The 57,671-nt window shown below is 45.6% G+C and carries 51 protein-coding genes (1 of these 51 only partly in view); 34 read left to right on the top strand and 17 right to left on the bottom strand.

The window, feature by feature from the left end; all coding sequences use genetic code 11:
- Nucleotides 1-72 precede the first annotated feature (72 nt).
- The 3 genes from malE to malG are packed head-to-tail and all read left to right on the top strand — an operon-like array spanning nt 73 to nt 3,789.
- On the top strand, nt 73-1,269 hold the full coding sequence (gene malE / locus ABUE30_RS14130) for a maltose/maltodextrin ABC transporter substrate-binding protein MalE (RefSeq protein ID WP_408624475.1): 1,197 nt from the start codon (nt 73-75) through the stop codon (nt 1,267-1,269).
- Nucleotides 1,270-1,324: 55 nt separating this feature from the next.
- Nucleotides 1,325-2,884 carry a maltose ABC transporter permease MalF gene (gene malF, locus ABUE30_RS14125; protein WP_408624474.1) on the top strand — a complete coding sequence of 520 codons (1,560 nt, stop codon included), beginning with the start codon at nt 1,325-1,327 and terminating at the stop codon, nt 2,882-2,884.
- Nucleotides 2,885-2,898: 14 nt separating this feature from the next.
- Nucleotides 2,899-3,789, top strand: coding sequence for a maltose ABC transporter permease MalG (malG, locus tag ABUE30_RS14120; RefSeq protein WP_408624472.1), 891 nt, complete (start codon nt 2,899-2,901; stop codon nt 3,787-3,789).
- Between the two features lie 181 nt (nt 3,790-3,970).
- On the opposite strand, the gene malQ is transcribed toward malG, so the two are convergent.
- Both malQ and glgP read right to left on the bottom strand, forming a co-directional pair.
- Nucleotides 3,971-6,013 (bottom strand): 4-alpha-glucanotransferase, encoded by a 2,043-nt coding sequence (gene malQ / locus ABUE30_RS14115; RefSeq protein ID WP_408624471.1) that lies wholly within the window; start codon nt 6,011-6,013, stop codon nt 3,971-3,973.
- A gap of 19 nt (nt 6,014-6,032) precedes the next feature.
- Nucleotides 6,033-8,420, bottom strand: coding sequence for a glycogen/starch/alpha-glucan family phosphorylase (gene glgP, locus ABUE30_RS14110; RefSeq protein ID WP_408624469.1), 2,388 nt, complete (start codon nt 8,418-8,420; stop codon nt 6,033-6,035).
- 291 nt (nt 8,421-8,711) lie between these two features.
- Here glgP and malT point away from each other — a divergent pair, with 291 nt between their 5' ends.
- The 7 genes from malT (at nt 8,712) to ABUE30_RS14075 (ending at nt 19,115) form a co-directional block, all read left to right on the top strand.
- Nucleotides 8,712-11,420, top strand: coding sequence for an HTH-type transcriptional regulator MalT (gene malT, locus ABUE30_RS14105; RefSeq protein ID WP_408624468.1), 2,709 nt, complete (start codon nt 8,712-8,714; stop codon nt 11,418-11,420).
- A gap of 197 nt (nt 11,421-11,617) precedes the next feature.
- Nucleotides 11,618-13,555 carry an alpha-amylase family glycosyl hydrolase gene (locus tag ABUE30_RS14100; protein WP_408624467.1) on the top strand — a complete coding sequence of 646 codons (1,938 nt, stop codon included), beginning with the start codon at nt 11,618-11,620 and terminating at the stop codon, nt 13,553-13,555.
- 660 nt (nt 13,556-14,215) lie between these two features.
- Entirely contained in the window at nt 14,216-15,334 is a 1,119-nt protein-coding gene (locus ABUE30_RS14095) for a branched-chain amino acid ABC transporter substrate-binding protein (protein ID WP_408624466.1), read from the top strand.
- 125 nt (nt 15,335-15,459) lie between these two features.
- Nucleotides 15,460-16,386 carry a high-affinity branched-chain amino acid ABC transporter permease LivH gene (gene livH, locus ABUE30_RS14090; RefSeq protein ID WP_408624465.1) on the top strand — a complete coding sequence of 309 codons (927 nt, stop codon included), beginning with the start codon at nt 15,460-15,462 and terminating at the stop codon, nt 16,384-16,386.
- Nucleotides 16,383-17,648, top strand: a complete 1,266-nt coding sequence (locus tag ABUE30_RS14085) for a high-affinity branched-chain amino acid ABC transporter permease LivM (RefSeq protein ID WP_408624464.1) — start codon at nt 16,383-16,385, stop codon at nt 17,646-17,648. Before livH ends, ABUE30_RS14085 begins: the two co-directional genes overlap by 4 nt.
- On the top strand, nt 17,638-18,408 hold the full coding sequence (livG, locus tag ABUE30_RS14080; protein WP_408624463.1) for a high-affinity branched-chain amino acid ABC transporter ATP-binding protein LivG: 771 nt from the start codon (nt 17,638-17,640) through the stop codon (nt 18,406-18,408). Before ABUE30_RS14085 ends, livG begins: the two co-directional genes overlap by 11 nt.
- A gap of 5 nt (nt 18,409-18,413) precedes the next feature.
- Entirely contained in the window at nt 18,414-19,115 is a 702-nt protein-coding gene (locus ABUE30_RS14075; RefSeq protein ID WP_408624593.1) for an ABC transporter ATP-binding protein, read from the top strand.
- Between the two features lie 654 nt (nt 19,116-19,769).
- Here the strand turns inward: ABUE30_RS14075 and ABUE30_RS14070 are convergent.
- The 4 genes from ABUE30_RS14070 to ABUE30_RS14055 are packed head-to-tail and all read right to left on the bottom strand — an operon-like array spanning nt 19,770 to nt 22,599.
- Nucleotides 19,770-20,498 (bottom strand): amino acid ABC transporter ATP-binding protein, encoded by a 729-nt coding sequence (locus ABUE30_RS14070; RefSeq protein WP_408624462.1) that lies wholly within the window; start codon nt 20,496-20,498, stop codon nt 19,770-19,772.
- Nucleotides 20,485-21,135 (bottom strand): amino acid ABC transporter permease, encoded by a 651-nt coding sequence (locus ABUE30_RS14065; protein WP_408624461.1) that lies wholly within the window; start codon nt 21,133-21,135, stop codon nt 20,485-20,487. Before ABUE30_RS14065 ends, ABUE30_RS14070 begins: the two co-directional genes overlap by 14 nt.
- Nucleotides 21,132-21,800: an amino acid ABC transporter permease gene (locus ABUE30_RS14060; protein ID WP_408624460.1), complete on the bottom strand. Its 669-nt coding sequence runs from the start codon at nt 21,798-21,800 to the stop codon at nt 21,132-21,134. Before ABUE30_RS14060 ends, ABUE30_RS14065 begins: the two co-directional genes overlap by 4 nt.
- Nucleotides 21,801-21,804: 4 nt before the next feature.
- Nucleotides 21,805-22,599, bottom strand: a complete 795-nt coding sequence (locus ABUE30_RS14055; RefSeq protein ID WP_408624459.1) for a transporter substrate-binding domain-containing protein — start codon at nt 22,597-22,599, stop codon at nt 21,805-21,807.
- Between the two features lie 214 nt (nt 22,600-22,813).
- Between ABUE30_RS14055 and hpxZ the strand changes: the two genes are divergently transcribed.
- The 7 genes from hpxZ to ABUE30_RS14020 all read left to right on the top strand — a co-directional run bounded on the left by hpxZ (nt 22,814) and on the right by ABUE30_RS14020 (nt 31,468).
- On the top strand, nt 22,814-23,203 hold the full coding sequence (gene hpxZ / locus ABUE30_RS14050) for an oxalurate catabolism protein HpxZ (RefSeq protein WP_408624458.1): 390 nt from the start codon (nt 22,814-22,816) through the stop codon (nt 23,201-23,203).
- Nucleotides 23,204-23,253: 50 nt separating this feature from the next.
- Nucleotides 23,254-24,090 carry a MurR/RpiR family transcriptional regulator gene (locus ABUE30_RS14045; protein ID WP_408624457.1) on the top strand — a complete coding sequence of 279 codons (837 nt, stop codon included), beginning with the start codon at nt 23,254-23,256 and terminating at the stop codon, nt 24,088-24,090.
- Between the two features lie 99 nt (nt 24,091-24,189).
- On the top strand, nt 24,190-25,368 hold the full coding sequence (locus ABUE30_RS14040; protein ID WP_408624456.1) for an amidase: 1,179 nt from the start codon (nt 24,190-24,192) through the stop codon (nt 25,366-25,368).
- A complete protein-coding gene (locus tag ABUE30_RS14035) occupies nt 25,361-26,938 on the top strand; it encodes a gamma-glutamyltransferase family protein (protein ID WP_408624455.1) in 1,578 nt (525 codons plus the stop codon). The genes ABUE30_RS14040 and ABUE30_RS14035 overlap by 8 nt, the downstream gene beginning before the upstream one ends.
- A gap of 16 nt (nt 26,939-26,954) precedes the next feature.
- The gene (locus tag ABUE30_RS14030) at nt 26,955-28,184 is read left to right on the top strand and encodes a pyridoxal-phosphate-dependent aminotransferase family protein (protein WP_408624454.1); all 1,230 of its coding nucleotides are present in this window, start codon (nt 26,955-26,957) and stop codon (nt 28,182-28,184) included.
- Entirely contained in the window at nt 28,177-29,430 is a 1,254-nt protein-coding gene (gene hpxK, locus ABUE30_RS14025; RefSeq protein WP_408624453.1) for an allantoate amidohydrolase, read from the top strand. Before ABUE30_RS14030 ends, hpxK begins: the two co-directional genes overlap by 8 nt.
- A gap of 559 nt (nt 29,431-29,989) precedes the next feature.
- The gene (locus ABUE30_RS14020) at nt 29,990-31,468 is read left to right on the top strand and encodes a DUF945 family protein (RefSeq protein ID WP_408624452.1); all 1,479 of its coding nucleotides are present in this window, start codon (nt 29,990-29,992) and stop codon (nt 31,466-31,468) included.
- 174 nt (nt 31,469-31,642) lie between these two features.
- Here the strand turns inward: ABUE30_RS14020 and ABUE30_RS14015 are convergent, their stop codons facing one another.
- Nucleotides 31,643-31,909, bottom strand: a complete 267-nt coding sequence (locus ABUE30_RS14015; protein WP_408624450.1) for a hypothetical protein — start codon at nt 31,907-31,909, stop codon at nt 31,643-31,645.
- Between the two features lie 292 nt (nt 31,910-32,201).
- On the opposite strand from ABUE30_RS14015, the gene glpE reads away from it, so the two are divergent.
- Both glpE and glpG read left to right on the top strand, forming a co-directional pair.
- Complete coding sequence (gene glpE, locus ABUE30_RS14010; protein ID WP_408624448.1) at nt 32,202-32,525, top strand: thiosulfate sulfurtransferase GlpE; 324 nt, start codon at nt 32,202-32,204, stop codon at nt 32,523-32,525.
- 2 nt (nt 32,526-32,527) lie between these two features.
- Complete coding sequence (gene glpG / locus ABUE30_RS14005) at nt 32,528-33,373, top strand: rhomboid family intramembrane serine protease GlpG (protein WP_408624447.1); 846 nt, start codon at nt 32,528-32,530, stop codon at nt 33,371-33,373.
- Here glpG and ABUE30_RS14000 read toward each other — a convergent pair.
- A complete protein-coding gene (locus ABUE30_RS14000; RefSeq protein ID WP_408624445.1) occupies nt 33,351-33,767 on the bottom strand; it encodes a flagellar basal body-associated protein FliL in 417 nt (138 codons plus the stop codon). The genes glpG and ABUE30_RS14000 overlap by 23 nt on opposite strands.
- A gap of 260 nt (nt 33,768-34,027) precedes the next feature.
- Here ABUE30_RS14000 and ABUE30_RS13995 point away from each other — a divergent pair, with 260 nt between their 5' ends.
- Nucleotides 34,028-34,540 (top strand): chorismate--pyruvate lyase family protein, encoded by a 513-nt coding sequence (locus ABUE30_RS13995; RefSeq protein ID WP_408624444.1) that lies wholly within the window; start codon nt 34,028-34,030, stop codon nt 34,538-34,540.
- Nucleotides 34,530-35,405 (top strand): 4-hydroxybenzoate octaprenyltransferase, encoded by an 876-nt coding sequence (gene ubiA, locus ABUE30_RS13990; protein ID WP_408624443.1) that lies wholly within the window; start codon nt 34,530-34,532, stop codon nt 35,403-35,405. The genes ABUE30_RS13995 and ubiA overlap by 11 nt, the downstream gene beginning before the upstream one ends.
- An 80-nt stretch (nt 35,406-35,485) precedes the next feature.
- Here ubiA and bfr (ABUE30_RS13985) read toward each other — a convergent pair whose 3' ends face one another.
- Both bfr (ABUE30_RS13985) and bfr (ABUE30_RS13980) read right to left on the bottom strand, forming a co-directional pair.
- On the bottom strand, nt 35,486-35,953 hold the full coding sequence (bfr, locus tag ABUE30_RS13985; RefSeq protein ID WP_408624442.1) for a bacterioferritin: 468 nt from the start codon (nt 35,951-35,953) through the stop codon (nt 35,486-35,488).
- A gap of 3 nt (nt 35,954-35,956) precedes the next feature.
- Nucleotides 35,957-36,433: a bacterioferritin gene (bfr, locus tag ABUE30_RS13980; RefSeq protein ID WP_408624441.1), complete on the bottom strand. Its 477-nt coding sequence runs from the start codon at nt 36,431-36,433 to the stop codon at nt 35,957-35,959.
- A 577-nt stretch (nt 36,434-37,010) separates the two neighbouring features.
- Between bfr (ABUE30_RS13980) and ABUE30_RS13975 the strand changes: the two genes are divergently transcribed.
- The 4 genes from ABUE30_RS13975 (at nt 37,011) to ABUE30_RS13960 (ending at nt 40,223) form a co-directional block, all read left to right on the top strand.
- Nucleotides 37,011-37,445, top strand: coding sequence for a MarR family transcriptional regulator (locus ABUE30_RS13975; RefSeq protein WP_408624592.1), 435 nt, complete (start codon nt 37,011-37,013; stop codon nt 37,443-37,445).
- 12 nt (nt 37,446-37,457) lie between these two features.
- Nucleotides 37,458-38,525: an HlyD family secretion protein gene (locus ABUE30_RS13970; RefSeq protein WP_408624440.1), complete on the top strand. Its 1,068-nt coding sequence runs from the start codon at nt 37,458-37,460 to the stop codon at nt 38,523-38,525.
- 9 nt (nt 38,526-38,534) lie between these two features.
- Nucleotides 38,535-39,608 (top strand): DUF2955 domain-containing protein, encoded by a 1,074-nt coding sequence (locus ABUE30_RS13965; protein WP_408624438.1) that lies wholly within the window; start codon nt 38,535-38,537, stop codon nt 39,606-39,608.
- 141 nt (nt 39,609-39,749) lie between these two features.
- Nucleotides 39,750-40,223, top strand: a complete 474-nt coding sequence (locus tag ABUE30_RS13960) for a GNAT family N-acetyltransferase (protein ID WP_408624437.1) — start codon at nt 39,750-39,752, stop codon at nt 40,221-40,223.
- Here the strand turns inward: ABUE30_RS13960 and ABUE30_RS13955 are convergent, their stop codons facing one another.
- Together ABUE30_RS13955 and ABUE30_RS13950 are read right to left on the bottom strand one after the other, a co-directional pair.
- A complete protein-coding gene (locus ABUE30_RS13955) occupies nt 40,224-40,808 on the bottom strand; it encodes a LysE family translocator (protein ID WP_408624436.1) in 585 nt (194 codons plus the stop codon). It abuts the gene before it with no gap.
- A 66-nt stretch (nt 40,809-40,874) separates the two neighbouring features.
- Nucleotides 40,875-41,702, bottom strand: coding sequence for a helix-turn-helix domain-containing protein (locus tag ABUE30_RS13950; RefSeq protein WP_408624435.1), 828 nt, complete (start codon nt 41,700-41,702; stop codon nt 40,875-40,877).
- A gap of 359 nt (nt 41,703-42,061) precedes the next feature.
- On the opposite strand from ABUE30_RS13950, the gene ABUE30_RS13945 reads away from it, so the two are divergent.
- Entirely contained in the window at nt 42,062-42,784 is a 723-nt protein-coding gene (locus ABUE30_RS13945) for a DUF4396 domain-containing protein (protein WP_408624434.1), read from the top strand.
- A gap of 265 nt (nt 42,785-43,049) precedes the next feature.
- Here ABUE30_RS13945 and ABUE30_RS13940 read toward each other — a convergent pair whose 3' ends face one another.
- The 4 genes from ABUE30_RS13940 to ABUE30_RS13925 all read right to left on the bottom strand — a co-directional run bounded on the left by ABUE30_RS13940 (nt 43,050) and on the right by ABUE30_RS13925 (nt 46,836).
- Nucleotides 43,050-43,847: a pyrroline-5-carboxylate reductase family protein gene (locus ABUE30_RS13940; protein ID WP_408624433.1), complete on the bottom strand. Its 798-nt coding sequence runs from the start codon at nt 43,845-43,847 to the stop codon at nt 43,050-43,052.
- Nucleotides 43,844-45,022, bottom strand: coding sequence for a M20 aminoacylase family protein (locus tag ABUE30_RS13935; RefSeq protein ID WP_408624432.1), 1,179 nt, complete (start codon nt 45,020-45,022; stop codon nt 43,844-43,846). The genes ABUE30_RS13940 and ABUE30_RS13935 overlap by 4 nt, the downstream gene beginning before the upstream one ends.
- A gap of 13 nt (nt 45,023-45,035) precedes the next feature.
- Nucleotides 45,036-45,929, bottom strand: a complete 894-nt coding sequence (locus ABUE30_RS13930; protein ID WP_408624431.1) for a VOC family protein — start codon at nt 45,927-45,929, stop codon at nt 45,036-45,038.
- Between the two features lie 166 nt (nt 45,930-46,095).
- Complete coding sequence (locus tag ABUE30_RS13925) at nt 46,096-46,836, bottom strand: GntR family transcriptional regulator (protein WP_408624430.1); 741 nt, start codon at nt 46,834-46,836, stop codon at nt 46,096-46,098.
- Nucleotides 46,837-47,557: 721 nt separating this feature from the next.
- On the opposite strand from ABUE30_RS13925, the gene ABUE30_RS13920 reads away from it, so the two are divergent.
- The 6 genes from ABUE30_RS13920 (at nt 47,558) to ABUE30_RS13895 (ending at nt 53,766) form a co-directional block, all read left to right on the top strand.
- The gene (locus ABUE30_RS13920) at nt 47,558-48,673 is read left to right on the top strand and encodes an ABC transporter substrate-binding protein (RefSeq protein ID WP_408624429.1); all 1,116 of its coding nucleotides are present in this window, start codon (nt 47,558-47,560) and stop codon (nt 48,671-48,673) included.
- A 39-nt stretch (nt 48,674-48,712) separates the two neighbouring features.
- The gene (locus ABUE30_RS13915; protein WP_408624428.1) at nt 48,713-49,606 is read left to right on the top strand and encodes a branched-chain amino acid ABC transporter permease; all 894 of its coding nucleotides are present in this window, start codon (nt 48,713-48,715) and stop codon (nt 49,604-49,606) included.
- Entirely contained in the window at nt 49,599-50,486 is an 888-nt protein-coding gene (locus ABUE30_RS13910; RefSeq protein WP_408624427.1) for a branched-chain amino acid ABC transporter permease, read from the top strand. Before ABUE30_RS13915 ends, ABUE30_RS13910 begins: the two co-directional genes overlap by 8 nt.
- Nucleotides 50,483-51,262, top strand: coding sequence for an ABC transporter ATP-binding protein (locus ABUE30_RS13905; protein ID WP_408624426.1), 780 nt, complete (start codon nt 50,483-50,485; stop codon nt 51,260-51,262). The genes ABUE30_RS13910 and ABUE30_RS13905 overlap by 4 nt, the downstream gene beginning before the upstream one ends.
- Nucleotides 51,259-51,978, top strand: coding sequence for an ABC transporter ATP-binding protein (locus tag ABUE30_RS13900; protein ID WP_408624425.1), 720 nt, complete (start codon nt 51,259-51,261; stop codon nt 51,976-51,978). The genes ABUE30_RS13905 and ABUE30_RS13900 overlap by 4 nt, the downstream gene beginning before the upstream one ends.
- 1,497 nt (nt 51,979-53,475) lie before the next feature.
- A complete protein-coding gene (locus ABUE30_RS13895; protein ID WP_408624424.1) occupies nt 53,476-53,766 on the top strand; it encodes an encapsulin-associated ferritin-like protein in 291 nt (96 codons plus the stop codon).
- 712 nt (nt 53,767-54,478) lie between these two features.
- On the opposite strand, the gene yjeH is transcribed toward ABUE30_RS13895, so the two are convergent.
- Nucleotides 54,479-55,768 carry an L-methionine/branched-chain amino acid transporter gene (gene yjeH, locus ABUE30_RS13890; RefSeq protein ID WP_408624423.1) on the bottom strand — a complete coding sequence of 430 codons (1,290 nt, stop codon included), beginning with the start codon at nt 55,766-55,768 and terminating at the stop codon, nt 54,479-54,481.
- A gap of 219 nt (nt 55,769-55,987) precedes the next feature.
- On the opposite strand from yjeH, the gene ABUE30_RS13885 reads away from it, so the two are divergent.
- Nucleotides 55,988-56,413 (top strand): Lrp/AsnC family transcriptional regulator, encoded by a 426-nt coding sequence (locus tag ABUE30_RS13885; RefSeq protein ID WP_408624422.1) that lies wholly within the window; start codon nt 55,988-55,990, stop codon nt 56,411-56,413.
- 231 nt (nt 56,414-56,644) lie between these two features.
- Nucleotides 56,645-57,671: the 5' portion of an MdtA/MuxA family multidrug efflux RND transporter periplasmic adaptor subunit gene (locus ABUE30_RS13880; protein WP_408624421.1), read on the top strand. Its footprint extends 194 nt past the window's final position; the window shows 1,027 of its 1,221 coding nt (coding positions 1-1,027); it begins with the start codon at nt 56,645-56,647; its stop codon lies off the right edge, out of view.

Raw genomic sequence — 57,671 nt, 5'->3', positions numbered from 1 at the left:
GGACTGGGTTCCAAACCTGTGTGGGCAGCAATATCGATGCGTAACACAGCTAATTAAGTGGGGATGGATAAAATGTTACTACCTAAAAATTTCAGTAAATCATTACTGGTGGCCTCTGTTTTGGCCGCATCGTTATGTTCTATGGGCGTTCAGGCCAAGATCAAAGAGGGACAGCTTGTTATCTGGATTAATGGCGATAAGGGCTATAACGGCTTAGCCGAAGTGGGGAAAAACTTTGAACATGATACTGGGATCCCGGTGCGTGTTGAGCATCCCGATAAGCTAGAAGAAAAATTCTCTCAGCTTGCGGCTGATGGGGATGGACCAGATATCATTTTTTGGGCGCATGATCGCTTTGGCGGCTGGGCGCAGTCTGGATTACTAGCAAGTATTCATCCCAGTCAAGAGCTCAAAAATAAACTCTATGATTTTACGTGGAAAGCGGTGACTTACAAAGGCCAAATCGTCGGTTATCCAGTTGCGATTGAAGCGTTGTCACTGATCTACAATAAGGACATTTTACCCAAGCCTCCAACAACTTGGGAAGCGATCCCAGCGCTTGATAAAAAACTTAAAAAAGAAGGTAAATCGGCCATCATGTGGAATTTGAAAGAACCCTATTTCACTTGGCCTATCATTGCTGCTGATGGTGGCTACGCCTTTAAATATCAAGATGGGAAATATGATATTAAAAATGTCGGTGTCAATAATGCAGGTTCGATCAAAGGGCTGCAATTTATTGTCGATATGGTCAAAAATAAAGAAATTAGTGCCGATACCGATTACTCCATTGCTGAATCAGCCTTTATTAAAGGTAAAGCGGCGATGACCATTAATGGACCTTGGTCGTGGGCCAACTTAGATAAAGCGAAGATGAATTATGGGGTGACGCTGCTGCCGACATTTCATGGTCAGCCTTCAAAAGCGTTTGTTGGTATCTTAAGTGCGGGGATTAGCTCAGCGAGCCCGAATAAAGATCTTGCCAAAGAGTTCATTGAACATTATCTGCTGACAGACAAAGGTTTGGCGACGGTCAATGCGGATAAACCGCTAGGCGCAGTGGCCTTGAAGTCATATCAAGATATTCTAGCGAAAGACCCACGCATTGATGCCACTATGAAAAATGCCAAAGATGGTGAAATTATGCCAAATATTCCTCAGATGAGTGCGTTTTGGTACGCCGAGCGCAATGCCATTAATAATGCACTCAGTGGCCGACAGAGCGTTAAAGAGGCACTCGACGCTGCGGCGAAGCGTATTGTGCATTAGTTCCGGTTTCCAGCCGAATGACAGTTCGGCTGGATTATTTCTCTGAGGTATTTTCATGGATAGTGTTAACCGTTCGCCTGCAGCGCGTTTTTTTAACTCATTCTGGCTAAAATGGAGCCTTTTGGGTGTCGCCGTTCTGATCACGGGTTATCTATCAGTGTTGATGTATGCCAATGGCGAATACACCTTTGCCATTTTAGCGCTCGTCATCATTGGCACGGGGATCTATATATTTGCCAACTCAAAAACCTATGCGTGGCGCTATGTGTATCCTGGATTGGCTGGGATTGGATTATTTATTCTGTTTCCTTTGATTTATACCATTGGTATTGGCTTTACCAATTATAGTAATACCAATCAGTTAACCTTTGAGCGGGCTCAAGAGGTACTGCTTGATCGAACCTATATCACTGGGCAGAGTTATTCATTTGAACTCTATGCACAGCAACATCAATGGATCATCGCATTATCTGGCGCTGAGTCGCAGAAAGTCTGGGTATCACAACCCTTTGATCTCGAGCATCCCAGCCACGTAATTGCGCTACATGTTGCCAATGCGTTGCCCAAGCAGCCCGCGGTATCATTTCGCATGATCATTCAAAACCGCAACCGTATCGGGGCACTTAAAGTGCGCTTACCCCACGGTGAGCAGTTAATGATGAGTTCATTACGTCGGTTTTCCGCTGTGCAGCCCTTGTATAAACAAGTAGGTAAGGCTCAGATGCTGGTGAATCAAAAAACCAGCGCCAGCTATTTGCCTAACTATAAAACAGGTTTCTATCAGCAAATCTTAGCCGATGGGCATTGGGGCAAAGAGGTTTTGTCCCCAGGGTTTTCGGTGAATATCGGTTGGGCGAATTTTACCCGTATTGTTACGGATCGCGGCATTCGAATGCCTTTTATCGATATTTTTATCTGGACAATTATCTTTGCGACGCTGACTGTCGTGTTCACCGTTATTATTGGGATGGTGTTAGCGTGTCTGGTGCAATGGGAAGCACTTAAAGGTAAAGCCTCTTATCGAGTGCTATTGATTTTACCTTATGCGGTTCCTGCGTTTATTTCTATTTTGATATTTAAGGGGTTGTTTAACCAAAGTTTTGGTGAAATAAATTTGCTACTGAGCCAAGTTTTTGGGCTAAGGCCTGAGTGGTTTAGTAACCCTCATCTAGCTAAAGCAATGGTGTTAATTGTCAATACATGGCTGGGCTACCCTTATATGATGATCCTCTGTATGGGGTTGTTAAAAGCGATCCCTGATGATCTTTATGAGGCGGCTGCTATGGATGGGGCTGGGCCGATGCAAAACTTTTTTAAAATTACCGTGCCCTTGTTATTAAAACCTTTAACGCCACTGCTGATTGCAAGTTTTGCCTTTAACTTTAACAACTTTGTGTTGATCCAACTATTAACCAACGGTGGCCCAGATCGCTTAGGGACTACCACGCCAGCCGGCTATACCGATCTGTTGGTGAGTTATACCTATCGCATCGCCTTTGAAGGCAGTGGCGGGCAAAACTTTGGTTTGGCGGCGGCAATATCAACATTGATCTTTGTGCTGGTGGGCGCTCTTGCCATCATTAATTTAAAAGCGTCTAAACTTCAACTCGATTAACCAGGGGGATTCTGATGGCAATTGTTCAACCCAAATCACAGCGGGTCAGGCTGTTTTTCACCCATGCATCATTGATCGGTTTTATTGCACTGATTATGTTTCCGCTCTTTATGGTGATCACGATTTCGCTGCGCTCTGGCAACTTCGCCACCGGCAGTTTAATTCCCGAGCATATTTCCTGGGAGCATTGGCAATTAGCGTTGGGTTTCAGTGTCCATCATGCCGATGGGCGGGTGACACTGCCGCCGTTTCCAGTTCTTTTGTGGCTGTGGAATTCGATCAAGATCGCGACCTTAACTGCAATCGGTATTGTGGTGTTGTCGACAACGTGTGCATATGCGTTTGCACGGATGAAATTTCGGGGGCGCAGCGCCCTTTTAAAAGGGATGCTGATCTTTCAGATGTTTCCTTCGGTATTGTCACTGGTGGCGTTATACGCACTGTTTAATCGGCTGGGGCATTACATTCCATGGATGGGCTTAAACACCCATGGCGGGGTTATTTTTGCCTATTTAGGTGGGATTGCACTGCACGTTTGGACGATTAAAGGTTACTTTGAAACAATCGATGGGTCGCTGGAAGAAGCCGCTGCCATTGATGGGGCTAGCCCGTGGCAGGCGTTCTATTTGGTCTTATTGCCGCTGAGTGTGCCGATCCTCGCCGTGGTGTTTATTCTGTCATTTATTGCGGCCATTACCGAAGTGCCGGTTGCTTCGTTGCTACTGCAAGATGTACATAGCTATACCTTGGCGGTGGGGATGCAGCAATATTTGTATCCGCAAAACTATCTATGGGGTGATTTTGCCGCGGCAGCGGTGCTCTCTGCGGTGCCCATCACGGTGGTATTTTTGCTGGCGCAGCGTTGGCTCGTCAATGGATTAACAGCCGGCAGTGTGAAAGGCTAGTACGGCAAAATTCTAGTACATGCTTATCATATCGCCCCGCACTCATGTTGAGTGCGGGGCGAGTGTATGACTGGAATGGGGGTTCAGAGCGGAAGAGAGCGCCACACCATGGACAACTTGGTCCACTCTTCGCACCAATCAACCACTCGCAGCTACCGCCTAAAGTGGTTGTATTGGCTGATTAAGCGTGTGGATGTCGCAGCGTTTGTACGTGCGCTAATAACCACTGAATGTTGGTGTCAGCAAAAATCTGCTCGGTGGTTCGGCTGAGTTTTCGCCGCCAGTTTGGGTATTCACGATCGGTACCGGGGATATTGACTGGCTCTAACATCTCTAGCCAATCTTCCGGTTGTAATCCTAATAACATCGCGCGGCTCTGGCTTAGAAAAATATGAACAGCTTGGTTGAGGGTTAACTGCGCTAGCTGGGCTTTAGGTATGACTTCGGCCAGCGCTTTGGTTAGCTGCTGAGCGGCTTGTGAGCGTTGTTCATGGAGATGTGCCAGGAGAGTCTTATTGGGGTAGAGCCCCAATTGTGCCCCAAGATGCAAGTCATGATGGCGCAGATACCCGAGCAAGGTGGGCAAATCGTGCGTGGTCAGTGTGGCCATCGCCTGATGAGCATAGTGTTGCGGTAGGGTAAAACGCTGCTGAGCATCTTTTTCAAAATAGAGCACTTTATATGAAAGTATCCCTGCATCATGAAGTTTTTCAATGATCGCATCGGGAACCGTACCCAGATCTTCACCGATCACCAAACATTGATGACGCTGGCTTTCCAATGCCAAAATGGCGAGTAGATCATCGAGCGGGTAGTGCACATAGGCACCTTTAGCCGCGCTTTGTCCGCGCGGTATCCACCATAAACGTAGCAATCCCATCACATGATCAATGCGAAGTGCTCCGCAGCCGCGCATATTTGCCTCGATCATCTCAATAAATGGTTGATAAGCGTGATCAATAAGCGTTGTGGGGGGCTGCGCGGGCAGCGCCCAATTTTGCCCTAATGGACCAAGGATATCAGGGGGAGCTCCAACGCTTGCATCGAGCGAGAATAGCTCACGCTGCGACCAAGCTTGCGCCCCATCGGCGGCTACACCGACCGCAACATCTCGGTATAAGCCAATCGGCATATTGAGCTGCGTACTGCGTTTTGCAGCGGCTTGTAGCTGCTGATCAGCGAGCCATTGTAACCAACAATAAAATTGCACCCAGCGCGGATGACGCTTCGCAAAATGTTGCACGGTATCGCTCTCGGGGTGCTGATAGGCTTGCGGCCAATATTGCCAGCCACCGCTGCATTGATTGTGGCGGCGAAAATAACGATGCAGCGTATCAAAACAGCCTTGCCAGAACAATGGTTTACCATGTTGGCGAGTAAAACTTTCGAATTCGAGCCGATAAGGATCATTTGCGTCTCGTCGACAAAAGTGGCGATAGGCCAAATGCAGTCCAACTAATTTGAGCTGGGTTACTTGGGTATAATCGACGATATCACGCTCGCGCAGAGCTTGCAGTCGCTGCTGTATGGGTAGACTTTGATACCAGCGCTGGGCTGATCGAGACTGAGTAAAATCATCTAAGGTTGCGACGCTGATATAGATGATATTGAGCCAGCGGCGTGATGATGGGCTGTATGGGCTGGCCCGCTCAGGTTCGCCAGGGTAGAGCGCATGAATAGGATTAAGTCCAACAAATGCGGCGCCATGCGCATGGCAGTGTTCTAGCCAGTGCTGCAAATCGACAAAGTCGCCAATGCCCCAGTTGTCGTTTGAGCGCAAGGTATAAAGCTGAATACAGCTTCCCCACCAGCGCTGTTTTTTAAGCGCACTCGGTTGATAACAACGTGTTGGCGCATGAATAATCTGGATGTGGTGGGTCTGCTCTGCATCTTTGATGGTGAGTCGATGATAGCCTAACGGCGCATCTGCCGGTAATTGCCAGTACGTTTGCAGCAAGGGAATCACACCGCTGCAGACGTCACCTTGCTCGTAGTTTAATTGCCAGTGGCAGGGGGGTGAGAGATCAGTCGGAAGCGTGAATGACCTCTTGGCGCTTAACACCTGAACCTGCGACGAAGCCGTTTGCGGCGCAGGCAATAATGCGCGCACGGCGTCAAGCGTCTGGGCATCGATCGTGACAAGCTCTTTGCTTGCATCCACATAGTTCACATATAACCCCTGTTCAATACGTTCTTGATGCAGGGGGGAATGAGTTTTGCTCATGTTTAGCCTCAATGTTTGCCTACACTCGGGGACGATTCCAAATGCGCTGTTGATATTCGCCAATACAACGGTCGGCACTAAATATGCCACAGCGAGCGGTATTGAGAATCGTTGATCGCAGCCAAGCTGGCGAGTTTTGATAGTGCGCTTCAACGCGCAGCTGGGCGTCGATGTAACTTTGAAAATCGGCTAAAACCAGATAAGGGTCACCACCGCGGGTAAGACTTTCAACGAGCGGGGTGAACGCTTCGCGGTTGCCATGGCTAAATGAACCATCGCTCAGGTAACTGAGCAGTTGGCCTAACAGTGGCTGTTGGCTAATCACGGTTTCAGGTTGGTAACCACATTGTAACAGTGCGCGAATAGATTCAACTCGGTGGCCAAAAATAAAGATATGTTCATCACCAACCTGCTCAGCAATTTCAATATTGGCGCCATCCCAAGTGCCGATGGTGAGCGCCCCATTGAGAGCTAACTTCATATTGCCCGTGCCAGAGGCTTCCTTGCCGGCCATCGAGATCTGCTCAGAGAGATCGGCGGCGGGAATGATTTGTTCTGCGAGCGAGACCCGATAGTCAGGTAAAAAGATGACTTTCAGTTGATCGCCGATTTCTGGGTCGTGATTAATCGTATCAGCAACGCAATTGATGGCATAGATGATATTTTTAGCCAAAGCATAACCAGGTGCGGCCTTCGCAGCAAAGATAACCACTCGCGGCTGTATTTGGGCGTGCGGGTTGGTTTTTAGCTGGTGGTAAAGATAGAGAATATGCAGCAGTTTTAGATGCTGACGTTTATATTCATGCAAGCGTTTGATCTGAACATCAAATAAAGCGTAAGGATGAATAACGATGCCGGTTAATTGCATGATGACATCGGCAAGCGCCTGTTTGTTAGCCTGTTTAATCTGCTGATAGCGCTGCTGAAATGCGGCGTCACTGGCGAGCGCTTCAAGCTGCTGCAACTGCGATAAATTGGTAAGCCAATCTTGCGTGATGGTTTGGCTAATCAGCGATGAAAGGGCGGGGTTACACTGGTGTAACCAACGTCTTGGGGTAATTCCGTTGGTAATATTGGTGAATTTGTTGGGCCACAAGCTGGCGTAATCGACAAACAGCTCTTCGATAAGTAATTTGGAGTGCAATTTGGCTACGCCGTTAACAGCAAAGCTGGCAATAACCGACAGATTTGCCATTCGTACCTGTCCTTTGGCACAGATAGCGAGTGTTTTTACCTTTTTGTGCCATTGCCTTGGCCAGTGCGCTTGTAAAAGTGGCAATAGCTCGGCATCAATGCACTTGATCAGCTGATAATGGCGCGGAAGTAACTGTTTGAATAAGGGCTCGCGCCAACATTCAAGAGCTTCGGGCATTAAGGTATGATTGGTATAGGCAAAGCAGTTTTGCGTCAGCGCCCATGCATCGCTCCAGCTCATCTGTTGCTCATCAATCAATTGGCGGAGCAGTTCAACAATGGCGATCGCTGGGTGAGTGTCATTGAGTTGGATCACTTCATCGCTGGCTAATGACTGAATATCCCGATTGGCCTGACGATGACGGCGCAAGATATCGGTGATCGCGCAGGCGCATTGAAAGTACTGCTGCATCAGTCGCAGCCGTTTGCCCGCAGCATGGTTGTCATTCGGGTAAAGTACTTTGGTAAGACGGGCCGCTTGGTTGTCTTGTTGCTGCGCTTTTAGATATTTACCTTGATTAAATAGCGCCAGATCAAAGGGATGTTCAGCTTCTGCATGCCATAACCGCAATGTCTGATATTGGGCGCTATGGTAGCCAATAACTGCCAAATCGGACGCTTTGCCTTGCACGCTGAAATCGCTCTGCCAAATGCTCTGGCCATTGTCTTCATGCACAACGCCGCCAAAGTGAACTTGCACGGAGTCAACACTGGATTGGATCAACCATGGATAGCTGTCTCGGTGCCAATCATCTGGTGCTTCATGTTGTTGGTGATCCTCAAACGATTGGCGAAACAATCCATATTGATAATTCAGCCCATAACCAGTCACGCTTTGGTTGACCGTCGCCATGGCATCGAGATAGCACGCCGCTAGGCGCCCTAAACCGCCATTTCCAAGAGCTGGATCGCGTTCTTGTTCTAGAATATCTGTCAGGTTGAGATGATCGTCAGCTAAACTATTTTTAACAGCATCAAACCAACCGAGATTTTGTAAATTGTTGAGCGTCAACCGTCCAAGTAAAAATTCCATTGATAGGTAGTTGACGTGACGTCCCTCGGTGGGCTTGGTGGGCAACTCGCGAAGCATATCTTGCAGTGCTAAGCCAAGGGCTTGCCAAGTGTGTGCCAAAGGGGTGGTGTTGCTAACACAGGTTTTTAGGTGATAGCTGAAAGATGCATGAAATTGATCGGGGTCGAACGAGTGGGTCATAGCTATATTCCTGTCAGTCGATAACACCGTTCGTCAAGTGACGGCAATGTTTGAATACTTGATAAGGTTTGAACGAAAAGAAAGTGACTAGGGGTATGCTGAGGGTTTCTGGGGTATAGAACATCATCCGCTGCTTTATTTTATCGAGGAGGATGATAAAGGCGTAGCAGAAAATGTGAGCTGAACCGCTATATTGGCAGGCATATTACCAGCAGTGTTGCATTCATCGGAGATTTTCGTGAAGTTATTGCGTTCTAATGGATAAGGTTGGAAATTGAACAAGAGGTCGACATGTTATTACCGTCAAAATTGAGTCGTCCCAAACAGTTAAAAAATGTGGTGAGCCGAGCTCGTTTATTACATCATCTCGACGAAGCTGCACGTTATCAGTTGGTGTTAGTTATGGGGCCCGCAGGCTATGGGAAAACGACGCTGGTCGCCCAGTGGGCAGAAAAGCAAGATCATATTGGATGGTTCACCATCGATGAGCGGGATAATCAACTGGATAGTTTTGCCGATTATTTCATTGAGGCCATTCAAAAAGCGACACATGGGTTTTGTAAGCGCAGCTCATCACTCACCCAAAAAAATCAATACGCTAATTTAGTGGGCTTGTTTAGCCAGTTGATTGTGGAACTTTCACAATGGTCTGAATCAGTGTACATGGTGATTGATGATTACCATCTTATTGATAATCAATATATTCATGAAGCGATGCAATTTTTACTTAAGCATCAACCGGATAATCTCACCTTAATTATTTTATCGCGTCATCTGCCTTCACTTGGTGTTGCGAATTTGCGCGTTCGCGAGCAGTTGTTAGAAATTGATAGTCAGCAGTTGTCATTCACTCACGAAGAAGCCCGCCAGTTCTTCGACTATCGCTTATGTGGTCAAGTGGCCAACGAACACAGTGATCGGCTCTGCGATGAGGTTTCAGGGTGGGTCACTGCGCTGCAACTGATTGTCATATCGAGTCATCAAACTGAGCTGTCTGATGAGCGCGATGGCCGAGCCCTCAGTGGTATACAGGCTAACCATTTATCAAGTTACTTAAACGATGAAGTTCTCAGTTGGGTAGATTATAAGACGCGGCAATTTTTATTGCGCTGCTCGATTTTACATTCAATGAATCATTACTTGATCAATTGTGTGACTGAAGAGGAATTTGGTCAGCAGTTGCTCGAACATATTGAGCGGCAAGGATTATTCGTACAACGCATCGATGATGGTGAACAATGGTTTTGCTTCCATCCACTGTTTGCCAATTTTCTGCGCCAGCGCTGTCAATGGGAGTATCCAGACCAGTTACCCAAGTGGCATCGCTATGCCGCCGAAGGGTGGTTGCACCTCGGTTACCCAAGTGAAGCGATCTACCATGCACTGGCCAGTCATGATCAAGCTTTGTTGCTGTCCATTTTGGAACAATATGGTTGGTCTTTGTTTCATCAGAGTGAACTGCAGCTACTGGATAAATGCATGCAGGCGCTGACTGACGAACAACGGATGAGCCGGCCCTCCATGCTACTATTGCAAGCTTGGTTGGCCCAAAGCCAACATCGAGCAGGTGAGGTGGGAAAACTACTTGTTGATGCCAAAAATCATGTCCTTGAGCTGAAATCAGATCGTGAGTTAAAAGGGCAATTTGCGGCTATTCATGCGCAATTATCAGTCAACACCGGGCATCTTGATGAGGCGTTGCAATTAGCCCATCAAGCGTTGGATGAGTTGAATGTCAATGACTATTTCAACCGAATTGTCGCAATATCTGTCACTGCCGAGGTGTTGCACTGTCAAGGCCAGTTAGATAAAGCATTAGCGATGATGCGTCAATGTGAACAGATGGCCATGGAACATGGGGTGTTTCACAATGGATTATGGTCACTGATCCAGCAAAGTGAGATCCTCATTGCTAAGGGCATGTTGCAGCAGGCCTTTGATGTTCAAGAGCAAGCATTTGAGCTGATTGAGGCGCAGCATCTTCATCAACTCCCATTACATGAGTTTGTTTGTCGGCTCCGCTCACAGTTATTGTGGTCGTGGGGGCATTTAGATGACGCTGAAAAAGCCGCTCGTAAAGGTTTAGATGTGATGACTCATTATCCACCCAAACAGCAATTACAATGTTTGGCGATGTTGGCTAAATGCGCTTTGGCGCGAGGTGATCTGGACAATGCCCGAACCTTTTTAAGTCGCTGTGAAAACTTGCTCAATCGAGGCGACTATCATACCGATTGGGTCACCAATACTGACAAAGCGCGGGTGATCTATTGGCAAATGGTTGATGATAAGTTAGCCGCGCAGCGATGGCTTGATGGGAATGCGCCGGATGATGGCGCTGATAATCACTTTTTACAAGGTAAATGGCGTAACATTGCCAGAGCCCATATTTTACTAGAGCAATATACGCAGGCGCAGACAATTTTAAGCAAGCTCAACGAGTGTGCGCGGCAACTGCAATTAACGTGTGATATCAACCGCAACTTATTACTGCTGAACTTACTTCATGATAAACAAGGTCTGCGCGCTCAGGCGCAAGATGATTTGATCGAAGCGCTGAATTTGGCCTGTCGCACCGGATTTATCAGCCACTTTGTGATTGAAGGCGAGGTGATGGCTAAACAGCTTCGCCAACTATTACAATTGGATGTGTTAGAGCCACTAGCGATGCAACGTGCACAATCGATCCTACGGCAAATCAATCAATATTATCGCCATAAGTTCGCCCACTTTGACGAAAACTTTGTGACTCGTTTACTAGAGCATCCCAATGTGCCTGAGTTGATTCGCATTAGCCCCTTGACGCAGCGTGAGTGGCAAGTGTTGGGGCTTATCTATTCGGGTTATAGCAATGAGCAGATTGCCCAAGAGTTGAATGTAGCGGCGACGACCATCAAGACCCATATCCGTAATTTATATCAAAAATTGGATGTAAATCACCGCCGAGAAGCTGTCAGCCAAGCACACTATTTTTTAGAAGTGATGGGATATGCCAGTTAAACCTTGATCGGGGGACTCATTATCTGGACTCCTCCTGCTTTTTTTTAAAAAAGGAGGACGCGCTGATACGCTCTTTGACGGATGCTTGAACACTGACTACTCACTAGGAGACGATTGTGAACGGGCGCCGTTATCTATTGAAATTTATCGTATGTTTAGTCTGCTTGGGCATACTGAGCACGGAGGTTCAGGCAAAGATGAATCATGCAATCTGTCAACTTGCCAACCATCAATCGATCAATCAGCTGCGTATTTATGAAATTATGGTCGAGAGTTTTGTCGATGGCGATCCTGCGATTAGCTATAAAGTGGGCTATGGTCCAAGCCATCACAGTGGCGATTTACAAGGTGTGATCGATTCTCTGGGCTATATCAAACAACTGGGGATGAATGCTATTTGGCTCACCCCTATCTTTGAATCGAAGCCGATACTTGGCCAGACGTTGTCCGCTTCAAAGCTGGATGCCACCGGTTATTATGCGAGTAATTATTTTAAGATAGACCCGCGGGTTGGCACCTTGCAAAAAGCGAAAGAGTTGGTTAAAAAAGCGCATCAATTAGGGCTCTATGTCTTTTTCGATGGTGTTTTTGGTCACCATAAAGCCAATATTGAACCCTCACCATTTGGCCTTTTACCTGATGGTAGCGCCGATCATGTGCGCTATCCACAGAGCCTTAAATTTTATCAAGAAGTGATTAATTATTGGACCAAGACGCTTAAAATTGATGGATGGCGTTTAGATCAGGCCTATCAAGTGCCACCGCAAGATTGGGTGAAGCTGCGTCAAAGCGTTGAGCAAGCGTCTCAATCAGTCAGTTACCTCAATGCCAAAGGACAATCGGTGCATCCACTGGGGTATATGGTCGCTGAAGTGTGGTCCAGTAATTCCCATTATATTACCCAATCAGTCTATGGCTCGGATAACGCGCCTGTCTTGTGTTCGGCTTTTGCTTTTCCGCTGCGCTATCGGCTGGTGGAAACCTTCGCCGTTAATGAAAATAGCGTTGGCCACAAAGGTGGACGTTGGTTAGCCGATGGTCTGAATTTGCAAGATAATTACCCTGAGCACGCACATCCGAATTTAATGCTAGGTAATCACGATCTGGTGCGCTTTGGCGATCTATTGCAGCGCGGGTTAATTGCAGACCCCAAAGAGCCGATTTATTGGCAGCGTCACAAAGCGGCTTTGTCTTTTCTAGCCGCCTATACTGGTCCTGTTACCTTATATTATGGCGAAGAGATTGGTGAGCAGGTGCCTAATTTTGATGTCAAAGTTCCCTCAGACATTTGTGTATCTATGGGCCTGTGTGATGATCATGTGGCGCGCTCTAGTGCTCGTATTGCAGGGGTGAATACCAAACTCAGCCGCCAAGAAAAAGCCTTGCATCGTTATGTGCAGCAGTTATTTACACTGCGTAGTGTCCATCCGGCATTATATGATGGCACGCGCATTAATTTGGTGGCCAATCAGCAGGTATTTATCGACTACAAACAAAAAGGCGATGATAGGATTATCTACATGGTGAGTACTAACCAAAAGGCTCAGCAAGTCGTGTTATCTAAAGCGCAAAGTGGCTCGCAGGGCAAATTGGTCGATATGCTGACATCAGAGTCGTTCAATGCCAGTGCCCAAGGCCTCTACCATATCCCTTTGTCAGGATATGGGGCGCGGTTTTTACAGGTGACTCACCCCTCAAAAGCGGGGCCAACGGTGATGGCTCATCACACGGTGATGCATTTAGATGGGCCGCTTGGCAGTTGCCAGCGCCCCGACAAAGCCGGTGGGCCGTTATCTCAGCCGCTGTTCTTGGTGGGCGATTTTCTTGATTCACACTGGCAATTTATGCCAACACGTCAGTTTCGCTATAAAGGCAATGGGCTTTATCAATTGGTTTCGGATGAACTTGCCGGTGACTATCATTTCCAATATGCCAGCCAAGGGTGGAAACCTCAATATACGGCGCAACAACTGGAATTGACGATTGCAAAACCCAAAGGGTTTAAGCAGGGTGGTTATGGGCAAGATACCGTGGCTATTTTACCCCAAAATGGTCGTTACATCTGGAGTTTGCAATTTAATCCAGATGGGACAGCCAAACAAATTGCCTTCGCTTTGTGCCCAATGAGTCACTAAGTCGTGATACTCACTATCAATGCCACGCGGTTGCTGGGCGATCGCGTGCATGTATCAGCACTAGTTAATATTACATTCATCAAAAAAGTTTTTTGCGACATTTGGTTGTACAGTACTTTATTGAGTCAGCACTTAAGGCAAATTCTTGGCGCCAAAGTCAAAGAACTGAATGGGAATACTCGCATGGGATCTTCCCGATTATTTGTCAGTGATAACTTCTGCTGATTACCGCTCGCTGTGCGAAGCAATATGTCGCATCACTCCTCTAACTCTCTACCACCTAACCCCCATTACTGGGTGGGCATTGCTAGATGTCCGAGCTGTTACTGGCAAGAAACATCGCTGTTGACGCTTTTTTTGAGTAATAGCAAAGTAAGGGGTTTCTGCTATTTTATTGTACAAATGTAGTTTGATAATCCAAATTGTTACCGGGTGTTTAAAAATAACAAACTATTTTATATGAAACTATAGATTATTCAGCTGTCGAATTTGGTAACTACCCTATAAAGCGCTTATTTGGCACTTGCTCCATACTTGTTGTTTGAGGTACAAAAGTGCTCAAGCAGTCAAATTCTAATCTAGAACTGCCGTGACAGGTTGCTTTAACCTGCATTTTGCAAACACATACCACCACCGAAGTGTGGTGACAGGGAGTATCTCATGAAAAAATGGACTTGTTCGAGCGCTGCGCTGGCTGTTGCGTGCGCGCTATGGGGCGCGTCGTTTAGCGTATCTGCGGCTGATACCATCAAAATAGCGATTGCTGGACCAGAAACTGGCCCCGTGGCGCAATATGGTGATATGGAATTTAATGGCGCGCATGCGGCGATTGAAATGATCAATAAAGCGGGTGGCATTGATGGTAAAAAAATCGAGGAGGTTGACTACGATGATGCCTGCGAACCTAAACAAGCGGTAGCGGTGGCAAACCGTGTGGTCAATGATGATATCCATTTTGTAGTTGGGCATTTATGTTCAGGTGCAACCCAGCCGGCCTCGGATGTCTATGAAGATGAAGGGGTGTTAATGGTTACGCCAGCAGCGACTAGCCCCACGATTACCGCTCGTGGTTATCAGATGATCTTTCGCACGATTGGGCTCGATAGCGCTCAAGGCCCAACGGCAGGTAAGTATATTATTGAACATATCAAACCCAAACGAGTAGCGATTATTCACGATAAGCAGCAGTACGGTGAAGGGATAGCGACCTCTGTAAAAGAAACCCTGGAAAAGGCTGGCGTGAAAGTGGTCTCGTTTGATGGGATTACTGCAGGCAGCAAAGATTTCTCGGCGCTCATTGCTAAACTCAAACAAGAACAGGCTGATTTCGTTTATTACGGAGGCTATCATCCCGAGCTAGGGTTGATTCTGCGTCAATCGGCAGAAAAAGGTTTTAAAGCCCAATTTATGGGACCTGAAGGCGTCGGCAATAAGGATCTATCCGCAATTGCAGGCAAAGCGTCTGAAGGACTGATTGTCACATTGCCCAAACAGTACGATAAAACCCCCGAAAACGAAGCGATCGTCAACTTGATCAAAAGCGAAGGTAAAGATCCAAGCGGGCCCTTTGTCTGGACCTCGTATGCGGCGGTACAATCCATTGCTGCTGCCATCAAAAATGCGGGTGATGACCCACAAGCTGCCGCTGATTATCTGCGCTCACACTCGGTCAAAACAGTAATGGGACCGTTGCAGTGGGATAAAAAAGGCGATCTAAAAGGATTCTCGTTCGGCGTATTCCGCTGGCATGCCGACGCTTCATCCACTGAACTGCAATAATATCTATCGATAAAAGGGGTGCAGCTCGCCCCTTTTGACATTGATAATAGGATCTCACCGAGGATGCGTTAGCGCGCCGAATCGGTGTGGCTCCTTTGCGGTTACGCTATTGGTTTGAGGCGGTTATGTCAGAACATCTATTTTACCTAATTCAACAATTGCTCAATGGCTTAACGCTCGGCAGCAGCTATGCGCTAATCGCCATTGGTTACACCATGGTCTATGGCATCATCGGCATGATCAATTTTGCCCATGGGGAGATTTATATGATCGGCACCTACATCGCTTTTGTGGTGTTATCGGCGCTGATGATGGCCGGATTCGATAATGTCCCATTATTATTTATAGGGGCGTTTGCGATCAGTATGTTGGTGACCAGTGTCTATGGCTGGACGATTGAACGTGTGGCCTATCGACCACTTCGCGGTGGGAATCGGCTGATTCCGCTTATCTCTGCGATTGGGATGTCGATCTTTTTACAAAATTTAGTCCGTACTGCTCAAGGGAGCCGTGATATTGCGTTGCCTGTGTTAGTGCATGGCGGATGGGTGATTGGCCCTGATCAAGGTTTTCATATCACCTTGTCGTATATGCAAGTGGTGATCTTTGCCGTTACTTTTTTAGCAATGACTATTTTGTCACTCTATATTTCCCGTTCGCGAATGGGTCAAGCTTGCCGCGCCTGTTCCGAAGATATGGGAATGGCGGCCTTATTAGGGATCGACACCAATAAAGTAGTTGCGTTTACCTTTGTGGTGGGGGCTGCGTTGGCGTCAATCGCTGGGGTGTTGCTTGGCACCTATTATGGGGTGGTCAATCCATATGTTGGTTTTATTGCGGGGATTAAAGCCTTTACCGCGGCGGTGCTCGGTGGGATTGGATCGATTCCTGGAGCGGTTTTAGGGGGGCTGTTATTAGGGATCACTGAAGCGCTAACGGCCGGTTATTTGAGCCCAGAATATTCCGACGTGGTCTCCTTCTTATTGTTGTGTTTGGTTTTGTTGTTCTTACCTACAGGGATTTTAGGCCGCCCGGAGGTTGAAAAAGTATGAAACATCTTCAATTCAAATCAGCACTTGGATCGGCTGGGGTGTTTTTAATTTTAGCGGGCTGGTTACTGGGTATTCGTTTGCAGCAATCACCGCAAGGACTGACCCTTGCGTGGTCGGATCAGGCGCGTTGGCTGCTGTTAGCGAGTGGTTGTGTGGTGGTCTTTATCGTTCAGTTATTTCACCAGCCACTTCGTCTGGGATGGCAGCGGCTTAAACCGAAGCGGCATTATGCTTTACCTTCACCGCAGGAAACACCGCGGTTGTACCGCTATCTAGTGTGTGGGGGCGCGTTCATTGCATTGATATGGCCCTTTATGGTCTCACGCGGGGCGGTTGATCTGGCAACGCTCACTTTTATCTATGTGATGCTGGGATTAGGCCTGAATGTCGTGGTTGGGTTGGCGGGACTACTCGATTTAGGTTACGTCGGCTTTTATGCGGTGGGCGCCTACAGTTATGCGCTGTTAAACCACTATGCTGGACTTGGGTTTTGGACCTGTTTACCGATTGCGGGTGTATTCGCTGGATTTTTCGGGTTTATTCTAGGCTTTCCGGTATTGCGTTTACGGGGTGATTACTTAGCTATTGTGACTTTAGGCTTTGGTGAAATCATCCGCATTATGCTTAATAACCTCACCGATTTAACCGGTGGGCCGAATGGTATTGGCGGAATACCGAAACCTACCCTATTTGGTTTGGAGTTTAGTCGCCATGCCCGTGATGGGGGATGGGATACCTTCGATCACTTTTTTGGATTGCATTACAACTCGGATCATAAGGTTATCTTTTTGTATCTGATGGCATTGTTGCTGGTGGCGCTCACACTCTTTGTGGTGAATCGGCTATTGCGTATGCCGGTTGGCCGTGCTTGGGAGGCATTGCGGGAAGATGAAATAGCGTGCCGTTCTTTGGGGTTAAATCCAACCGTCATTAAACTGACCGCGTTTACGATTGGGGCTAGCTTTGCCGGTTTTGCGGGCAGCTTTTTTGCTGCTCGTCAGGGCTTTATCAGTCCGGAATCGTTCACCTTTATGGAGTCGGCGATCATCTTGGCGATCGTGGTGTTAGGGGGAATGGGCTCACAAGTTGGGGTGGTATTAGCCGCAATTATCATGACGGTTGTTCCGGAGTTGGCGCGTGAGTTTAGTGAATATCGCATGGTGCTGTTTGGACTGATGATGGTACTGATGATGATCTGGCGTCCGCAAGGGTTAATCCCCATGAGTCGACCGAAAATGGAGTTAAGTGTCGATGAATCATGAATCGTTATTAAAAGTAACTGATCTCACTATGCGCTTTGGTGGGCTGGTGGCGGTGGATCGTGTAACGCTCGATATTAAACCCCAGCAGGTGGTGTCGATTATCGGGCCAAACGGCGCCGGTAAAACGACGGTATTTAACTGTATTACTGGATTCTATAAACCGACTGGCGGAGAGGTTTGGTTTCATGGCAAGGCCATCCAAGGGTTACCCGGTTATAAAATTGCGCGTCAAGGAATGGTACGAACCTTCCAGCATGTCCGGTTATTTAAAGAGATGACGGTGATAGAAAACTTATTAATTGCTCAGCACCAACATTTAAATACCAATCTGTTTGCCGGATTATTGCAAACGCCGAAGTTTCGTCAAAGTGAAAAAAAGGCATTAGAGCGCGCAAAATATTGGCTGAAGAAAGTTGACTTGCTCGGATCGGCTAATCGTTTAGCGGCTAATTTGGCTTATGGTCAGCAGCGACGACTGGAGATTGCCCGTTGTATGGTCACCGAACCGAAGTTATTGATGCTCGATGAGCCCGCCGCAGGTTTAAACCCGCGTGAAACGGCCGACTTAAATGTCCTCATCGATGGACTCCGTGTTAATGAGCGAATTTCGGTGGTATTGATTGAACACGATATGAAGTTGGTGATGGATATCTCTGATTATATTTATGTGGTCAACCAAGGCCGGCCATTGGCCGATGGTACGCCCGAACAAGTACGTGCGAATCCCGATGTGATCAAAGCCTACTTGGGAGAGTCATAATGAGTATGCTGAAATTTAGTCATGTGAGTACCCACTATGGCCCTATCCAGGCATTAGATGATGTATCGCTGCATGTTGAAGAGGGCGAAATCGTCAGCTTAATTGGCGCCAATGGTGCTGGCAAAACGACCTTACTGATGACACTTTGCGGTGAGCCTCGGGCAAGTCAAGGGGATATCTATTTGGCCGAACAATCCATTACGCATTGGCAAACCTCACTGATTATGCGCTCTGGTGTTGCGATTGTACCTGAGGGGCGGCGTATTTTTTCTCGCTTAACAGTGGAAGAAAATCTCTACATGGGCGCTTTTTTTGCCACAGTGAGTGAAAAAATTGAACTCACCCAACAGATGTTTGATCTTTTTCCCCGTTTAAAAGAGCGTCGTGGTCAGCGTGCTGGCACGATGTCAGGGGGTGAACAGCAGATGCTCGCGGTGGCTCGAGCTCTTATGAGTCAGCCGAAGCTGTTGCTTTTGGATGAACCCTCACTCGGTCTAGCACCGATTATCATCGCCCAGATCTTTGCCACCATTGAGCGGCTACGCCGTGATGGCATGACTATTTTTTTGGTCGAACAAAATGCCAATCAGGCGCTTAAATTAGCTGACCGAGGCTATGTTCTAGAAAATGGTCGTATTGTGCTTGAAGATAGCGGCGAGGCATTGCTTAGTAACCCACAGGTACAAAGCGCTTATCTGGGAGGATAATGCGGTGTTGTGCAACTCGCTCTGCTCGATAAAAGCCCCAATCCTAGCGATTGGGGCTCCGTTTATAGTGGTTAGATACTTATTTCTGAAGTCTGTATATGCGACATTGTGGCGGGATGTTTGATCATCAGCCCTTGGTTGCTAACAGCGGCTGCTGCGCCACTGATAAGGAGTGAGAAATTAGCCAAGTCGGTAAATACGAAGGTAGTGAGAATGGATGTAACGCTTGCGAGCCGCCACACCCAGATAGCTTTGGGGGTCCAACCTTTGGTATATCAATAATGACGGTGTGTTGATTCACTATATAAATCGGAAGTATTGATCTGTTGGTGTTTAATTTTGTAGTAATCAACGATCACAATGCTATATAAAGGGCCGATTAGCGCAGCGAGTTTTACGACTATTGAAAAGATAATTTTGACTGTTTGATGAAGAAGGTGCTGAGCACCCTAAAATGATGGTGATTAGCTTGCATTGCCGGATTACTGAGCGAGCGTCACGGTTTAAAGCGCTGCAATGGTTTCTTGATTATGTCCAATCCAAAACCTGATGTATGGTTTGCCCAGCGCATTGATATTGCTGATTATTGGATGATACACCATCCATTTACAGGAGTATAAGTAGCACTTTGGCGCTACTTATACGGTCTGCTTATTACAAAACAGCTTGAATAAAGCTTTGTAACTCTGGGGTTTTCGGCGCGGCGAAGACTTCTTTTGCGGGGCCTGTTTCCCAGACTTTACCGTGATGCATAAAGACCAGTCGATCCCCGACATCGCGGGCAAAATTCATCTCATGGGTGACTAAAATCAAGGTCATCCCTTCGGCTTTTAGCTGCGCTAATACTTTGAGGACTTCACCGACCAACTCAGGGTCGAGTGCTGAGGTGATTTCATCGCACAATAGCGCTTTGGGTTTCATCGCTAACGCTCTGGCAATGGCCACTCGCTGCTGCTGGCCACCAGAGAGACTACTGGGAAATTGGTCGGCCTTATCGGCTAAACCTACTTTGGCTAGGACCTCTTTTGCTTGCTCTCGTGCTTGCGAAGCGGTGCATTTAAGCACTAATTTAGGTGCCAGCATGATGTTCTCAGCTACAGTTAAATGCGGGAAGAGATTGAAGTTTTGAAAGATCATGCCAATGCTATGGCTTAATTCTAATAGGTGGCGCTCATCATTATCGACGGCTTGGCCATCCACTATAATCGCTCCTTCACTGAACTGCTCCAAGCCATTAATGCAGCGCAATAGAGTACTTTTGCCTGAGCCGCTACGACCAATAATTGAGATCACTTCTCCGGCAGCAGCTTTCAGGTCGACACCTTTGAGAACATGATTATCCCCATAAAATTTATGTACTTGTTCGATACTAATCAGAGACATTGAGTTTCTTCTCCAAATACTGACTGGCTAATGAAAGTGGGTAGCAGATAACAAAATAGATCAGCGCGACCATGGCAAACACCTTAAACGGTTGAAACGTCGCATTGTTAAGCATGGTGCCAGCTTTAGTCAGTTCGACAAAGCCGATGATCGAGGTTAGCGCTGTACCTTTGACAATTTGCACGCTGAATCCAACCGTCGGGGCGATGGCAAGGCGCAGCGCTTGGGGCAAAATGACATGGCGCATAGTTTGCGTAAAGTTAATGCCTAAACAACGTGCTGCTTCCCATTGCCCTTTGGGCAATGACTCGACGCAGCCGCGCCAAATATCGGTTAAAAATGCACTACTAAAGCAGATTAACGAAATGCTCGCAGCGGTCCACGCGTTGACATCCAAACCAATCAAAGAGAGGCCAAAGAACATGATAAACAGTTGCATTAGCAGTGGTGTTCCCTGAAACAGTTCGACATAGACTTTCACTAATTTGACGACGAGTTGTCGGCGAGATAGACGTAAGAACGTTAATGCAAGTGCGATTAAACCTCCGCCCATAAATGCAATCAAAGATAATAAAAGTGTCCAGCGTGAGGCCATTAACAAGTTGTGGAGGATATCCCAGTTACTAAATTGCATCATAATGAGGCCCCTCGAAAGAGTCGTTTTGCCAATCGATTGAGTAGCTGACGCATACCTATTGCTAGAACAAGATATATACCGGTTGCGACAAAATAAGACTCAAAACTTAGAAAGGTTCGTGATTGCACAAAGTTTGCCGCATAGGTGAGCTCTTCAACTGAAATTTGCGAGATCACCGATGAACCAAGCATGACAATGATGCACTGGCCGATGAGTGGCGTATAGATACGCATAAAGGCGGGGGGAATGACAATTCGCCAAAAAATTTGGGTGCGATTTAACCCGAGCGTTCGGCCTGCTTCATACTGACCTTTGGCTGTAGCATTGATCCCTGAGCGAATGATCTCCGCGCTATAGGCGCCAAGGTTAACGATCATCGACATCAATCCTGCCGCCCACGCCGACAGCTGTAACCCCAGTGACGACACCCCAAAGTAGATAAAAAACAGCTGTACGATAAATGGTGTGTTACGGATCACTTCAATATAAAACCCCGCTAGGATACGCAAAGGGCGATGACAACTCACTCGAGCTCCTGCGGTGAGTGTCCCCAGCACAATGCCGCCAATGGTTGCGATGATGGTCAATTCTATCGTCAACCATAAACCGTGCAAAAACTGCGGCCAATAAGGCAGCAGTCCCGCAAAATTGAGGTGGTAGTTCATCCGCTTAACCTTGTTGGGCAAAGTCTGCAGGCAGCGGTGCCTTGAGCCATTTCTGTGAGATTGAACTCAATGTGCCATCTTGTAGTGCTTGAGTAATTAACGCGTTAATTTTTGCTTTAAGAGCTGGTTCATTTTTAGCTAAACCTACATAGCAAGGTGAGTTCTTCAGGGCAAATTTAGTCGTTGGTATCCGATTTGGGTTGCGATGGGCTATTGCTGCGACGACCAAATTTCCGGTTGCGATAAGATTAACCTGTCCAGAGAGATAAGCGGACAAGGTCGTGTTGTTATCTTCAAAACGTTTAATATTGGCTGAAGGTGGTGCGATTTTACTCAGACGCATATCTTCGATTGCGCCGCGGGTCACGCCAATGGTTTTACCCGCAAGGTCAGCGGGTTTACTGACGGGGATATCTTTGAGGCCAAAGACTCCTAAGAAAAAAGGTGCATAAGCGCGGCTAAAATCGATTACTTTTTCCCGTTTGGCATTTTTGCCTAAGCTTGAAATCACCAAATCAGCGCGGCCAGTTAATAGATAAGGGATCCGGTTGGCACTCGTTACTGGAATCAGTTTGAGTTTTACCTTCAGCTGTTTGGCCAGATAAGCCGCCATATCAATATCATAGCCATGCGGGCGCATGTCCGTTCCTACTGACCCAAATGGCGGAAAATCTTGAGGGACAGCGACCTTGAGCTCACCACTTTTTATGATCGCATCGAGTGTATTGGCGTGGGCGTAGCTGGTCACCAACGTAACGGTTAGTAACACCAAACGCAGTATCCGTATGCTGAATTTCATCTATAACTCCTGATTATTTTATCTAGCCGTTAAATAGAAACTAAAGTTTTATTAATTAGTTTATAAAAACTATCGTTTCTAACGTGCAAGCAATTCATGTACCATAATGACAAGCCTAGTCTGGCGGCTTTAGCGTCAAATTAGCACGCTGGATTAGATAGGTATGGTGCACTAAAAGTGTGCATATGGATCGAATTGGTGAGAGGAAAAGTTGATGATTATTAATCATCCTGATGTGGTTGCGAAGGTTCGCGAACAAGTACTGCGTTATGAAAAAGCGCTCATCAGTAATGATATCAAAGAACTCGATGAACTCTTTTGGGATAGCCCGTATACCGTGCGTTTAGGGGGAAAAGAAAATTTATTTGGTTACTCGCAGATCCAAGCTTTTCGGCAGGGCCGAGCATCTCGTGGGCTTGATCGAACGATTGAGCAGATAAGCATTGTGGCGTTTGGCTCAGAAATGGCTTGCGCCCATGTGATTTTCTCGCGTCGAGGCGAACCTCTTGGAAGGCAAACCCAAACTTGGGTTAAACTAGAGGGCGTCTGGCGGGTTGTTAGTGCCCATGTTTCAGCTATGATGAGCGATTGCTCGACAGCTTGACGTATCAGCAAATAGATTGATGCGTATGATTAGACAAGGAATAATGAATGATGGCTAGTTCTGAACTTGCTCAGCGAATTTGTCAGTATCTCGAGCGGCTAAGCCCTAAAGAGCGCCAACTCGCCGACTTTTTACTCACCCATGAAGCTGAATTGGCTATCTACTCTAGTGCCGATATGGCACGCTTGGCTGATGTATCAAAACCCGTGGTCAGCCGTTTTTTTAAACGCTTAGGTTATGAGAGTTTTGCACAGGTACGAAGCAATCTGCGCCGTGACGTTTCCTCTGGCTCGCCGCAATTTGTAGATTTGGACAACAATTTAGAGCAGCTATTGAGCGCGCATCAAGCGCAAGAAACTCGCAATTGGCAACAAACCTTACTCGGGCTGCAAAGCCAGCCATTAGATGCGATTGTCAGCGCATTGCTACAATCATCTCGGGTGTTGGTGATAGGCCAACGTAATAGTTATCCGGTGGCACTGCACTGGCGCCAACAGTTAATTCAAATGCGTCGTAGCGTGTGGTTAGCGCCACAGCCAGGACAAACTTTAGCCGAAGAGATCACTGATCTTGCGTTTGATGACTTAGTCGTAGTGGTGGCGCTTAGTCGACGGGCTAAAGTAATTAAAGCTTTACTGCGAGCGCTCTCGAGTAGCGAGGCAAAGGTGTTACTGGTGACAGACCCTTCAGGGCTGGAATTAACAACGTATGCTGATTGGACGTTACCCTGTCATCAACTGAGCCCCGGTGGTTTTGCCTCGTATGCCAGCGCCATGGCACTGGTTAATGTGGTCTGTAATTTGTGTTTGAACGTTTCACATAAACCACGGATTAGCCAAATCGATCAGAGTTATCAGGATCTCGATGAATTAGATACTACGCTTTGAAACCAGATTTAAAATAAAGAAATTTATGTTCCTTTTATTTACATTCAGAAACTAAGGTTGTTTAATGAGTGACATTGTGTCACTTGGGTTTCTTTCATCATGGCGGATAGCAGTATCTACTGCGCGCATGGCCCTCATCAACTGATGGGCGCAGCATCAGGGCCGTTGCAAGGGCTAACTTTTGTCTATAAAGACCTTTTCGATGTCGCTGGCTTTCGCACTGGTGCGGGCAACCCTACTTGGTATGCTAGCCATGCGCCAGCGGCATTGACCTCGCCGGTATTGCAGCAACTGCTAGATGGTGGGGCAACGAGTGTTGGTCGAGTTCAAACCGACGAGCTAGCCTACAGCTTAAACGGTTGTAATCAGCATTTCGGTACGCCTGAAAATCCATTGACACCAGAGCGCCTCCCTGGTGGTTCATCGAGTGGTTCGGCGGTGGCGGTAGCGCGAGGCGATGCGGATATTGGTCTTGGTACTGATACCGGTGGCTCGATACGTATTCCTGCCGCTTATAATGGTTTATATGGTATTCGTCCTACCCATGGACGGTTGCCCTTATCTGGTGTGCTGCCGCTGGCACCGCGCTTTGATACTCCCGGTTGGTTAACTCGAGACGCTGGCGTGTTGGAGCAAGTTGGGAGCGTACTTTATGGCGAACCCATCGCGCTACCCATGCCGGCGAAATTAACCATTGTGGCATCGTTATTTGAGCGTTTAAGCCCCCCGCTGTATCAAGTTTGGCGTCAGTTTTTAGTGCAATTAGAAGCCGTGTTTGATGTTTCGCAACTACTTATTAGCACGGCTGAAATTGACGATTTAAGTGGGGTATTTCAAACCTTGCAAGGACGCCAAGCAGGGGCTATTCATCGGCACTGGCATGAGGCTCATTCGCAAGCCCTCGCGCCAGATATCGATGCTCGTCTAAGTTGGGCGCAAACGCTGAGCGCCGTGCAGCAAGAACAATCTGAAATTGCGCGTCGTGACTGGCTGACGACCCTGCAAGCCTTATTAAAACCAGCACATTTTTTAGTGATCCCTACCACGCCGGATCTGGCTCCTTTTTGTCAAAGTGACAGTCGTGCATTAGCTGAATTTCGCCAGCGCCTAATGGGTATGACCGCTATGGCAGGGCTTGCTGGATGCCCACAAGTACATCTGCCGTTACTGGCGCTTGATGGGGCGGCTTTTGGTTTTTCACTGATAGGTCCGCGTGATAGCGATATGCAACTCCTTGCCCTGACACGCTATATCAGTGAGGTGTTTCGCCATGGCTAATATTGCCTTTAGCGCGCCTCATCATCAGGTGAGCCAAATTGGGTTAGATATCTTAGCTAAAGGTGGCAGCGCTATTGAAGCGATGGTTGCCGCCGCTGCGGCCATGAGTGTGGTTTATCCGCACATGAATGGGTTAGGTGGCGATAGCTTTTGGTTGATTCACCAGCCAGGAAAAGCACCCGTTGCGCTAAGCGGGGCGGGGCGCAGTGCGCAGCTTGCCAGTATTCAAGCCTATCAAGCGCAGGGCCATGGACATATCCCCGAGCGCGGCGGCGCGGCGGCACTTACCGTGGCCGGTACGCTGAGCGGCTGGCAAACTGCGCTGTCACAAAGTGGCCAATGGCAACCCGCAATGTCACTTGAAGAGCTTTTATCACCAGCGCAAAAGTTAGCTGATGCGGGGATTACAGTCAGTCATAGCCTGCAAACGGCAAGTCAGTTAACCTATTCCAGTTTGCAGAATACCTATGGTTTTGCGGCGTGTTTTTTAAACCAAGGCCAGCCATTGCGAGAAGGTGAGCGATTTAAAAACCCCCAACTCGCGAATTTATTCAGGCGGCTGATCAGCGTTGGATTAGATGACTTTTATCGGGGCGATATTGGCCAATGTATCGCGCAGCATCTTGAAGCTGCTGGTTCACCGCTGCGGTTCGCTGACTTAGCCAAGCAAACAGGGCAATGGCTTGAACCTTTGTCGGTGACGACTCGACAAGGGCAATTTTATAATTTACCCCTACCCACACAAGGTGCGGCATCGCTGATTATTGTCGCATTAATGGATCGCTGTTTAGATAATAGGCAAGATGAAGCCACCCAATTGCATTTAATCGTTGAGGCGACTAAACAGGCCTTTTTGGTGCGTGATCAATTGATCTGCGATCCGGCCTTTGCCCCAGGGGATATTCGCCATTGGCTTGATTATGAACAACTCGATAAGCTGGCTTCAAATATCTCAGCTACGCGCGCATTAGCATGGCCAAAAATAGCCAAGCCAGGAGACACCGTATGGATGGGCTGCTGTGATAAACAAGGGCGAATGGTCAGTTTTATTCAAAGCTTGTATTGGGAATTTGGTTCGGGTGTGGTGATCCCTGAGCTCGGGCTTATCTGGAATAATCGTGGGGTGAGTTTTTCTCTGGATGCAGATCATCTGCATGCGCTGCGCCCCAACAGTTTACCATTTCACACGCTTAACCCTGCACTAGCCCACCTCTCGGATGGCCGAGTGATGATCTACGGCACTATGGGCGGTGAAGGTCAGCCTCAAACTCAAGCGGCTCTTTTATGGCGCTATCTTTATCAGCAACACGCATTGACAGAATCGCTGAGTCTACCGCGTTGGTTGTTAGGCCGTACTTGGGGTGATAGCTGTCATGATTTAAAAATTGAAGCGCCGCTCGCGCCACTGCAACAATCGCTGCAAGGTTTTGGTCATCAGCTTAAGCAAGTACCCGCGCTCAGCGAACTCATGGGTCACGCTGGTTCCATTGTTCAGCAGCAAGGAACGATCATTGCCGCCGCTAGTGACCCTCGCAGCGATGGGCAAGCATTGATTAGTCATTGTGAATAAAGTGAAAGGATTTGTTATGTTGAAGCAACACTCGTTTGATCAAATTAATCCGCCAGCACGTTTGCTGATGGGACCTGGCCCCATTAATGCTGACCCGCGTGTGCTGCGTGCCATGTCGAGCCAATTGATAGGGCAATATGATCCGGCCATGACCGATTATATGAATCAAACTATGGCACTGTATCGGCAGGTTTTTGTCACTGATAATCCATGGACGATGTTAGTTGATGGCACCTCTCGCGCAGGGATTGAGGCCGTATTGGTGTCGATTATTCGCCCCGGTGACAAGGTTTTGGTGCCCATTTTTGGCCGTTTTGGCCATCTACTCTGTGAAATTGCCCGGCGCTGCCGCGCGCAGGTGCACACGATTGAAGTGCCATGGGGTGAGGTATTTGATCCGCAACGTATTGACGATGCGATTCAAAGCGTTCAACCCCGTCTACTGGCCTGTGTGCAAGGGGATACATCCACGACGATGTTGCAACCACTTGCCGAGATTGGCGAAATTTGTCACCGCCATGACGTGTTGTTCTATTGTGATGCGACCGCCTCGATTGCGGGGAATCCACTGCACACGGATGCGTGGCATTTGGATGCGGTTTCTGCTGGGTTACAAAAATGCCTAGGGGGCCCATCTGGCAGTTCACCGATAACCCTAAGCGAACAATTCTCAGCGCAGGTACGTGCTCGAAAACATGTTGAACAAGGGATCCGCAATGCACAGCATCAAGATGGTGACGAGGAGATGGTTTATTCCAACTATTTTGATTTAGGTATGATTATGGATTACTGGGGTCCTGAGCGACTCAACCACCATACCGAGGCGACTTCTATGCTGTTTGGCGCTCGTGAGTGCGCGCGTATCATCGCTCAAGAAGGGATTGATCAGTGCGTGGCTCGTCATCAAATTCATGGTGAGGCGATGGTCAAAGGCCTGCAAGCGATGGGGCTGGCATTATTTGGTGATTTGGCTCATAAGATGAGCAATGTCACCGGTGTTTTCATCCCTCAAGGTATTGATGGTGAGCAAGTTCGTCAGTTGTTATTAAATGACTTTGGCATTGAAATTGGCACCTCGTTTGGGCCACTGCATGGCAAAATTTGGCGCATTGGCGTAATGGGTTACAACGCTCGTAAAGATACCGTGTTAACTACCTTAGCGGCGCTTGAAGCGGTGTTAAATCATTTGGGTTTTGTGACAACTCAAGGATCTGCGATGCAAGCGGCGTGGGATTTTTATGAATAATAATTGGAGCGTGAGTGCTATTGGTAGACGGCTTACTGAGCGCTGCGATGCGTTAGCTGTCTTCTCTGAGAGTACTGATGCTCTAACTCGGGTGTATCTTTCCAAGCAGCACCGCGCAGCCCATCAGCAGGTGGCGCAGTGGATGATTGGCGCTGGTATGCGTATCTGGCACGATGCTGTAGGCAATGTCTGCGGCCGTTATGAAGGTGTCCGAGCAGGGGCGCCCGCGCTATTGCTTGGCTCTCATCTAGATACGGTGCGCAATGCAGGCAAATATGATGGTATGTTGGGCGTGATCACCGCTATTGAGCTGGTAGCTCGCTTACATGAGAACAATCAGCGACTGCCATTTGCCATTGAAGTGGTCGGATTTGCTGATGAAGAGGGCACTCGCTTTGGTTCAACCTTATTGGGTAGCCGCGGGTTGACTGGTCAATGGCAGGATGACTGGCTAAAACTGTGCGATGTCAATGGCGTGTCTCTCGCGCAAGCACTGGAACAGTTCGGACTGCCCGTTTCGGCTATTTCGCGCGCTGCGCGTTCAGCACAGGATTTTATTGGCTATTTAGAAGTGCACATTGAACAAGGGCCACAGCTTGAAGCGGCGCAGCTGGCGGTGGGAGTGGTCACTGCCATTAATGGTGCGAAGCGACTGAATTTTACGATTAACGGTCAAGCGGGCCATGCTGGCACCGTCCCCATGGCGCAGCGTCAAGATGCTTTGGTGGCTGCTAGTGAATTGGTTCTGGCGATTGAAACCATTGCGCGCGCACGCAATGTGGTGGCAACGGTTGGGCAGATTAGCTGTAAACCTGGCGCGGTGAATGTTATCTGCGCGCAGGTGCACATGAGTTTAGATATTCGCGCTGCAGACGATAGGCAACGCGACCAAGCCCTGACCGACATTCTTGCTCGCGCGGCACAAATTAGTGAAAAACGGCGAGTGCAAATCAGTGAAGCGTGTTTCTATCAATCTGATGCGACTCCTTGTGATGTCACCTTGCAGCATTATCTGCAAAGTGCTTGTGACAAGGTACAAGGTCAGTCGCTGAGTTTAGCCAGCGGCGCCGGTCATGATGCGATGGCCATCGCTCAATTATGCCCAGTTGGGATGTTATTTGTGCGCTGCGCAGGGGGAATTAGCCATCATCCGGGGGAGGCGGTGTTGAGTGACGATCTGGGACTCGCGTTTTTAGTGTTAGATGATGCGGTGCGTCAACTCGCTGAGTCTCCAATATCTGGTTAGAGGGGATTGGCGTTTTGAGATTCGTTCTTGCTCGTTCTGATAACGTGATCTCACTAACTAAGAAATACTGTTTCGTTAGTCTAACTACGGCTGTGATAAGGCTCAATGTCTTGTCAAACATCTTTTTGGGCATGTTGGACTGACCTGTTTTATCTGCGATGATTAATCGGTTATGTAGATAGCATCATGGTATGAACTGCGTGTATAAAGCCGATTAATGTGCTACAAAATGACTCTCAAACGTCTACCTGCTCAAGTGCGTGGTATGGATATCGGTTTTTTCTTTTGATTGCCTCTTATCGTTCTTTTTAATTCCTCGCTTCGGATGATTGGTCGACTTATAGATATAATTGTATTTACTGGGTATGATGAGTCGGTTTTATGCACTGAGCATCAGCATCTCCTGCCAGCGATCGCCTTGGTCAATCATGAGTGGCTTTGATGGTGCGTCAAAACAGAGGCTATTTTATTTTCAGCCGATGAAATCCAATTAACTTTTCAATTATTCGATGTATTGTGGTTGATTATGGCTTGGCTAAACTTTTAAGGGATTTTTAACATGTCGAAAAAAACTACGATTGCAGCGGCTGTTGTAGTCGTCGTCGCAGGAGCAATTGCGGCCGTGCCGTATCTGGTTCAACCTAAAGTAAAAGCATTGGTTGAACACGCACAATTACCTGAAGGGGTAAGTAATGCACTCGCTGTAAATTACAATATAAAAGCTGATATTGAATCTATTAGTTATCAACAATCCGGTTTAAGTGCGCAAAGCATTACACGGCTTCATATACAAAATAACAGTAATCCATCGGAAAAATCCTGTATTGATGTACAAAGTGATATTGATTACGGCTATGGCGCCTTGTTCTCTGGTCATCTGTATACGATTCATTCGATTTTAATGCCAACTTCGTCAGATGCGACATGTAACATTGTGAATAATCCCAAGTTGCAACAGCATAAAGTGATAGAGGCTCTGCTTGAGCAATCATTTAAGGCGGGTTCACCACTGAGCTCGCAAGTGAGCTCCTCATGGTTTGGCAAGATCCATACGACAATTAAGTTGGCGCAGCGCACTTTAACTGAGCCTAATAAATCTGCCGATGTTGCAGGGACGCTGAACATCCAACCCCTGACATTACAGATTCAACGAGATGATCGTCATCTAGTGTCATCCTATCAGTGGGGCGGCGTTACATGGTTAGCCCACAGCGACATGGATCCATCTGAGCAATTTCATCTTTCAGTGGGTCAGATGAGTGGCCACTCGAACCAAAAACAATATAAAGATAGCGACGCACTTTGGTTTGGCACAAGCGAGTTAAAATTAGGCGCAATGAAGTTCAGTATCACTGAAGGTGATAAAACTTTCCAACAGCTTGCGATATCTGGCATGTCCTTAAGCAGCTTGAGTAAAAAAGAGCATGACCAGCTTAACAGTCAGTTTGATGCTGAACTGACAGGGATTGATATTAACCACGTTCAGCTTGGGGATCTGGTCATGAACGTCGCGGCAGATCAGATGAATATCGCCGCTTATACAAAATTTGCCAAACTGCTACGTGAGCATCGAGAGCTAGCGCAAAATTCACCGAAAGAGTTTCGTCAATTGTTAATGCAACATCTGGCTCCATTACTGGATGGGATGAAGCTCACCCTGTCACCTTTGAAATTGGGTGGAAAAGACAAGCAAGTATCGCTTGCGGGGACGGTATCGATGGGGAAAGTCGATGACGCATTGATGCAACAACTTGGTGGTGTGGCAGGGTTACAAGCAGCACTGGCAAAAAGTGCGCAAGCCGATCTCAATGCAGTGATTGATACTGCTATGCTGGACAAAATTGTGCAAGCGGTTGAGTCGGTTCGAGAGCCTGATCCGGCGCGCGCTAGCGCGTTAAGTCAGCGCATTATGATGATTGTCACTCGGGTTTTGGATATGCAGACTCAAGCGGGTTATTTGAATTATAATTCAGCGACCAAACGCTATACAACTGAGCTGAAATACAGCCAAGGTCATCTAACTAGTAATGGTCATTAAACATTATTTATAGTATAGGGTGATAACCTAATAAAGCCGCGACAGGTGACTGCGCGGCTTTTTATATAGCGGTAGCTGTGCGCTTACAATTCGCCAGAATGGGGAATGCATATCTGCTTTAGCATCACGTTCGTTAAATGCGCTAAAGATTGCTATGATTTTCGGCGTAACCTGCTAACAGGTTCGAGGAACGCCCCATAAAGGGAGAGATGTAGGAAATTTAGGCATTGCTGCATGGGGCGTAACAAAAGATATTGCCGTTTCTAAATGGTGTTCTAATGCTGAAATCACCGCTTCATCTTGTCGTCGATCAAATTTACGCGCAAACAAATTTTCGCTAGCAATTAGATCTGGCGCATCAGCAATGGTGAAGGTGCGTGGGCGCAGTTTTATATTGCCATCAGGCACCCAATCAATCGCCCGTAAACCATTTTGAACCACTTCGCCATGGCATAATTGTTATTTTTATTAAGAAAAACGCCCATTTTATTATCCTAAATGATTTCTTCACTGCTTATTTAGCCATGTACGTAAGAGCGTTGGGGTTAGTTGCATAAGGGCGATGCGCTAAGGACCCAATACAGTACATTTCGCTGATATGGGATACTTTGCTGAGGATGGGTGACTTTGTTCCCGTGTCTAACATGGCTAAATGCGTGTAGCTGTGAACAATGGTTCCCTTGTGTGCTCAAAACACTCTACAATACTAAACTTTATAGCGTAAGGAGGGCTCATGGAGCAGTTTGAACATATTAGTGTCGATGACGCCAAACGGTTGATCAACGAGCAAGGCGCAGTTTTGGCGGATATCCGTGATGACTCGGCGTATCAACAAAGCCATGTGCCGGGTGCGATTCATTTAACGAACCAAAGCTTAATGGCACTCCTTGAAGAGGTTGCCCCTGAAACGCCAGTGATTGTGATGTGTTATCACGGCATCAGCAGTCAGAGTGCGGCGCAGTATCTTTTACAACAAGGATTAGATGCAGTCTACTCACTGGATGGTGGCTATGAGGCTTGGGTCAAGCAAGCCGACAGCAATGATGAGAAGAGGTAGCGATGCAGCAATTAGTCGTGGTAGATAATCCCCGTTTGGCGCAGGCGTTTGTTGATTATATGAAAACGCAATCGATTCGCTGCCAACTGGCGCCAGTTGAGCAGGGGTTTACAATTTGGTTAGTTGATGAGCAGCATCTCGCGCATGTTCAGCGTGAACTCAAAGACTTTTTAGCCAATCCGTTAGCGAAAAAGTACCAAGCAGCCTCTTGGGAAGTTGGTGATGAGCACAATATCCACTTTGAATATGGTAGCTCATCGGAGCTTATTAAACGGCAATTTATGGCCCATAGCGGGCCGTTGACTTTGGCCGTTATTTTGGTGACGACGATTATCTATGTCGCAGGTTTAATGGGTGCTTCCAATGATATATTCGCCGCTTTACGTTTTCCCGATACGCTTTCTCAGTTAGCCTCCGCACCTTGGCGAGCGTTTACACCTATCTTGCTGCATTTTTCGATCCTGCATATTTTGTTTAATTTACTGTGGTGGTGGGAATTTGGGGGTGTGATTGAGCGCCACTTAGGTACCGGGAAACTGCTTATCTTAACGGTGGTTGCAGCCGTTATCCCAAACATTGCGCAGTTTTGGGTGGATGGCCCGATGTTTGGTGGACTCTCTGGTGTCGTGTATGCCTTACTTGGCTATTTGTGGTGGACTAGCTGGTTGCGCCCTCATGTTGGGCTCCATATCAATCGGGCGATTGTTGGGTTTATGTTGATTTGGCTGGTATTAGGTTTTGCTAATGTGATTGGCCCGGCAACCGCGAATTTGGCTCATCTGTTTGGTTTATTCGTCGGTTGCGTGCAGGCTGCGTTTGATCGCGTTACTGATAAAGATATTTCGTAAACAGAATGTCGGCGACTACATTTTGTTCACCCGTTTCCTGACGCAATAGATTATTAATGGTTTTCAGACACTGTTCGCGGATCCTTTCGCGGCCAGTCAACGAGATGATCTCTTGTCTATCTTGGCTGCCTAAAATCTCAATGATTGCATCGCGAAGTAGCGGTGCATTGTGCTCTACTTCGTCCAATTGGCTTTGATGAGCGACCCGTAGTTCGATAGCAACACGAATATAGCCAAGTTGTTTGTTTTTGTTAATGAAGTTGGTGACGATATCTGGCTCAAAGCCATAGTAGGCATAGCTATCTGGTTCTTTTTTAGCGTCTGCGGCAAAGCTCGCTTGTAGTGTCGCGGCGGACAACAAGCCGGTTAAAAATATCCATTTGAGCCATTTCATCAGTGCGTTACCTATAGTGAATCATATAATCGGAGTATTCTCGCTTATCTTTATCGCGGGTCAAGTGTAATCATCGGTTGTTACGGTTTTATCGGCAGCCTTATTGGCGTGTTTCGTTTAGCATAGCTGCTCATTTTTGATCAGCAAGTGCCTTCAGTGGGCTGGTTAAAAAAAGGATGCTGTTTGTTTGCTTATTGGCTTTGGCGTAGTATGCCGTTGATGAGGTAAGATAGTGATTTATACACATTTAAAGGAAGACGATGCAACATTGGCCATTGAATTCGCAAGTCCATTGGTTGACGTCAATACCCGATCGCGTTTCGCAGCCCCAGGCAAGTTGGATCACCGGTTTAGGTTCATTAACCGCGCGTTTACGGCAAAGTTGTCAACAGCTAGAGGTGCAACTATTAGCTAATCAACTCGTGCAGGCCAACACTGATCAGCAGGCTCTACTTGGGGCTTCATCGCTATGGTGTCGGGAGGTGTGTTTATTGGGTGATAAGAGTGCTTGGGTGATGGCGCAAAGTTTATGGCCTGAAGCTGCCTTGGCGAGTCGAGAACTTCGCCAATTGCACACTCAGCCACTAGGGGAATTACTCTTTAGTGTGGCTCAGCCTGATGATCTGTGTCGTCAGTTTTGTATCTACCCAAGTAGTGATATGGCGCTGGTAGCGCGGCGCAGTGTGTATTGGTATCAACGGATCCCTGTGTTAGTTCAAGAGCTTTTTTTACCGGAGAGTCCGGCTTATCGGGAGGCATTTAATGGTCAGTGAAAAGCCAAAATGGTTGGCTTATATGCAGCTTATGCGGCTCAATAAGCCCATTGGGTCGTTACTTTTGTTGTGGCCAACGCTGTGGGCTTTATGGTTGGCGGCAAATGGCGTACCGCGTATCAGCGTGCTTGTGGTGTTTGTGCTTGGCGTCTTTATGATGCGCTCGGCAGGGTGCGTGATTAATGATTTTGCTGATCGCAAAGTCGATGGTTTTGTCAAACGCACTAGTGCAAGGCCACTGCCCTCTGGCAAAGTTACCGCCAGTCAAGCATTAGTGCTATTTACTTGCTTGGTGGCGCTCTCATTTTTGTTGGTGCTTACGCAGAATTACTTAACCGTTAAGCTGTCGTTTGTGGCGCTAGCGCTTGCGGCTATCTATCCATTTATGAAACGCTTCACCCATCTGCCACAGTTATTTTTGGGGTTAGCGTATAGTTTGGCGATCCCGATGGCCTATGCGGCTCAAAGTGGTCGTCTACCCATGGAAGTATGGCTGTTATTGCTTGCGAATATCTGCTGGACGATTGCTTATGATACGTTTTATGCCATGGTTGATCGTGATGATGATATCAATATTGGGATTAAATCGACGGCGATTTTATTTGGTCGCTTTGATAAGTTGATGATTGGCTTGTTGCAGTTAACAACATTATTGCTGCTAGCGTGGGTCGGTGAATTGCGCCAGTTATCAGCTATTTACTTTATCTCACTGCTTGGTGCCGGAGCCTTGTTTGTCTATCAACAGCATCTGGCCCGTTTTCGGGTGCGTGCTGATTGTTTTAAAGCTTTTTTGAACAATCAATATGTTGGTTTAGTGATCTTTTTGGGGATCGTTTTAAATTACATCTATTGGTTTATTCGATAGCCAAGTGGTGGTGGCTAGAGTCGGGCTATAGAAAATGGCGCATAGAATTCAGCTTGGGGAAACCCAAGCTGAAAAAACTTTTAAAGTTGTGCTTGTAGATAGTTCGCTAGGCCAAGTAATTTAATTTGGCGCAGCTGTTGTTCTAACCAATATGCATGGTCGTTTTCGGTGTCATCAATAAGCTTTTGCAACGCATGTTTGGTGACATAGTCTTGCTCTTTTTCGCACATATCCATGGTTTCTTTAAGTAACTTATCAACGGTATATTCAACCTGCAGATCGTTTTCAAGCATACTTGGCACATCGTGACCCACATTAATTGAATCGCGGGTTTGCATGTCAGGAGTGCCTTCTAAAAATAAGATCCGTTCGATCAAAATTGAAACATGTTCACGCTCGTCAAGTGACTCATGATCAATTCGTTCATAGAGTTTGTTATAGCCCCAGTCGCCGTACATTCGTGAGTGAATGAGGTATTGATCCATGGCGGTTAACTCATTAGCGAGTAGTCGATTAAGTGCATCGATAATAACTGGTTTACCTTGCATAATTTAGTCGTCCTCTGAGAGTTTGCTTTGTAGGTATTTTTCAATCCCCATTTCACCGATTTGATAAAGTTGAGCCTCTAGCCAATCGATATGTTCTTCTTCGTATTCAATAAGTGTATGAAGAAGGTCGCGGCTGACATAGTCTTGTTGTGCTTCGCAGATAGCAATCGCTTGGCGCAGCAGAGGCACTTGGTCAGTGATAAAGCCTAAATTACAGCTCAGCATTTCTTGACTTTTTTCACCGATACGCAAAGCACCAAGCGCTTGTAAGTTGGGCAATCCTTCTAAGAACAGTATGCGTTCAATCAACGCATCGGCTTGTTTCATATCTTGAATGGACTTTTTATAGCAAGCTTTATTGAGTGCCTCAAAACCCCAGTTACCAAACATACGAGCATGAAGAAAGAATTGATTAATGGACGTTAGCTTGTAGGTTAACACCTTATTGAGCAATTGGATGATCTGTGGGTTTGCTTGCATCGTATTCCTCGGTGTGTTCACTAAGTGTGAATATTAATTATACAGAAAGCTCACAAAAACGCCAAATGCAACTTGATGTAAATCAATTATTTATATAAATGATTGTTATTCTCATCTATATCTTAGAACAATGTAGTCACTTTGGCCTCACGATTGCGATGGATTAACACGACTTGAGACGCTTTTTTTTAGGATGGATCGGTCAATCGATTAGGACCATTTTGGCAGTGAAGGTGCGAGCTTAGGAAAGCAGGACGCACGTTACTATTTTACATCGCGGTGAATAAGTGAGTAAACGCTGGGAATTCACTAACGGTTATCTGAACGTTACGGTCCCTATAGCCGGATTAGCCCATGCTTATTGACTCACTCCGGTATACGTTTTGACCATTCGAATTTCGCCTCTGCTCATTTTTCACATCAATACGAGCTAATAGTCGTTCAATCTCTCGATATAAAATGTAAATAGTTAATGACGATCGCACTATTTACTTAGCTTGCTAATTAATTATAATGCTACGTCTTAAACAAACACAAAGGCTAAAAAGTGGCAACCAATCCAACTAAAGAACAATTGATGGATCATGCGCTTGGTGAAAAATTAGGGCGAGTCAGTCGGTTGTGGCATAGCGTTGCGGACCGTTGTTTACATCCACTCGGGTTAAGCCATCCACGCTGGACAGCACTTTGGAAGTTATCGCACCTCGACGGTGAAGTTACGCAAAAACGCTTGGCTGAGGCATTACAAATAGAGTTGGCATCATTGATGCGAACGCTCGGTCAACTTGAACAACAAGGCTATATTCATCGTCAAATTAGTCAACACGATAAGCGTGCTCGTATCGTGTTGTTAACCGAATCTGGCTCGCTAATATTAGGCGAGATTGAACAGCGCATTTTGACGATTCGTCAAGCGCTACTCGTCGATATTGATCAATTGCAGTTGCAACAGTTCGAGCAAGTACTTGAACACATAGCCAGTAACGCTTTGCAGCTTGATAAAACTATTTAACTTACGGAATTTATGAGAAAAAAAACATTAACCGCTGACCAGCAATTTAGCCGTTGGGTCAGACGAGTTAGCATATTATTTACTATTTTCTTTGTCTATTATTTGATTTCTGACATCAAAATGCCAGTGACGCCGCAGGCTATGGTGGAGCGCCCTGTGACTCAGATTAGCGCCGAAGTGAGCGGAACCGTGACGCATGTGATGGTGCATAATAACCAAGTGGTTCATGCTGGGCAGCTTCTGTTTATGATTGACCCTCGATCCTATCAGTTAGCGCTTAAAAAAGCGCAGTTAGCGCGCCGTCAAGCCGTTTTAACCAATCAACAACTAGATGCTTCAATCGTTGCAGCTAAAGCCGATATTGAGTCGGCCCAAGCGGTGTTAACACAAAACCAGCGAGAAGAGGCGCGAATTAAAAAGCTCTATCGCCAACATGTCGTCTCTTCATCCAAAGCCGATCAATCGGAGAGTGATTTACAAACAGCTAAAGCGGCGGTTCATGTTGCAGCAGCGAAATTGTTAGAGTTACAAACGCAGCGTGGTCAGTTAGGTGAGGACAACTTGCTACTTGAGCAAGCTGATAATCAACAAGATATTGCCCAGTTGAATTTATCCTATACGAGCGTCGTTGCTAAACAAAATGGTGTGGTCACTAATTTGCAACTACAACCTGGGGCAACCGCTAAAGTCGGTCAGCCTTTGTTAGCTATTGTGGCGGATAAAACGGATGTGATCGCAGATTTTCGAGAGAAAAATTTACGGCATATCCACGCCGGATCTGAAGCATTGGTAGCATTTGATGGGCAACCAGGCATGATTTACGACGCCCAAGTCACTGGGATTGATGCAGGCGTAAGCAGTGGTCAATTTCAAGCGAATGGATTGTTGGCAACGCCTACCAACTCGACAAGGTGGGTGCGTGACGCGCAGCGCCTGCGGGTTCATCTAAAGGTTGTTGGCATGCCCCGATTAGCATCAGGCGGGCGAGCGACGGTGCAATTGCTCCCTGAATCAACATGGATGCGCTGGATTGCCTCAATGCAGATCCATGCAATTAGTTTACTCCATTACGTTTATTAGGAGTAAATGATGCAGTTATGGCAACGTTCACTTAATGATGATGAATTGCGGCGCATGCTGCGGGTCGCATTTGGTTGTGTGTTAGGATTTATTGCTTGTAAAACGATGGATTGGAACTTCGGTGTTTTCTACACGGTGACCCCAGTGTTATTGTTAGGCATTATTCCAGTTTTTAATTGGAAATCGGCCGTGCAGAATATTGGCTCATCACTGGTCGGTGCACTGCAAGTTGGCCTTATTAGCGGTATATTTGGGTCGCGTCCTATCATCATGACGCTATTAACTTTTGCGATGTTTGTGTTTTGGTTTTTAATGATGGCAAAAGGATGGATGACCTTTGGCGGTAACGGTGCGCTATATGCTAGTGTGATGCTGCATTTTGCTAGTTATCAGAGCGTTGATGTGAATGATATGATCGCCAATAATATTTGGGCAAGCATTATCACCAGCGCTATTGCCGCGTTGATGATGTGGTTGCTGCCCCCATCAAAGCCTCCTGGAGCGCCGCCTGCGAGCGATAAAAATAAACAGCGAGTACGCCATGAAGTATTGATGGGTTCGGTGATTGCGACCGTATCTTTTTTAGCTTTTCAAGTATTGGATCTTAAAGACTCATTATCAGCGCAGGTGACGACAATTTTATTGTTATTTCCCATGCATTGGAATGGCTCGTTGGCCTATGCACGCTATCGTACGACGGGAGTCTTGATTGGTGTGGGGTTTGGGATCGCGGTACAGCTGTTATTGTATGATCATAATAACTCGCTGTTGCTATATACCCCTTTGTTGTGGCTAGGAATATTTTGGTTTTGTCATGCTCATCTCAAAGAGGGGCGCGCTTCAGGAATTGGATTTTCGGCGATGACGACCACTGGGATCTTATTCGGTCAATATTTAACCCCCAATGGGGGGATGATTTTTAGTGCGTTATACCGTTTTAGTAGCGTTGCGGTGGCGGCTATTTTCGGGCTGATGTGTTGTTATTTGATGCACCGGTTACTCAATTTTTTTGAGTCGACCCGATTCGTGCCAATAGTACAGGGTATGCCACAGCAAGGAAGTACTAACAAAGACAATGGCTAATTAGTGCATACACCATAGGCGTTTCGCCGTCAGCAAAATAGCTTCGTTCTGGCGAATCTGCGAGTGGATAGTACTTGGGTTTGCCATTGTAGCGATCAGTGTGAACACGTGTTAAGCGTTAATCTTGTCTGGAGGATACACATGGTATCAATAGAAAAATACAGCACTCAAAGAGAACATGAAACAAATCTATTATGTGTCAAACCCGAACAGGCGGAATTTACGGTAGGAAACATTGCGACAGTCGTATCAACATTAGAGCAACATGAACATCCCCACTTAATCGTTGCTCATGGCAACGTAGTGGGTTTTTTTCTATTAGATTTGTCCTACTCAGAAACCTATAATTTTAGTACCAGTAAGGCGATGGGTGTTAGGGCATTACTGGTTGATCAACGTTTTCAGGGTCAAGGTTTTGCGAGTCAAGCGATTAACCTTTTACCTTGCTACGTAAAATCTAATTATCCGGGATTTGAGCAGCTTCAATTGACCGTTAATTGTCGAAATAAGGCTGCGTATGAATGCTATCGTAAATGTGGTTTTGAAGCGTCTGGCAAATTGTATTTAGGCGGCCCAGTGGGCCCTCAATATATCATGCAGCGGAAGATTGGCTAGTCAATCACTGAAAATAAATCGATAAGCAACATAGAATAACAACAATGCCATAATGCGATTTACCCATGCCATTATATGAGGATTCATCGCCGCTTTTTTAAGGCGAGCCCCTGCCAATAAATATAGGCATGGTGCGCCACATGCCATGATGGAAAGTGCAAATGACCAAATAGCTATCAGCCCTCCTTCGATGTGCATTCGTGGAAATTGCACGCTCACAATAGGTATAATTACGACGAATGCTTTAGGGTTACAAAGTTGCAAAATAAGGCCGGTCCTAAAGCTCACCGTCGTGGCTTTTAGCCGAGGAGCTTTTTGTTGAAAACTTGCTTTGAGAATTTTTACACCAAGATAGGCGATATAGCACCCTCCAATAATGGCAATAACCGATTGATATTTAATCGGAATAAGCTCACTGCCAAGATAGCCAATCAGCAGAAATGAAATCAGCATAGCAAGCCCTACGCCAACACAATAGGTAAAGGCGCGCCAACCTTGTCCGTTTACGCCAGCAAAAAGTGCAAGCATGTTCGCAGGACCTGGGCTGTACATCACACCCAAGGCATAGATGAGTATTGCAAGCATAGCGATCCCTCAAAGATATTTTGATAAAATTAGATGTCAGTAGATAGGTTAAGTCTTGGTATACGGTTAAGTGTGCAGTAACGTTCGTCTAAATTGATAAGGTGTGAGACCAAACATCGGCTTAAAGCGACGATTAAAATAACTTAAATCGGTAAAGCCAAAAGTAAAAGCCACATCGGCTAATGGCATTCCCTGTTTTAGAGCCTCTTTGGCGCGATTAACACGGTAATTCTGCCAATATTGATGGGGTGTCATGCCAAAATAAGCTCTAAAACAGCGCAGCAAATGATATTTTGACAGATGTGCTACTTGGCTCAATTGATCAAGCGACACATCGTCTCCTACATGGGTATGCAGATATTCGCGTACACGTTCAAACACAGGATCTTTAGAGTGACGTTTAGATTCAAGCTGAACACCTTTTTGGTGTGCCAAGTATTCGGCAAATTCAAACAAAGCCGAAGTGTATTCCAGTGCCGAAGATGTGTGACTTTCAACTAAAGCCGCTAAACGTAAAATATGCGTTTTTAACACAATATTGTCTTGTACGGTGTGCTTTATTCGAAAGTTTTGTGTTCGGTGAATGCCGGTACTTTGCAACAGAGGTAATAGTTGATCAGGATGAATATACAACATTTTATAGTGAAGCGTCGCGTCACCACCGGAATGACCATCGTGAGCATCCTCTGGATTAAATATAATTACATTGCCAGAGTAGCTTTTGTGATGTTCTCCGAGCGCAAAAAAGTCCTGTCGGCCCGATAACGTCACGCCAAAAGAAAACTCTTCATGGGCGTGAATCCCGTATGAAAAGTCGCTCATAGATGCCTCAAGCAATATCATTTCATCAAGATCGGCGCTTTTAACAAACTGAAACCGATTTTCTGTCGACATCACAACCTCCCGCGAATTGCTTAAAACGATAAGGACAGACTAGCGAATTCCCAGTAAAAAAGATTGGACAATATTGCGGATATTTCTAGTTATTCACTTGAGCTTGTGCCAGTAACTTAACGCGCATTTTCCTGTCTCATGTTAGCCGTTTTTGTGTGTAAAGCCGTGTTGCCCTCATGAAGTGAACGAGTATGATGAATTGATAATCTTTAGGGTTTATCTATTGATCAGAAAAATAAAATGAATACAAATCACGATGCGATGGGTCATCTCACCGGCTAAATTTGCATTTTTCTGCTTAACTTGTTGCAATTATAGTTCGATATACAAGTTTAGCCGTCTGTCTAAGGAGTGCATCGATGATACCGATTTGGTTATCTACATTAGCTTGGATCTCTATTGGGTTAGGGGGAATAACCGCTATTTATTTGCGTTGGGATACTTATCGTCATCCACAACATATGGCTGTGATGAACTGGGTGTGGCCGTTATGTGCTTTATTTGGTCATCTTTTAATCATCTGGTTTTATCTTCAGCATGGCCGAGCGAGCGATCATTCACATCATCATATGCATCATAAAACAGAGCATACAGTATCTAAGCCAACGGTGATTCAAGTGAGTAAAGGCGTGCTGCACTGTGGCAGTGGCTGTACTTTAGGGGACATCATCGCTGAAAGTTTGGTTTTTTTTGTTCCGACAATTGCCGTCTGGTTTGGTTGGCAAACCGTCTTTGCGGATAAAATTTTTGCTATTTGGATCGTCGATTTTATTCTAGCGTTTATCATCGGTATTATTTTTCAATATTTATCCATCAAACCAATGCGACAGATTGGCGTGAGGGAAGCCTTTTGGGCGGCTTTAAAAGCTGATTTTTTATCATTAGCTTCTTGGCAAGTTGGCATGTATGGGTTTATGGCTTTCGCTCATTTTTATTGGTTTGCCCATGTGCTTAAAACGCCTTTAGTGGTTGACTCTGCGAGTTTTTGGTTGATGATTCAACTGGCTATGTACTGTGGTTTTGTGACGGCATTTCCTGTCAATTACGCACTGATTCGTAGCGGTGTAAAAGAAGTAATGTAGCGGTGTGAAGTTAAATAAATGTAAAACATTCCACTATTATCTAGGCATTTTTGATTAGCTTTCAACGGGTTGTCACGAGGGTAGAAATCAGCAATTATTCAATGAATGCAGGACATCGTGGGACGTTTTCTGTCGATCCGCTATCGCACAAAATAGCCATCTCGCCACTTTCAGATAGACATTTAGTTAACCCCAATATTTAATAAATAAATATAAAAATCAGCCACCGAAGTGACTGATTGATCATATGCAAGCTGCATATTATTTATTCGTTGGCAAGTTCGGTCGTGCGTCTCACTGCTGCCAGAACACTACGCTGCAAACTAGCTGCAAAATCACTGTTATTCAGTTCAAAAAGCCCATGCATACCCACGCCTGCCGGAGAATTATTGATATCCAATAACTGGCGTGGATGCTTACCACTGATTTTTAGCATTTCAACAGCGCCGACCAGATTTTCATAAACGGTGTCTTTTGCCTGAGGCCTCGGTAATCCAGCTAGCACACCGGCATCAACAAGTGACTCAATGAAATAGTAGACATAGTTCACCCCGGCAACGCCGAATCCGGTAAAAATATCCAGCATGCGCTCATCGATGTACATCACCTTACCAAAACTTTCTAAAAAAGGCTGTAAGGGTTCTTTTTGTACAAGTTCATTTAAAACGGCACCACTATATCCATAGCCAGTATCTGTCAGTGTATTTGGAATAATCCGTGCGATGGGACGGTTACCACCGAATAACTGACTTAATGTTGCCAGCGTGACCCCAGCAATAATCGACACCACCGTTGCACTTTGATTTAGTTGGCTGATTTTAGCGACAACGGATGCGATATCATCCTGAGGACGGACACCGATCACGATATAATCAGCATCGACAATGGCTTGTTCGTCACTCATTGGAGAGGGTAGCTGATATTGAGCCTGTAGCTCTGTCACACGCTGTGCGTTGATATCACTTAGCGTAAAACAGGCGGGAGCCATTTGCCCGCGTGAGATAGCCGCTCTCAGCATCGCTTCAGCCATCTGTCCGGCCCCGATAAAATGAATTTGACTCATGAATTCTCCTGTCCGCTCATTACTAATGATTGTTCAACCAAAGACACCCAGATCTGAATACCGTTGGCAATAATGTCATCGTTAAAGTCATACCCGGGATGATGTAAAGAAATAGAGGGTTCATCTCCCCTTTGAGCACCCAGCCAACAATAAGCGCCAGGGCAAACCTGCAACATAAATGAAAAATCCTCTGCAGCCATCGATGCAGGTTGATCCCAATGTACTGATGAGTCACCTAAAGCAGCAATAGCGGCTTGTTTGAGTAATTCGGCTTTATCAGGATCGTTTTCAGTCGCCGGATAGCCATAGATCCAACTCAATTCACCTTCAACTCCAAATGGCTTCAAAAAGTGACTTATAAATGATTCCATTATTGTAATAATCTGATTCCGAACCGCTGGTTGCAGGCATCGAAGTGTCCCTGCAATCTCCGCCTGTTCGGGGATCACGTTCATTGCATCCCCAGCATGAATTTGGGTCACACTGAGTACGGCATTATTCTGTGATGCAACTCGCCGTGAAAGGATCGTCTGCAAAGCTCCGATAAGTTCGCTCGCCGCAATAATGGGATCATGCCCCAATTCAGGCATCGCAGCATGGCATCCTTTCCCTTTAATGGTAATACGAAAGCTATCGTGAGAGGCCATCATCACGCCAGGATTAACCATCACTTCCCCGGCTTTAAGCCCCGGCCAGTTATGCAACGCATAGATAGCATCCATCGGGAATCGATCAAACAAACCCTCTTCAACCATGAGCCGACCACCTCCAGCATTTTCTTCGGCGGGCTGAAAAATAAAATAAACTGTTCCATGAAACTGTCGGGTCCGACTCAGGTGATACGCAGCCCCTAACATAATCGCCATATGACCATCGTGACCACAGGCATGCATACAGCCAGGATGAACAGAACAATGAGCAAACTCGTTCTGCTCATTGATCGGTAATGCATCCATATCGGCTCTTAATCCGATGCTTGGCCCTTCACCATTTTTCAAGGTAGCGACAATTCCGGTCTTGGCAATGCCGCTTTCAACATCAAGCCCCCACTCGGTCAATAACTGAACCAACCGGTCAGACGTCTTATATTCTTGCAAACCAATTTCAGGTATCTCATGAAAGCAATGACGCCATGCAACTGCTTGATCAATCAATGAGTTCGGAATCGTTCTCATGTACTCTCCGATATTATCGTTCTTGGATAAATTCCATAATGATATTCCCGGTCACGGTCGGTGAAACGAGAATGCGATCCACACATACCTGATGCGGAAGCTGATTGGTCTCTAAAATAGCAGCCAATGCCTGTAAGTTCTTGGTTGCAATGGTCAATGCAACCGGATGTGGTTTGCGATCATGAGAAATAGGCTGATCAATCTGCTCATACCGTTTGGCGACTTGTGGAAACGTCATCGCTCTTAGCTCACCAGAGCCTGTCTGAACGCTTACCTCGCTCTTTGTTGAAACCACTTTTTCACCATAGTCTAAATCCCAACGAGATTTCAGAATCGATAGATCATCAGCTCCGTAAGTCACGGCTGCAATTCGAGTAGCGCCATTCGGATGTGCTCGCCACTCATCGACCCAAATCAGATCGGGGCGATGTTGCTGGCAAATGAATCCAGATGACTGTGGATAGTCATCATCAATCAATAAACCAATAGTGACTACGACCTCATCGGGCGTTCCGTCATCCAATATAATTTCTCGGCGAAAATCAACAATGCCCTGATTATACGGGTGCTTTTGAATTAACTTGGGATAATCACCGCGGGTATCTTTGCTATGTAAAGCAATAAGAGAAATACCATCTTCCGGTTGTTCTAAGAACTTACCCATCTGTCGGCCAAAACAAAACCCGTTAACAGCATTAGTCCCAAATTTTGAAGCATCCTTAACCCCGATTAACTCGATGAAGTTATCTTCAAACATCATAAATGAGGTGGCTGTTCCCCATGGATGATAACTCACGGGTGAAGGAGCGAAACCCAACTTTTTATAATTCTGAAACGATACTTCATAATCATGTACTGTCATCAGTACATGATCGAGACTTAATGGTTTTTTCTGACTAATATTCATTTTTAATTCCTTGAATTCGGTTGACCGCCTATTAAATATGATTGAGATAACCCATTGGGTAAACAAGGAAAAGATTGATCTTCAATCAATAGCTGTATCAATCTGCGGATCAAGTCTAAGAGTTTTCATCAATAAAAAAACTGATGATATGCTCTATTTAACTTGGTTAATTTTCAATATGAGCTAAATCGATTTCGCCAAAAAAGATATGAGCCAACCCCTCTTTCGTAACACTTACGGCGTTCTCAGCACTTAACGACACATGGCTCTCAACAAGCTCCGAGAGTGTTTTCGTATCACGCCGGCGTAATGCATCGATAATCAGTTCATGCTCATGATAGGCATTACATCGGCGGCTGGGGGTTTGCAAATCGATTCGTCTGAAAAATCGGCTAAGCGCATTTAAACTATCCAGTGTTTCGTATAGCCTTGAATTATTGGATATTTTAGCAATTGCCATATGGAATTCTTCATCAGATTGGGCTATTTTTGACCAATCTTGGATCGACTCTGGATCTGGCATTTGCTGACAGCAATTCTCCCAAATAGCAATAGCATCTTCGATCGCCTGATCACTGGCGCGAACACAAGCTAGGCGAAATGCTGCTTGTTCAATAATAGCTCGCAACTCATAAAGCTCATGAACGCCCTTTGGAGTAATATCGCGTGAGTAAAATCCCCGATTGGGCACAAAATACATAAATCCATCTTGAGCCAGACGATTAAGCGCTTCACGAATAGGCGTTCGCGATACGCCAAAGTGGCTTGCAAGTTCCACTTCATTGATTCGTTTACCCGGTTTAAAATGGTAATCGACCGCGAGTAGCTTTAATGCTTCATAAACTTTTTCAACGCTATCCGCACTGCGTGTATTTTTCAAAATGGCCACTAATATGCCCCTTTTCATATAAAATCAATCAAACAACGCATAACTTTCTATTTGTTGAGAATGCTATAAAACGCAAAACACTTAACGATTAAAAAACGGTTAATTTATTATTAGCATGCTTAAATTAAGAATACAATAAAAAAGTGAATACACTTCTACATACACATTATTCTTTGATTCCCACATGATTAGAAACTAATTAACCTAAACTGCCGAGCATTAAAATCACTCGACTTGAGAAAAATGCGCCTATGCAGATCTGAGGTTCATAAGATATGCGAAAGTTATAGTATAAAAAAACCATCTTATTTTAATAGAATTATCATTATTCTATGCACCATAATGATTATAAATCGCACCAAATAAAAGCAATACTATTTAGGATATTGAGATCATTTAAAATCTGATAAATACACATATAAAACCATTTAAATCATTATTAAAAATCATCACACACTCATTTTAACCTTGTTATTCATACACTTTTCACAAGGTTCTATATGAAATAGAACGAACCATTCACTCTTTCCTATTAAGAATCTATCTTTATGGCATATGGATTGCTTAATCTATTGTTCAACGAAGTGTATGCACTTTGTCATCCACTTTGTTGAGATTAAAAACGAATCAATCGAACAATAGAAATTCAATTTTACGACACACGCAATATGCTGACTCGACCATAAAAACGATAGGGAATGACATTTATACTCATTTTATCAATATCAGGAGATACACGATGTTCAAAGCACCAGCTCGTAAGGCCACTATAGCCTTACTCACACTCTGCAGTACATTTTTAGGTATTTCACAAATAGCTCGAGCCGATGTCACTTTAGGCGCTATTTTGCCACTTACAGGGGCAAGCGCGAGTATCGGAGAAGATCAACGTCGAGGCATTGAATTAGCCGTTCACCAGATCAATGCTAAGGGCGGTGTTAACGGGCAAAAATTAGAAGTCATGATCGAAGACTCAGCCGGTAATCCGATCACCGGTTTGGATGCGGTTCGTAAACTGACACAAATCAACCATGTTCCTCTGGTCGTCGGAGCCTTCTCTTCTGGTGTCACGATTCCTATTGGCCAATATCTTGTAAAACATAAATTAGTCCACATTAATATATCTGGAACCAGTACTGATATTCGCCGGATCGGCAATTATTCATACAGTGTTATCGGATTAGACGATCTATCTGCAGAATTTGCAGCTAAAGATGTCTATGGTCAGGGATATCGACGCGTCGCATTCATCGCACCAAACGGAGCCTATGGTCAGGGTATGGCTCGTCAATTTAGCCGATTTTTCCAAAAACTGGGCGGAACGGTGATTTCTCAGGTCCTCTATACGGGCGGTCAGGCTTCGTATCGCGGCGAACTAGAACAGCTAACCCGTAGTAAACCGGATGTCTATGTTTACACCAGTTATGGTCAGGATGCTATCGTACTAAACCGCAATGCCTATCAGTTAGGACTCCATAAAAAACCATGGTATGGCATCTATTTGGCAATGTGTACCGCTAAGTCACCTGCAACCTATACGCAAGGGCAAATGGGGTTAGAGGTAGCTAGTTTGGGAGTACAAGGCAAACACTATGTCACCGACTATCGTCAACGCTATCATCAGGCCCCTCTATCAGCCTATGGCAGTTACGCCTATGACAGTATTATGCTGGCCGCTAAGGCAATTGATACAGCTAAAAGCACCGCTCCGGCCGATATACAAAAAGCTATGTTGAAGGTTGCCCCTCATTTTAGTGGTGTCACCGGCCCATTAAACTTAGATGCTGATCACCTGCGCCAAAGCCAGCCTTATCGCAAAGTCAAAATCACTAACGGGGAGCTAACATCCCGGTAAAGTGCGATTCTCTGACAACGAATTACCTGGAGTCATATTATGCTTCAATTTATGATCGATACTCTCATTCGAACGGCTAATCTATCGCTGATTGCACTGGGATTAAGCCTCGTCTATGGGCTGATCAAATTCCCAAATATCGCTTATGTGCAGTATGCGATGGTTGGTGCGTTTGTAACAGCAGCACTATTGGATATCGGCCTGCCGTTTTGGGTCGCTATTTTGCTTGCTTGTTTAGCTTGTGGTCTGCTAACGATCGTTTTACATCAAGTGGTCTTTCGACAACTTATCAAAGTTGGTTCAGCTAATGCCATGATCGGTTCATTAGCTGTATCGATGGTGTTGATTGCTTTATGTTTGGGGATCGCAGGTTCATCCCCTATCATTTATAACCTTCCAATTAGCCCGATTATCGAGATAGCTGGAATACGCATATCGACCGACCAGTTATGGACATTCATCGTCACTGCTTTATTACTTGTCGGTTTCGCCTTATTGCTGTTTAAAACTGCTTTAGGACGTTCCATTCGGGTTTTGGCCTGTAATAAAGAGTTGGCTGCCGCATCAGGTATTAATGCCGATAAGATGATTCATATTGCCAATCTACTTTCTGGAGCAATGGCCGCCTTAGGTGGCTCTTTGCTGGCGATGAATTCTAGTGCTTATATCAATCAGGGAAATAACCTACTTCTACCGGTTTTAGCTTCGGCCATTTTAGGTGGATTAGGAAATCCGTTTGGAGCTGTATTCGGAGCCTTAGTCATTGCAACAACAGAAACTATTGTCACCAATGTGAATTTCGGATGGTTAATTGGTAAACACTTTGCCTTTATTCCGGTGACCTACATTAATGCAGCTTCATTTTTAGTTTTAATTATCGCATTACTATGGCGTCCTTATGGGCTGTTCAATCGGGAGGTTCATCGTGTTTGATTTTCTGATTCATGTTCTGACTATTGCTGGAATTTATGCATTGATCGCACTGGCGCTCAATATCCAGGCCGGTTATGCCGGACTCCTGAATTTCGGACATATCGCCTTTGTTGGAATTGGGGCTTATGCTATCGGCATCGGCTCACAATTCGGGTTGCCTCTTATCGTCACGGCAACCATCGGGATCATTTTAGCGATGATGCTGGGAGCTGCAATGTCAATGCTTGGCCGCCAATTAACGGCCGATTATTGGGGGATTGCCACACTCGCTGTCGCAGAGATTATCCGGATTGTCGTCATTAATGAAGATTACTTGACCGGTGGCTCTCAAGGCATTGGGAATATCAATCTACCGTGGAGTAGTGGATCGATCTCAACCGACAATCTCATTTTTATGGGAATTGTACTTATTGCAACCTTTCTTGGGGCACTTCTATGTGTTCGACTCAACCGTAGCCGCTTCGGGCGGGCTCTGCGGTTGATGCGTGAACAACCGCAGTTAGCCACCTGTATGGGATATCATCTGCAATGGCTCAAATGTCGGACTCTGATGTTAAGTGCAGCCATCTGTGCATTTGCTGGTATTCTGTTGGCTTTTTATACCAACTACGTTAGTCCTGATTATTTGCTCCCTTCTCAGACTTTTCTGATCTGGGGCATGCTAATGATTGGTGGCATCGGTAATGTCGGTGGCGTATTAGCTGGGGTCTTTGTTGTCGAGGTACTTTATAACTTTATTCCGTTTGCCAAAGATATTTTCCACATCAGCTCTGATATCACCGGAGCACTACGATTAGGACTCATCGGCTTTATTTTACTGTTATGTCTGTTAAAAAGAGCCGGAGGACTGATACCTGAACGATTAAGGACAATGCCATGAGCGCTTTAATGCAAGTAAACCACCTGTCTAAGGCTTTTGGCGGTAACCAGGTCTTAGAAGACGTCAGTTTTTCACTTGATCAAGGGGAGATCCTCGGGCTACTCGGCCCGAATGGCTCCGGCAAAAGCACCTTGCTCAACACGATTTCTGGGTTTACACCCATCGATCATGGGACGATTAGTATCGGTACTCAGCGGATCGATAAGCTTCCGACTTACCAGATTATTAACTCAGGAATTGCCCGAACCTTTCAGCTACCTAACATGCCGAAAAAGATGTCTGTTCTTGAGGTGGTTATGGCTGCGGGGACTCGATCTCACGGTCTTTTCCAAAGTCTATTTCCATCTAAACGACTCCGACAAGTTGAGCAATCTGATTTAGCAAAAGCAACCCAGTTACTAGATGAATTACTATTAACCAAAGTTCGCAATCTTCCAGCAGATGCCCTTTCGGGTGGTCAGAAAAAGCTGTTAGGCATTGCTTGTGCTTTAATGGGGAAACCATCTGTTCTGATGCTGGATGAACCCATGGCAGGTGTTCATCCTAATCTGCGCCAGGAGATCGTCGAAACCCTGACCCGTCTAAATCAGAATGGCTTATCACTGATCATCATCGAACATGATATGCATTTCATCCGAGAATTATGCCACCGCTGCATCGTCTTAAACCGAGGAACAATCGTTGCAAATTGTTCGCCACAAGAACTGGCTCATAATGAGCAGGTTTTGGAAGCTTACCTCGGTGGTGGAACCCACAAGTTACAGGAGGCCGTATGATTAAGCTGAACAAATTGACAGCCGGATATACGCCGGGAATTGATATCTTAAAAGAGATTTCATTACATGTCAGAAAAGCCGAGATCGTCACCTTACTCGGTCCTAACGGATGTGGAAAATCGACTTTATTGAAATGTATCGCAGGCTACCTGACACCGAACAGTGGGCAAATAGAAATCCAAAACAATGAAGTGGGAACGATCCCTATTCATCGTAAAGTTCGTGACTGTGGACTGGGGTTTGTACCACAGACAGACAATGTCTTCACACAGTTAAGTATCAAAGAAAATCTACTAGCCGGTGGACAATTTCTCACTCGACTAGATTGCCGACAGCGTATTGATGAACTATGTGAGCGCTATCCAATTCTTCGTAAAAAATGGCTTAATAGTGCATCCTCACTATCAGGAGGAGAACGTCAAATCCTAGCGCTAACCCGTGCATTAATGGCCCGTCCCTCTGTCTTACTTCTCGACGAACCTTCGGCAGGGCTATCGCCAAAAATGCTGACGGATGTCTTCGAAGCTATTTTGAACATCCGAAAACAGGAAGAGGTCACCATATTGATGGTAGAACAAAATGCCATTGAAGCACTGCACATATCAGACAGAGCCTATGTGCTAGCGATGGGAAAAGTTGCTTTATGCGGTAATGCCAAAGAGTTACTTAACGACCCACGCATGCGCGAACTCTATCTGGGCGGAAGAGCTGCTTAATGGCTGACTCAAAATAATACATATTGAAGGAGCCTTTTCTGATCACGATTTAACCCGACTTTCAACGTTAAGTCAGCTACCACAGAATAACGCTGGCAAGCTAACTGACCTTGGACTTGGGTTAAATCACTCATCAAAAAAACAGCAAGCATGCCACAAGAGGGGCTCATTTGAGCCTATAAACTTATGGGAGACAACGACAACCTATCTCGAATTGAAGTTCAATTAAAATTTCAGGTTACATTCTCAATTATCTGTTATTCCATACTGTCGCAACGCATTAAAAACAATAGGTATAATAATAAGCTCATTAATCTAAGCTGCGCTGCGCTTGAGAACATGAACGAAATGCCCAAGCTGCGATCGGATCGTTTGACTGGAACCATCAACTGCTTAAAGACTTGGGCATGAATTAATTAGACGTTATTTTCGTGGATGTCGACGACTTTTGTCAGGCTTTCCCGCCCGGATGGGAGAGCATCTTATGTCTTCAGGGGAGGGCAAAGAAACAAACTTTCCGGCTTTTCGTGAGTGACGTCATGACGATGGTTCTCTCGTTTCACCCATCTGGCTACCGAGATTTCAAAGCCTATTCCACTCAGTGCGTATGCCACTATCTTCACAAAGTGTTCCCTCTGTTGGTCAGTGAGACTCAAATGCTAAAATTTATGTAGCATGTTCTGGTTCCGTTTTGCTCTTACCCGATTCATTGTCTATTTGTTTCAACCTAAACCACTGAGCATTAAAATCACTTGATTTGAAAAAAATGCACTTATGCAGGTCTGAGGTTAATTAATTTATCTACACAGCTTTTAGCTATCACTAAGAAACCATACAGTATCTAAGTGATTAAATTAACTAAGATTTATCGACAGTCAATCTAATAAAAGTGATGCGTCGTTAAGTGACTACATCTGAAAGTTCAAAGAGAAACGTATGGGGTTTTGCAAAAAAAAGTTAACGATGAATTAGGAATGTCGAGCAGTTTTTGCTGCACTGTATTTGATGTGAACAAATAGTTGGTCCTGATAAAAATGACCCAATAGAGTATGCTTCGTACACAAACAAACCAAGATGTCGTTTAAATTAGGTTAACATCGCCCGCTGAGATAGCTTATAAACCTATCTGCGACTGATTATTTACTATAGGCATATTGAAAAGCAGAATGTTGTTTATTCTCAGAATATTATTCAATATGGACTCAATATGCGTTAATTGGATGATATCTTCATGAATTTTTTAAGTGCTTTTATTACATGGGTATTAAATGATAAAATATAGAAGCTGGTCAGAAGAATAATCCAGAACTAATAAATTAAATATCTTCAATATATGAATAATAATATTCATTTTAAATGGATCTCTGCTGTTAGTCGTTGTTCTCTTTGAATAAATATAACTATTATTCAAAATTATTGAACACCACCTCACTATTGGCGTATGCTATTAGTAATCTTAGTTCAGATGACTATTTTCAACAATAATGAGGGAAATATATGTCTAGTGAATCAATACACGAACCCATTGAAAAACTTTCACAGCAAACCATAGAATTACATCGTGGTTTAATGTCTTTGCAAGAAGAACTAGAGGCCGTTGATTGGTATTCTCAGCGGGTAGATGCCAGTGATAATGCAGAACTAAAATCCATTATGGCTCATAACCGTGATGAAGAGATCGAGCATGCCGCAATGATGATCGAATGGTTACGTCGGAATAATCCGATGTTTGCTAAACAGCTCAAAAAATTTCTCTTTACCGACAAACCTATAGCAGAACATGAATAATTATTTTTAAAGAGAGCGTACCTTAATCAGTACATCTATTTGAGAGTGATTTATATGAAAGGCCTTCATGGCCTTTTTTACCTTTGGCCAAATAATACATGTATGATGTTTAATGCGTAATTCTATATTTTCGAGTGTTCGACAGTATTGTGTCGCAATGAGGTGATTACTACGACAGGCAATATAGGATCACAATCGCTTGCAACAGTTTCGAGTATTCTATACTCCTAGTATTTACGCCTAATGTCATGTCATCTATGCTCAAGAGTGGTTATATTGTATTTTTGCCGTTAAATCGAGTCAATCTGTATGGAGAATGAAGGTAAGCTTCGAATTTCGAATAAATATGTACAAAATCCATTTAGTAGACTTGCCAAGTTGCTACCGTATTCAGCGCTGAAGTAAAATCGTGGTTAATTTTTAGACAAAAGCGGGCGTATTTAGGCTCTGTCATCATTGCTCTGCTCGCCTTTTTCAGTTCGTTGGCATTATATTTTCAATATGTAGCCATCAAGCCGATGTGTCCTCTTAGTGTCGGAAACGTCTGTTGGGCAGCTTTAAACGCTGACTTTTCATCATTGGCTTTTGAGCAAGCTTTTGCGCATTTTTATTGGTTTGACCGTGCATTGAAACCCCTAACTATTATTTAGTTAAGGGAGAACCTGAAACGAGTATGCCACTGTGCTAGATAGTGGCATATATCCGCAGTGATTTAATGTATCGATGCATCAAGGGCTTTGCGTCGACGTGAGTTTCCCCAATGTCCAAAGGCACGCCATATCAAGCGAGCGCAGATAAAAATGCAGCATAGTATAAATACGTAAGACATTGCCCGGCCTAAACTCCAGAAAAACAACAGCGTAATAGCCGTACTTAAAACTGCCAGCACTCGCTGATAGCCTTTGAGTAATGTCACGGCCGCAAGCATTGCCAAGAGATAGATCACAATATAATTACCATTAGTATAGAGCAGCAGGTGATTTAACGGCAAATTCGCAAGCCAGATTCCCCAGCACATTAGCATTGATATCAGTGTGATGCATACTAAGGCATAGATAGGGGTACTGCGTGCACTTAATGTTGCTAGTTTGCGAGGTAATTTGCCTTCATCGGCCAAACTCCAGATCAGCCTCGCATAACCTTGTAGATAAACATTGGTGCTGGCAAAACAAGCCAAGAACCCCAAAACGGTCACTAATATGGCAGCCTTTGATCCTAAATGAATTTCGGTCATAATCGGTAGCGCAGCCGCGCTGGGTGCGTTGACAATATGGGGTAAGTCGTGCAGTACCAGTACGCTGGTTGCCCAGTAGATCAGCAGTGTTAACAACGTTCCTAATATCAACGCGAGTGGAAAATCACGCTGCGGAGAACGAAACTCTTCTCCCATATGGATAAATGCTTCAATGCCGATAATGCACCAAAACATCAGTCCTAAGGCATTGAGCAAGGTATGTGGTGCGCTTAAGCTTAGTGGGATCTTGAAATCAACCCCATTTGGCGCAATCACCCACCACAGCGAGGCGATCAGGGACACAATTAATAATGCGATTACCGTTTGCATTTGCCCTGACGCTTTCGCGCCGATGATGCCAAGTAACAACATCCCTAATAGCATCCCTAGTTGCACCGCGAGATTTGCAAGTCCAGACAAAGGGATCAAGGCTTGAATGAAACCACTACCAATGACTAGCGAAGCAGGCATGCCCACAGGTAAGATAGCAAAGAACAAAAATGCAGTTAACTTCTCGGACTCTTTACCAAAAGCTTGGCCAACGATATGCGGAATGCCACCTGCATGAGCACTTTTTTTCCCTAACGCAGCGAAGGTGAAGGCAATCGGAAGGGTTAGCAGCAGCAATGCTCCCCAAGCAAGTAACGAAGTTGTGCCAGTTTGACGTGCGGCAAGTACAGGAACGACAAAAACACCGGTTCCAAGCATTGTTGTGGCTAATAAGGCGATGCCTTGCGATAAACTAAGTTGTGGTTTTAGGCGGCTCATGACACCCTCTAACTGAGCATTAATAAATAGGAAAAACGAGCGTTAAATCATAGATGAAAGCGCGTAAAATTAGCAGCTGTGAACTTCGCTGTTTTACTAGTGATTTTGACGGTTTTGTTAGACTATTTGTATTGATACAGCATGGCTTGAATATCACCGCCTTGAATGCAGAGTAATGTATTGCCATCAAGGAGATAAAAGTATGAGTAAAATTATAAAATGGATAAATTTGACCACCATATTGTCACGTTGCTTGCTGACAATGCGCGTTTACCTGTTAGTGAAATTGCACGAACAATTAATTTGTCCCGCACTGCCACCCAGCAACGGATTCGGCAATTAGAGCTGCGTGGTGTGCTCGCCGGTTACCATGCGAAAGTGCTTGATCCAGAACACGGTGAACCGTTATGCGTGTATTTTGAGGTGTATTGCCATGACAGCGATTGGACCGATTACCAGTCGTTAGTCGCCAAGATCCCAGAGATTCGTATGTGCCACTTTATTAGTGGCCAAGTAGATCTGATGGTGTATGTACAGGTCGCTCGAATGAGTCGTTTAGAAGCGATCCGCGATGAGCTGGAACATCTGCCGGGGGTGACCCTCGTGCGTACCCATCTCGTGATGAAAACATTAATTGACCGTTGATAAATTAGGCGCCGATATACTTGCCTCAACGGATATTGGCAATATGATAGACGAGTTAAGCGAAATAATGTAAAGCAGCGTAAAAGAAAGCTTGGCTGTGTATTTTGATTTGAATAATCGTGGTGCCACTGTCACCATCATTGTGATGTGAATGCTTTTTCTTGGTTGTTGGGGCGTTTATATATAAAAACGGACCATAAAACCATTTTGTCAACGCGTTAAAGGACGACAATGCAACGATATCCTAACAACTGTTCTGGAAAAATCCTTTTCTCAGCACTGATTACCCTTGTAATTACCATCAGTATCGCCGCTACAGGGTACTGGTATTATTCGACGCATAGCTCAAGTGCCAAAACCGCGAATGCTTCATCTAATTTGGCTGGGAATCGCTCATCGATGCGAAAGCGCCATTCCTTCGGCAATATGACGGTGCCTGTTTACGCAGGTGTTACCAGCAGCAGTGATGTCTCTGTCTATCTGCATGCGCTGGGAACTGTTGTGGCGAATGCATCGGTGACGGTGACCAGTCGCGCGACTGGCGCGTTAGAGAAACTTTATTTTACCGAAGGCCAGTATGTTAAAAAAGGACAGCTATTGGCCAGCCTTGATGATCGCGGCTTTCAAGCAACCTTAGCTCAATATCAAGGCGAGCTGGCGCAAAACCAAGCGTTGCTTAAAGATGCCCAATTGACTTTAACTCGTTATCAAGGGCTTTACCGCGAAGATTCACTCTCCCAGCAAGACTTACAAGAACAAACCGCTAAGGTGGGGCAATATCAGGGGATGGTACAGTCGGATAAAGCGCAGATTGATTCTGCGCGATTGAATATCGATTATACGCAGATCCGTGCGCCTATCAGTGGTTACACAGGGCTGCGTAGTGTTGATCCCGGGAACCTTGTCAACAGTAATGACACTGAACTGGTCACCATTACTCAAACCCAGCCTATTGCCGTAACATTTAATATTCCACAGACGAATATCCCCGATGTATTGCATGGCTTACGGCATGGTCAGAGTTTCGCGGTGAGCGTATTTAATCAGACTGGCAGCAAAGAGTTGGCTCAAGGCAAGCTCAAATTCATGAGCAATAAAATAGATAGTACGACCGGAACGGTTAAGCTCAAAGCTCTCTTTGAGAATAGCCAGCAGCAACTTTATCCCAATCAGTTTGTGAACGTTCGACTGCGTATTAAACAGTTACACAATGTGGTTGTTGTCCCTAAAGCCGCTGTTCAACTCAGTGATGATGGTG

The sequence above is a fragment of the Celerinatantimonas yamalensis genome, from assembly GCF_046054155.1.
Taxonomy (GTDB): domain Bacteria; phylum Pseudomonadota; class Gammaproteobacteria; order Enterobacterales; family Celerinatantimonadaceae; genus Celerinatantimonas; species Celerinatantimonas yamalensis.
Note: the sequence above shows the minus strand (reverse complement) of the source record. Positions and strands in the feature narration are given on the sequence as shown.

Bases quoted from the DNA above. Each gene is read 5' to 3' on its own strand.
- ABUE30_RS13885 (WP_408624422.1), top strand. From the start codon at position 55,988: ATGGATAAATTTGACCACCATATTGTCACGTTGCTTGCTGACAATGCG.
- ABUE30_RS14100 (WP_408624467.1), top strand. From the start codon at position 11,618: ATGAATCATGCAATCTGTCAACTTGCCAACCATCAATCGATCAATCAG.
- bfr (WP_408624442.1), bottom strand. From the start codon at position 35,953: ATGCAAGGTAAACCAGTTATTATCGATGCACTTAATCGACTACTCGCT.
- glgP (WP_408624469.1), bottom strand. From the start codon at position 8,420: ATGACCCACTCGTTCGACCCCGATCAATTTCATGCATCTTTCAGCTAT.
- ABUE30_RS14055 (WP_408624459.1), bottom strand. From the start codon at position 22,599: ATGAAATTCAGCATACGGATACTGCGTTTGGTGTTACTAACCGTTACG.
- hpxK (WP_408624453.1), top strand. From the start codon at position 28,177: ATGAATAATAATTGGAGCGTGAGTGCTATTGGTAGACGGCTTACTGAG.
- ABUE30_RS14000 (WP_408624445.1), bottom strand. From the start codon at position 33,767: ATGAAATGGCTCAAATGGATATTTTTAACCGGCTTGTTGTCCGCCGCG.
- ABUE30_RS13975 (WP_408624592.1), top strand. From the start codon at position 37,011: ATGGATCATGCGCTTGGTGAAAAATTAGGGCGAGTCAGTCGGTTGTGG.
- ABUE30_RS13925 (WP_408624430.1), bottom strand. From the start codon at position 46,836: ATGAAAAGGGGCATATTAGTGGCCATTTTGAAAAATACACGCAGTGCG.
- ABUE30_RS13960 (WP_408624437.1), top strand. From the start codon at position 39,750: ATGGTATCAATAGAAAAATACAGCACTCAAAGAGAACATGAAACAAAT.
- hpxZ (WP_408624458.1), top strand. From the start codon at position 22,814: ATGATTATTAATCATCCTGATGTGGTTGCGAAGGTTCGCGAACAAGTA.
- ABUE30_RS13920 (WP_408624429.1), top strand. From the start codon at position 47,558: ATGTTCAAAGCACCAGCTCGTAAGGCCACTATAGCCTTACTCACACTC.
- ABUE30_RS13970 (WP_408624440.1), top strand. From the start codon at position 37,458: ATGAGAAAAAAAACATTAACCGCTGACCAGCAATTTAGCCGTTGGGTC.
- ABUE30_RS13930 (WP_408624431.1), bottom strand. From the start codon at position 45,929: ATGAATATTAGTCAGAAAAAACCATTAAGTCTCGATCATGTACTGATG.
- ABUE30_RS13950 (WP_408624435.1), bottom strand. From the start codon at position 41,702: ATGTCGACAGAAAATCGGTTTCAGTTTGTTAAAAGCGCCGATCTTGAT.
- ABUE30_RS14040 (WP_408624456.1), top strand. From the start codon at position 24,190: ATGGCGGATAGCAGTATCTACTGCGCGCATGGCCCTCATCAACTGATG.
- ABUE30_RS14035 (WP_408624455.1), top strand. From the start codon at position 25,361: ATGGCTAATATTGCCTTTAGCGCGCCTCATCATCAGGTGAGCCAAATT.
- ABUE30_RS14070 (WP_408624462.1), bottom strand. From the start codon at position 20,498: ATGTCTCTGATTAGTATCGAACAAGTACATAAATTTTATGGGGATAAT.
- malG (WP_408624472.1), top strand. From the start codon at position 2,899: ATGGCAATTGTTCAACCCAAATCACAGCGGGTCAGGCTGTTTTTCACC.
- ABUE30_RS14065 (WP_408624461.1), bottom strand. From the start codon at position 21,135: ATGATGCAATTTAGTAACTGGGATATCCTCCACAACTTGTTAATGGCC.
- ABUE30_RS13965 (WP_408624438.1), top strand. From the start codon at position 38,535: ATGCAGTTATGGCAACGTTCACTTAATGATGATGAATTGCGGCGCATG.
- ABUE30_RS13935 (WP_408624432.1), bottom strand. From the start codon at position 45,022: ATGAGAACGATTCCGAACTCATTGATTGATCAAGCAGTTGCATGGCGT.
- malQ (WP_408624471.1), bottom strand. From the start codon at position 6,013: ATGAGCAAAACTCATTCCCCCCTGCATCAAGAACGTATTGAACAGGGG.
- ABUE30_RS14020 (WP_408624452.1), top strand. From the start codon at position 29,990: ATGTCGAAAAAAACTACGATTGCAGCGGCTGTTGTAGTCGTCGTCGCA.
- ABUE30_RS13995 (WP_408624444.1), top strand. From the start codon at position 34,028: ATGCAACATTGGCCATTGAATTCGCAAGTCCATTGGTTGACGTCAATA.
- ABUE30_RS13905 (WP_408624426.1), top strand. From the start codon at position 50,483: ATGAGCGCTTTAATGCAAGTAAACCACCTGTCTAAGGCTTTTGGCGGT.
- malT (WP_408624468.1), top strand. From the start codon at position 8,712: ATGTTATTACCGTCAAAATTGAGTCGTCCCAAACAGTTAAAAAATGTG.
- ABUE30_RS13940 (WP_408624433.1), bottom strand. From the start codon at position 43,847: ATGAGTCAAATTCATTTTATCGGGGCCGGACAGATGGCTGAAGCGATG.
- bfr (WP_408624441.1), bottom strand. From the start codon at position 36,433: ATGCAAGCAAACCCACAGATCATCCAATTGCTCAATAAGGTGTTAACC.
- ABUE30_RS13895 (WP_408624424.1), top strand. From the start codon at position 53,476: ATGTCTAGTGAATCAATACACGAACCCATTGAAAAACTTTCACAGCAA.
- ABUE30_RS14060 (WP_408624460.1), bottom strand. From the start codon at position 21,800: ATGAACTACCACCTCAATTTTGCGGGACTGCTGCCTTATTGGCCGCAG.
- ABUE30_RS13955 (WP_408624436.1), bottom strand. From the start codon at position 40,808: ATGCTTGCAATACTCATCTATGCCTTGGGTGTGATGTACAGCCCAGGT.
- ABUE30_RS14095 (WP_408624466.1), top strand. From the start codon at position 14,216: ATGAAAAAATGGACTTGTTCGAGCGCTGCGCTGGCTGTTGCGTGCGCG.
- ABUE30_RS14085 (WP_408624464.1), top strand. From the start codon at position 16,383: ATGAAACATCTTCAATTCAAATCAGCACTTGGATCGGCTGGGGTGTTT.
- malE (WP_408624475.1), top strand. From the start codon at position 73: ATGTTACTACCTAAAAATTTCAGTAAATCATTACTGGTGGCCTCTGTT.
- yjeH (WP_408624423.1), bottom strand. From the start codon at position 55,768: ATGAGCCGCCTAAAACCACAACTTAGTTTATCGCAAGGCATCGCCTTA.
- ABUE30_RS13915 (WP_408624428.1), top strand. From the start codon at position 48,713: ATGCTTCAATTTATGATCGATACTCTCATTCGAACGGCTAATCTATCG.
- glpG (WP_408624447.1), top strand. From the start codon at position 32,528: ATGCAGCAATTAGTCGTGGTAGATAATCCCCGTTTGGCGCAGGCGTTT.
- livH (WP_408624465.1), top strand. From the start codon at position 15,460: ATGTCAGAACATCTATTTTACCTAATTCAACAATTGCTCAATGGCTTA.
- ABUE30_RS14045 (WP_408624457.1), top strand. From the start codon at position 23,254: ATGGCTAGTTCTGAACTTGCTCAGCGAATTTGTCAGTATCTCGAGCGG.
- ABUE30_RS14075 (WP_408624593.1), top strand. From the start codon at position 18,414: ATGCTGAAATTTAGTCATGTGAGTACCCACTATGGCCCTATCCAGGCA.
- ABUE30_RS13945 (WP_408624434.1), top strand. From the start codon at position 42,062: ATGATACCGATTTGGTTATCTACATTAGCTTGGATCTCTATTGGGTTA.
- glpE (WP_408624448.1), top strand. From the start codon at position 32,202: ATGGAGCAGTTTGAACATATTAGTGTCGATGACGCCAAACGGTTGATC.
- ubiA (WP_408624443.1), top strand. From the start codon at position 34,530: ATGGTCAGTGAAAAGCCAAAATGGTTGGCTTATATGCAGCTTATGCGG.
- malF (WP_408624474.1), top strand. From the start codon at position 1,325: ATGGATAGTGTTAACCGTTCGCCTGCAGCGCGTTTTTTTAACTCATTC.
- ABUE30_RS14030 (WP_408624454.1), top strand. From the start codon at position 26,955: ATGTTGAAGCAACACTCGTTTGATCAAATTAATCCGCCAGCACGTTTG.
- livG (WP_408624463.1), top strand. From the start codon at position 17,638: ATGAATCATGAATCGTTATTAAAAGTAACTGATCTCACTATGCGCTTT.
- ABUE30_RS13900 (WP_408624425.1), top strand. From the start codon at position 51,259: ATGATTAAGCTGAACAAATTGACAGCCGGATATACGCCGGGAATTGAT.